This window comes from Prevotella jejuni (genome assembly GCF_900187995.1).
Taxonomy (GTDB): Bacteria; Bacteroidota; Bacteroidia; order Bacteroidales; family Bacteroidaceae; genus Prevotella; species Prevotella jejuni.
Window position 1 is genome coordinate 57,672 of sequence record NZ_FZNZ01000001.1, and the last position, 57,671, is coordinate 115,342.

Below are 57,671 nucleotides of genomic sequence, written 5' to 3' on the forward strand. Positions count from 1 at the left end.
AAGGAGGAACATCGCAAGTTTTGTTACTTTTTTCATTATAATCCCTTTTTAATTATGGTTATACAATCTTTATTCTTTGCTTTTTAGAGGAAGAAACCTTCGTAAGCTATACCGATGTTAATAGAAGGTTCGTCGTTGTAACCCTTCTTCAGATTGCGGTAGTTGTACTCTGCCTTGATAGCAATCTGTGGGATAGGATAATAGTTGATACCTGTTGCAAGAACGGTTCTATTCGTCCACTGCTTAGTTGTTGCATGGATGTAAGAGTCATAGTGTTCGATGTGTCCAAAGACATAGAGCTTCTGATTGTCCTCACGCAACTTGTGAATCTGAGAGAAAATATCATAACCTACCTCAAACATCATAGCCATAGCATGACTTCCGAAGTATTTACCACTACCTGACTCGTATGGCTTAACATACTGAACATTAGGGTATGAGAGGCCAGAAATCTGGTTCGCATTACTTACATAACCATAGTCAATGTTTCCTCTCGCAATCCAGTTATATTTATTATAGGTGAAATCTAAGCTACCAAGATAAACATTACCCTTAATCTTCTTCTTCTCTCCCTTCTCACTATCATGTGGAACGTTGTTGTGCATAGCCTGTCCTGCGTATGCACTAACACCAATGCGTAAGCCAGGGATAGTATAGTTGTCTACGCGAGCGAGGAAGCCATACTTATTAGCAACCTCAAACTCGAATGGATTTGACGTACCTTTCTGAATCCAGTTAGCACGACTAAAGTGATAGGCATCCAATCCAGCAATCATCTGTGCGACGTAGCTAAAGTCGCCCGTCCTACCCCAGAAGGAAATACCTGTTTGATGCCATGTACTTGGAAGAATTGTGTTTTCCCCTTCAGGACGATATACTGTAAAGAAGTTTAATGGCTCATGATGAGCGTTTACTAAGCCGAATGGCACAACGATATGACCAGCACGGATATTGAAAGCTTTGCTAAATGACTTCTGTAGCCAGAACTGTTCGAGTTCAACCTCGCCACCTTTCTCTGTTTCATGTTCGAATTCAATAGCCTCATCTGCCTCGTATTCGATAGCAGAACCAGACCCGCCATGTTCAAACTCAATCTCAGAACCTAACGACCAGCCCTTTCCGAAATCGTAACCAAGGTAGATAACGGCATGTGGAATATCAAATCTTCCATGACTTGGGTCCTTCTTGTAAAGGCCAGGTGTCGTATAACGATTTCCGTTGTCACTATAAAAGTTACGTGAATAAGCAGCTTCGCCATATCCACCAAGGCTTAGTTTATTTCCCTTGGCATGGTTCATTACAGAGTCAGCTGCGTTTACTTGTGCTTGTGCTACGGCTGCACTTGATAATAGTGTAGCTAAAATAATACCTGATGTAAACTTCCTCATTAGAGTTATTATTTAGATATTTATAATTTGCATGCAAAGTTATAATATTATGAAAGAATTGACAATACCTAAAATTGTGGATATTCTTTGCCTTTAATGAGAAGCGTTATCTACCTTATTGGGTTTTACCTTCATAATATGTAGGTATTATTGGAATTGTTATAAATTCTATTTTTTGTAATAGTTTACAACGTTGTTGTGTTTAATTGATATAAGTTGTTTGAAATCAATGGATATGTTGTAGGGCGTTATTCTCCGAAAACTTGAATAAGGATTAAGCCTTTCTATAGAACTACTCAGTCTTGAACTGTATGGCATTTGTTTTGGGAACGAACACTGTTTAACCTGCTGAGCCACACTAACATGGGTTGTACATAGTCTTATTCTTTACGAACTTCTTATCTTTCAATGATATATCACGATTGTGGTTACTATTTATGCGATGTGTATTAAAGTTTGACACTGCATTTGAACATAGGTAGAAGCGTAATAAATGTCATTATAATAAGGTATAGTAAGCCACCATTGTCTATCGAACTTATACGGAGAAGTCATATCAGATACCAACAATAAGTTATATTTCTCATGTTAATACACTTCAAGCGTGTGACCAATAGCCTTGATAGACACTGTCATGTAAGTAATAAAAAATAATTACATTTAATCATCAAAATATCATGTAATAAAATGATAGATATTAGTAAAATATAAACCCACAACACGCAGATAACCAATAAGTTATGATAACGTTTGAAGAAGAGGCCTAATTAGATACAAGAAGGGCGTTAACAACACGCAAGAAGGGCATGTTCTTCATGCTTGTTAGGCGTCTTTTAGAAGGCAATAGGGCATGTTCTGTGATAGAGTTGGGCTGAAAATGTTTTACAGATTATATGGTTTTTACCTCTTATAGAAGCCATTTCTATAAGAAGTAATTCTCTAATTCTTTTATTGTTGTTTCGTTTATCTTATCTATGTCTTTAACGATTGCCCCCTTCTCCATCAGTATTATTCTGTCACTAATGTCCGTTGTGTGGTGGAGGTTATGGCTGGAAATGAGAATAGAAGCCTGATGTTGTTGTCTATACTTGGACAGTAAGTCCTTTAGTTGGTTCTGACTACTGGGGTCAAGGAAGTTGAATGGTTCATCAAGAATTACAAACTTAGGATAGTGAAGTAGGGCAGCAGCAATACCAACCTTCTGTTTGTTGCCTGCAGAAAGCTCCCGAATATAGGTTTTCCCGTTAAGGATATCTTCACTAAGAAAGGGAGAGAACGACTTTATTCTTTCTTCTAATCTTCCTTCCTCGATGTTATTGACTTTACCAATAAAGGTGAAGAACTCTCTTGGCGTAAGGAAATCAATAAGGAAACTCTCATCGAGATAGGCAGAGACATAGTTCTTCCATGACTCTTCAAGATGAGAGACTCTTGTGCTACTAAGGCTAAGTTTGTCTTCACGCTGATTGTTTGTCTCATCCGAAAGACAGAAGTCAACCTCACCGCCATCGGCTTTTATGAGGTTCAGAATCAGTCGGAAGAGCGTAGTCTTACCAGCACCATTATTCCCAACAAGTCCAATAATCTCGTTAGAAGGGAAACAAAATTCGGGGATAGACACAGCTGTCTTATCCCCGAAAGTCTTTATAAGTTTATTAACGAATATCGCGACCATGGCAATTCTTGAACTTCTTACCGCTACCACATGGGCATGGGTCATTAGGACGAGGCATCTTATCAGCACGATATGGCGTGTGGTTCACTTCTTGTGCCCCTTCGCGGGTATCATGCTGAGCTGCAGCAACCTGGTTAGGGTCGTTAAGTTCAACCTTCTCCTCCTTGTACTGCTGGCTATGTTGCTCTGGAGCAGCTTCCTGAATATCCTCAGCAGGCTGCATCTCAGGTATCTGACCGCGCATAAGAACACTTGCTGTACGGTTGTTCATATCGTCAATCATGTTGTCCCACAGCTTTACGCTCTCCAGCTTAAAGATGAGTAATGGGTCCTTCTGCTCGTAAGATGCATTCTGAACGGAGTGACGTAGGTCGTCTAACTGACGTAGGTTCTCTTTCCAATCATCGTCGATGATATGGAGGAGGATTACCTTCTCAAACTGTTTAACAACCGATTTAGCTTCGCTCTCGTAAGCTTCTTTCAAGTCGCAAGGAATGTTGTAGACACGTTGTCCATCTGTGATAGGAACCATGATACGCTCGTACATTGCCCCTTGGTTCTCATACACCTCTTTAATAATAGGCCATGCAACAGTCTGGATACGCTCAGTCTTACGTGTGAAGGCGTCCATAGCAGCTTGGAAACTGCGTTCAGCAAGTTCTTCAGTATGACCTGCAGCAAGCTCCTCTTCGGTGAATGGGCATTCCATTGCAAGTACTTTCAAGAACTCTTCTTTGCATCCTTCGTAGTCATTGCGCTCGATAATGCTTACACAACGGTCCCAGATGATATTAGAAATATCCATACCAATACGCTCACCCATCAATGCGTGACGACGCTTCTCATAGATAACCGTACGCTGCTTGTTCATGACGTCATCGTATTCCAACAGACGCTTACGGATACCGAAGTTGTTTTCTTCAACCTTCTTCTGGGCACGCTCGATACTATTAGATATCATTGAACTCTCAATACGCTCACCATCTTCAAAGCCGAGGCGGTCCATTACCTTAGCAATACGCTCTGAACCGAAGAGGCGCATCAGCTTGTCTTCAAGTGAGACATAGAACACTGATGAACCAGGGTCGCCTTGACGACCAGCACGACCACGCAACTGACGGTCTACACGGCGGCTTTCGTGACGTTCAGTACCAATGATTGCAAGACCACCAGCATCCTTAACTTCCTGCGTGAGTTTGATGTCGGTACCACGACCAGCCATGTTAGTTGCGATGGTCACAGCGCCGAGTCCGTCTACAGAACGACCAGCCTCAGCTACGATCTGAGCCTCCTTAAGGTGCTGCTTTGCGTTCAATACCTGGTGAGGGATCTTACGCATGTTAAGCATCTTGCTTAAGAGTTCACTAATCTCAACGGATGTTGTACCCACAAGACATGGGCGACCTTGATTTCTCATAGTCTCAACCTCGTCGATGACAGCCGCATATTTCTCACGTGCAGTCTTATAAACACGGTCTTCCATATCCTTACGTTGGATAGGACGGTTCGTAGGTATCTCTACAACATCGAGCTTATAGATATCCCAGAACTCGCCCGCCTCGGTTGAAGCAGTACCCGTCATACCTGCAAGCTTGTGATACATACGGAAGTAGTTCTGTAAGGTGATGGTAGCAAAAGTCTGTGTTGCAGCCTCCACCTTTACGTGCTCTTTAGCCTCAACAGCTTGGTGTAAGCCATCGCTCCAACGACGACCTTCCATGATACGACCCGTCTGCTCGTCGACAATCTTAACCTCACCGTTCAAGACAACATACTCATCGTCCTTATTGAACATGGTGTAAGCCTTCAGAAGTTGCTGTAAGGTGTGTACACGCTCACTCTGAACACCATAGTGAGCCATCATTGCATCTTTTCTTTCGATGTATGTCTGCTCATCAATAACGTGGTCATCTTTCTGCTTCTCAAGTGCGGAAAGTTCTGTTGTAATATCTGGTAAGACGAAGAGCTGATCGTCCTTAACCTGATTAGCCAACCATGCAGTACCCTTATCAGTAAGGTCGCATGAATTCATCTTCTCGTCTGTTACGAAGTAGAGAGGCTCAATAGCCTTTGGCATTTCACGGTTGTTATTAGCCATGTAATACTCCTCTGTCTTCAGCATACCAGCCTTGATACCTTCTTCAGAGAGGTATTTAATGAGAGCCTTGTTCTTTGGCAGTGCCTTAAATGAGCGATAGAGGGCAAGGAAACCTTCCTCTTGTAATTTCTGGAAAGTCTCTTTGTTGTTAGCATTCTTCTGTGCTTCAGCCAACTTATGGCGTGCTTCAGAAAGAAGCTCAGTAGCTTGCTTGCGCTGAACCTCATACAGACTCTGAACCAATGGTTGGAATTCTTCGAACATCTGAACGTCACCCTTTGGTACAGGACCACTGATAATAAGTGGTGTACGAGCGTCGTCAATCAGCACAGAGTCGACCTCATCGACGATAGCATAGTTGTGCTGGCGTTGTACAAGGTCTGCTGGTGACACTGCCATATTGTCACGTAGATAGTCGAAACCGAACTCGTTGTTAGTACCGAAGGTGATATCAGCTTGATAAGCCTTACGACGAGCAGGCGAGTTAGGCTGGTGCTTATCGATACAGTCAACTGAAAGACCATTGAACATATAGAGTGGTCCCATCCATTCAGAGTCACGCTTTGCCAAATAGTCATTGACTGTCACGACGTGAACTCCGTTTCCTGTGAGGGCATTGAGGAATACTGGTAGGGTAGCAACAAGCGTTTTACCCTCACCAGTAGCCATCTCAGCAATCTTACCTTGATGTAGAACGGTACCACCAAATATCTGTACATCGTAGTGAACCATCTCCCATTTCAAGTCATTACCACCTGCTGTCCAGTGATTATGGTAGATAGCTTTATCGCCATCAATGGTAATAAAGTCCTTTGAAGGGTCGGCTGCCAACTCGCGATCGAAGTCTGTAGCGGTGACAATTGTCTCTTCATTCTCTGAGAAACGGCGTGCGGTATCTTTAACAATAGAGAAGGCAACAGGCATAACCTCGTCGAGTGCTTTCTCATAATTGTCCAAAGCCTCTTTATCAAGTTTATCTATTTGATTGAAGATAGCCTCACGCTCTTCAAGAGGTGTCGCTTCGATCGTTGCACGAAGTTCTGCTATCTTCTCTCGTTGTTCCTTACCTGCGTCCTGAACATACTGTTGTATCTCCTTTGTTTTGGCGCGCAATTCATCATTGCTAAGTGCTTTTATCTCTGGATATGCAGCCTTAACCTTGTCAACGTAAGGCTGAATAAGCTTCATATCACGTGTTGATTTATCTCCAAAAATTGCCTTTAATATCTTATTGAAATTCATTTATTCTAAATCGTTTGTTTATTTATACGTGAGGTAGTTACCACCTCTTATTATATCACTAATTCCAAGCAAGCTAATATTAAATAGTTGCTTGTTACGATAAAGAATAGCGATTGGGGGCACGAATCTTAATTCCACTCCTCGACGAAGGGTTTGGAAGGAATTGTTCTAACTTTTGGTAGTTATTTGATTTAGCTTTGAAATCAGTAGGATAGTTGTCATATAAGTCTGCAACAAATACTGCTTTGTTTTGTGCAGGTTCTATTTCTTCGTCCTCCTTAATCTGCTTAAAGGCCTCAAGAACAGATAATATATCTTGTTCAACACCCTTAAATGCTTGTTGATGACAAAGGTCTTCGATGTTAACATCACCCAATGCTATCTTTAGCACAGACTGATAGCTCTGTGCTTCTACTCCTGTTGTCGCAAGAACGACAAGTAAAGCGGTGATGTATTTATTCATTATCTTTTATCTCTTTGAATTACTTCACGGTAGTAACCGATTTGCTAATTCGTAAATGTACTATGCAGTGTAATAGCAAGAATGATGCCACAATTATTATTGGAACGGGTATTTCTTGGATAAAACGTCCGAGAAGTCCTATTATAATAAGTATTCCCCATATCTTCCACCACAATGTTTTCTTCCTTTTAACGGTAGGATAAAGAAAGAACAAAGGTAAAGGATTGAAGAAGAAGATGATGAAATTCAAGCTAACACATGGGTGTTGCGAGAATATCATTATAAAGAGAATAATACCAATAAGCCCTGATGTTAGCATTAAAACGGCATCCCAAAGCCAGTAAACACGCTGTTTTCGATAGCTAAAGAGCGTTATTATAATGCTGATGGTTGCAAAAAGAAATGCAACAAAGATTGGAGAGAGTAATGACGAAGGCTCTGCCTCTGTTGTCTCAGCTGGCAATAGTTCGTTAGTTTGCTTTACTAAAGGCTTCCCGTTATAGGTTGCTTTATCGAAATCGATCCTTAAGTTCTCTGGTAGAAACTGCTGTTCAGACTTTGTTGTCTTACGGTCAGCATTCACACCCAGTAGGAGGTCTTCCCCAAACTGTGACCACTTATCTTTATAGTTCCATTCATGTATCATAGAACGGAACGTTGCATCTGGTTTAGCTGGCGGATAAACGACCCTTCCATGCAGATGGTTGACTATCATGTCACGGGCCCTTGTGGTGCAATTGTCAAAGAAGTAGTTGTAACGATAAACTACATTCTCTGGTTTCATGTTCTCCTGTAAAGCCTCATAGATAACGTCCTTGTCCTTAGGTGATAAGTTCAGAACCTGCTCTACAACGCCTCGTCCCTCGTAACTATATTGTGCGAGGAAATCATCCATGGCCTGTATGCCCATGCGATAGTCGGTCATTCCAAGTACAAAACGAGGAATAAAGTAGGTTTGATCAAGGGAGAATATGCCATAGTTAATGGCCAAGTCTAATCCTTTCTCCTTGTCATAATAGCGAATGGCGGTGTGTCCATATTGCGCCCAAACCTCTTTTCCAGGCGAACAAGTTAAGAGGGATATTTGAATACTATCGTTATTATTCATAGACTGAGCCCCTGCCGTAATATTAACGACAGACAAGAGAACAGTCAAGACAATATATAATAATCCCTTCTTCATATTCGTCGCAAAGTTACTAAAAAAGCATGAGAGCACAAAGAAAGCTTATTAAAAATTATTGTTGACTAATAAAACTTATTAAGCAGCTTGTCTTCTGTAATGTTCAGTCGACATTTTTATAGTCTTTCAAACAATCCTCATTATTCTCTTTGGCCTCTGCTTGTGTGCAAAATTCAGCGTAACTCCGTGAGAGATGAATGTGTATTACTGCATTTGTCGCTTTCATCATAGAGTAATTTCAGTAATCACTTCCTATTTCAAAGATATTTGTTTGATTGTAAAAAATGATTACATGGGAGAGGTTTAAGTATCTTCAAAGGATTGGTATATCTTTTCTTTAGGATATGTTTATAACATTCATATAATCAGTATGTTGTAAGTAGCGTTTGAGAAGATGCCTTTCTTGCTCCAAGAAGGGCGTCTTTAACGTGCAAGAAGGGCGTTTTCTTCGATGTTGAAGAGCATCTTCTCATTCCATTCCTACCCTCTTCTCCGAAGTGATAGGGTTTGATTACTGAAATATCCTTACATTTCTAAGAATCATGTTGAGTATTTCTTCGTTCCCCTCGGTAGCCTAATATGAATAATTCGATGAATATTTATCGCAGAACAACACAGAAATCTTGCTTATAGGCGTAGCTTTACAAAGGTCTTTTCTGGCACGAAACATCACAGAAATTAAAGCTAAGATGAGTGATATTACGTTGTACTTTTTTAGGCTTAATGGTTCTTCGAGTACTCTCGCTATGTATGAAAAGACGCTGTTTGGGCTGTGGTCTCTTTGAGTCGTAGAGCACCCATAGACTTTTGTTAGCAGTTTATGAAAGCAGTAACCTTATAATCTACATTCGGTTCCATTCTTTCTTATCGATCAGTGATAACCCTTGCCTTTTCAAGCATATCTAAATTGCTTGCTCGTAAGAGACGAATTTCTTAAAATCAATTTTCCTGTCATTTCTGTCATCTTAAATGTGTGCTTAATTGCTTATAATACAATGGATTAATATTAAATGTTAAAAGTGACAGCAAATAAAAATAAAACTAATTTCGTTATATGAGCTTTTATATTCGACTTCATTCGGTAGGCTTTACCACTACAAACGTTTAGTGCGTCTCCGACTAACGAAGGTAAGAAATCATAACTTTTGTATTGGAAATATTTATTGAACATTACTATTAAAATTCAAAATCCTTTATTGTTTTTCTGCAATATAGATTTTTTTTAATAACTTTGCGCCAATATATCGTTAAGACATATCGTCAGAATAAGAAAAAGAAAGCGAATGAAAAAGATAATTGCTACAGCATTCCTTGTAGGACTTGCTTTACAAGTGTCAGCTCAAAGTGGTACGAACTCTCCATATAGCCAGTATGGATTAGGCGCTTTGGCTTCTCAGGCAACAAGTTTTAATCGTGGAATGAACGGACTGGCGTACGGCTTTCATGAGCACAGCCAGGTTAACTACATGAACCCTGCTTCATACGCTTCAGTTGACTCTCTTTCGTTTATCTTCGATGCTGGTGTAAGTCTTCAGTTGACTAATTTTGAAGAGAGGGGAAAGAAGATCAATGCCCAGAATGCTGATATTGAATATGTTGTTGCATCGTTTAGAGCGTTTAAGCACGTGGGTGTGAGCTTTGGTCTCTTACCTTATACAAATGTGGGTTACAACTTTAGTAACACGCAGAATGTAAATGCTTTCCCAAGTACATCGTCTCCTAATGCCACCTATTCTAATACATATAGTGGTAATGGTGGTTTGCATCTCGTTTACTTAGGTGCGGGTTGGGAGCCATTCAAGGGCTTCTCTTTTGGTGCGAACATAGCTTATTTATGGGGAACACTAAATCGTAATTCTACTAATTCATATAGTGATAGTTACGTAAATACCCTTTCTAAGAACTATACAGCGCAGGTGAAGAGTTATAAGGCTGACTTTGGTGTGCAATATACTTATCCTATTGACAGAAAGAATGAGTTGACCTTGGGTTTAGCCTATTCTCTTGGACACACGTTAAATGCAGAATCAGAGTGTGATTTGATATCAACTAACTCACAGACAAGCGTTTCTGATACAACTCGTTATGTTGTGTCAAACTCTCTTGAACTTCCCCACACTTTCGGAGTTGGTTTGATGTTTAATCATAACAATCGTCTAAAGTTCGGTGTTGACTATCAATTGCAGAAGTGGGCTAAGATTAGATACCCACAACTCAATCCTGTTAATGGTACGACAAGCTATAGTCTTGTTGCTGGACAGTTTAATGATCGTCACAAGTTGACGCTTGGTGGTGATTATTGCAAGGGCGAACGTTATCGTGGTTTCTTTAGTCGTATGCACTATCGTGCTGGCTTCAGCTATGCAAGTCCATACTTGAAGATAAATGGACAAGACGGTCCACGTGAACTATCAGCAAGCCTTGGTGTAGGTATTCCTATTATGAATGCCTATAATAATCGTAGTATGTTGAATATTAGTGCAGAGTGGGTAAACCAGAGTGCGACAGGTCTGATAAAGGAAAATACATTCCGTATCAACGTTGGTCTGACCTTCAATGAGCGTTGGTTTGCTAAGTTCAAGGTAGAATAATATGCGTTCAAGCCTTTATTCTCTTATAATATGTTTGGTATTACTTACGGCGAGCTGTGCCATAGTCTCCTGTTCAGAGGAGCATGAGCATACAGCTCCTGCTATTCATGACCGTGACTCGGTGCCGGTTATGACGACGTATGGTGTCAATACGCTCATTTCTGACTCGGGCGTAATCAAGTATCGTATTGTTACTGAACAATGGGATATTAATCAGAATAAAGATAACTCTTCACGTTGGACTTTCAATAAAGGAATCCTACTAACACAGTTTGATTTGAAGAAGCATGTGGTAGGTTACATCCAATGTGACAGTGCTGTCTATTCCGATAGAGACCGTCGTTGGCAACTTCATGGACGTGTCAGAATCCTGACAGCGCAGGGATTGTCCTTTTATAGTAATGAACTATACTGGGATGAGAGGAATCATGAAATGTGGTCGTACACCTATTCTCATCTTAAAACGCCAGATAAGGAGTTAGAAGGTAATTGGTTCCATAGCGATGAACAGATGACGAATTATGAAATACGTCAGACAAAAGGGTGGGGTATATTCTCAGATAAGGATATGATGTCGCCTGCTGCTCCTCCTTTTGCACCAATGGATACCACGCACGTTGACAATATGAAAGGTCCAGTAGTTAAACAATAATTATAGAAATTGGATATAGATTTAATCATAGGAATAATCATTACGATGGCACTCTCCGCTTTCTTCTCAGGAATGGAGATTGCTTTCGTTTCGAGTAATCGTCTTCTTGCCGAGATGGATAAGGAGAAGGACGGTATTGCACAGAAGTGTTTGACCATCTATTATAACAATCCAAACGGCTTTGTGTCTACTATGCTTGTAGGTAACAATATAGTACTTGTTATCTATGGTATCTTCTTTGCGCAAATCTTCGATACTACGCTATTTGCTTCGTTTGACTCGGCTACACGTGTGGTGTTGGATACGTTATTATCTACACTTGTCATTCTTTTTACAGGTGAGTTCTTGCCAAAGACCTTATTTAGGAGCAATCCGAACCGACTACTTACGTTCTTCGCTCCTTTGGCTTATATCTTTTTTATTATCCTTTGGCCTATTAGTCGTTTTGCGACCTTCCTTGCTCGTGTTCTTCTGCGTTTGGTCGGTGTAAAGATAGATGAGGAAGAGAACGATGGTACGTTTACGAAGGTTGACCTCGACCATCTCGTGCAGAGTACAATAGAAAATGCTAAGAACGAAGATGATATCGAAGATGAAGTAAAGATATTCCAAAATGCTTTGGATTTCCAAGACACGAAGGTACGTGATTGTATGGTTCCTCGTACAGAGATTAAAGCTGTCGAAGAGAGTTGTAGCTTGGAAGAATTGCAGCAGATGTTCATTGAGAGTGGTAACTCTAAGATTATTGTCTACGAAGGAGATATTGATCACATAAAGGGATATATTCATTCCTCTGAGATGTTCCGTTCGCCTAAGAATTGGAAAGACCATATCCGTCAGTTGCCGTTTGTTCCAGAGACGATGGCAGCGCAGAAACTGATGCAAGTTTTCCTACTTCAAAAGAAGAGTTTAGGTGTAGTTGTTGATGAGTTCGGTGGTACCAGCGGTATTGTGTCATTAGAGGATATCGTTGAGGAAATCTTTGGTGAAATAGAAGACGAACACGATAATACAAAGTATATTGCTAAGCAGATAAACGATAAAGAGTATGTTCTTTCGGCACGTTTAGAGATAGATAAGGTAAATGAGATGTTCAATCTTGATTTACCAGAAAGCGACAATTACATGACTGTTGGCGGTTTGCTGTTGCATGTCTATCAAAGTTTCCCGAAACTGAACGAAGTTGTTACCGTTGGTCAATATGAGTTTAAGATAATCAAAAAGACGATGACTAAAATAGAACTCGTACGGCTAAAAGTCAATGATACAGAGTAATTTCTAAAAGAAAAATTATGATACTTGCCCATTTTTTTGTATTTTTGTGCGCAATTTGTCATACTGAATAGAATAATTAAAATCAAATAATAAATCTAAAATGGCAGTATTAGGAAAAATTAGAAGCAAAGGGGCTATACTGGTAGGTGCTATCAGCCTTGCCTTGGTTGCATTCTTGGCTGGAGATGCGGCCCGCTCATGTGAAGGTATGAAGGGTGAGTCGCATCAGCAAATTGGTAAGATTTTGGGCGAGAATATTAGTGTCCAGGAGTACCAGAAGTTGTTTGATGAATATCAGTCAGCAATTAAGTTTACCATGCAACGTGATAACCTCTCTGAACAAGAGCTTAACCAGGTAAAGGACCAAGTATGGCAGCAGTTGGTAAGCAGTCGTGTACTTGAGGCTGATGCAAAGAAGGTTGGTCTCACTGTTACGGAGAAGGAAATTGAAAACGTATTGAGTGAGGGTACGAACCCAGTGTTGACACAGACACCATTTGTTAACCAGCAGACTGGTCGTTTCGACGTTAATGCACTCAAGCAATTCTTTGATAGTTATAATAAGGCCAAGGCAGCTAAGTCTCCAGAGCTTGATCAGATGCAGGCTGTCTATGACTATTGGCTCTTCGTAGAGAAGAACTTACGTACACAATTGCTTGGTCAGAAGTATCAGGCTTTACTCGCAAGTTGTGTTCTCTCTAATAAGGCTGAAGCTACGATGGCTTTCAAGGACAACAATGAGGAGAGTCAGATTCAGCTTGCTTCTTTAGCTTATAGCTCTGTGAAGGATGCTGACATTAAGATTTCAGATGATGACTTAAAGGCTAAGTACGACGAACTCAAGCCTGCTTTCCGTCAGAGTGTTGAGACGCGTGATATTAAGTTTGTTGACTATCAGATTAAGGCAAGCGCTGCCGACCGTAAGGTGGTTGCTAAGGAGATGAATGATTTCCAACATCAGCTTGCAACAGCTACCGATCCTTCAGGTGTTATCAGTAAGAGTGGTTCTGAGATTTCTTATCTTGGTCTTCCTGTAAGTAGTAAGGCTTACCAGCAGTATCCTGATATTGCTTCAAAGATTGATTCACTTTCTGTGGGTACAACTGGTGTGTTCGAGAATAGCCAGGACAATACGTTGAATGTTATTCGTGTATTCTCAAAGGCACAGTTGCCAGACTCAGTACAGTTCCGTCAGATTAGTGTTGGCGCTGCTACTCCTGATGAGGCACGTGCAAAGGCTGATTCTATTCAGAAGGCTTTGGCTGGCGGTGCTGACTTTGAGGCTCTCGCTAAACGTTACGGTCAGACGGGTGAGAAGGCTTGGTTTACTGGTCAGCAGTATGAGATGGCACCAACTATGAGTGTTGATAATCGCACTTTTGTTAATGCTTTGCTTAATGGTGAGGTGAATGCTACTCAGAACCTTGCGCTCACACAGGGTAATGTTATTCTGCAGGTTCTCGACAAGAAAGCTTTCACAACTAAGACAACTGCAGCTATTATCAAGAAGCCTATTGACTTCTCTAAGGATACACGCAGCAATGCTTATAATAAGTTCTCTGAGTTTGTTGCTAAGAGCTCTTCTGTTGCTGAACTTGAGAAGAATGCTTCTAAGTCTGGCTATCGTGTACAGTCGCTTAACGACCTTTCTACTGCTGAGCATTATATTGGTGGTATTCAAGGTACACATGATGCACTTAAGTGGCTCTTTAGTGCTAAGCAGGGTGAGATTTCTCCACTCTACGAGTGTGGCGATAATGACCATCTCTTAGTAGTTGCTTTGACAGCTGTTCATCCACAGGGTTATCGTCCTTGGGATGATGCACAGGATAAAGAGGTTCTCAAGCGTGAAGTAATGAAGGACAAGAAGGCCGAGATGCTCATGGCAAAATTGAAGGGTGTCAACTCTATTGCTGCAGCTCGGTCAAAGGGTGCTAAGGTTTCTACGGTTAATCAGATTACTTTCTCTGCCCCTGCCTTCGTTCAGGCTACTGGTTCTGTTGAGCCTGCTCTCTCTGGTGCGGTTGCAGGAACAGTTGCTGGTAAGTTCTCTAAGGCTCCTGTTAAGGGTAATGCTGGTGTCTATGTGTTCCAAGTAGTGAAGAAGGCTATGCGTGCTGGCTCTAAGTATAACGAAGCAATGGTTATGCAGCAGACTGCTCAGATGAATATGCAATTAATCAGCAACTTCATGCAGGATCTTATCCTTAAAGCAAATGTTGTTGACAACCGTTACCTCTTCTTCTAAAAGAAATCGTAACACCTTATATATATTAGACGGATGCACGGCAAAAGTGCATCCGTCTTTTGTGTTTATATCGTCTTTCTCTTCTTTTATATAGCTTGCTATAGAGCTTTCTATTTTTTTATATAGCTTGCTATATGACTTTCTATCTTTTTATGTAGCTTGCTATAGGGCTCTCTATTCTTTTATATAGCTTGCTTAATCTTTCTCCTAAATGACTTGTTCCCAATTAGTTTAATGTTTACAAAGCCATGTGCGTTGAGCGTTGCGAGCATTGTCGATAGTACGCAAGTAAGGAGCCTTTTCTGATATAGTTTTGTCATCAGCATGTGTTCATCAGACGATTGCAAGGACAAAATACTTTGTTTGACGGTTGTTACTAAACGGCATACTTAGCATATTGCTTTTGCTCGATGTGTTAGATGGCCTAAACGTTAAAGAATGGCTATGTAATTCAGTTTATTTTTATATTTTTTTACTAATTCCTTGTTTGTTTCATATATTCTCACTACCTTTGCGCCCAGTTAAAATAAAATTAACTCGTAATAACGATGAGAGTCATAAAGAATATTAATTCGGCAAATGTTTGCACTTTATTAGGAAATAAAGGCGCAAACACGTTTTGCGCTGCATTAGATTCTTTAACGAAGAAAGACGAAAAAAATATCGCAAATTATTTGGTAGTTCCAAATAATTTTGTACTCTCTCTCTCTCTCTCTCTCTCTCTCATATAGGCCAGGCCTAACCTCCCCACTTTTTTCTTCTCGCATACGCGCGCGAGGCGTGCTGTGCAATCCCTGTAAACAAAGGACTTTTCGGAGTTTCCTTTGTTCGCTTTTCTGTGTCCCTACGTAAACGAAATAAGAAGAAATTAAGCACGAAATAACAACTATTTTTAATCAATAAAACAATGGAGAAAAAGAAACAAAAGAAGAACTATCCTGCACCAAAGTGTGAAATAGTTCAGGTAAGCGAAAGCACTTATTTGATGGATACGTCCTTCCCCAGTCAGCACAAAAAGGCGAACCATGCTACTGGTCCAGCTGCTGCTAAGGCAAGTCAATGGGATGAGGAAGAGTTCGAAGATGAAGCCCCAACATCATGGGAAGACTAACAGAGAGTTATTAACTAAAAGAACAAATAAAAACGAATAAATGATGAAGAAAACAATGAAACAATATTCATTCGCATCGCAACTAAAGTCTTTGGTTGTCGTGTTCGGCATCGCCTTGACTTTCGCATCTTGTGCTAAGGAAGATGTGGCACAGAACCCAACCAACAAAGAGGGCGATAACGACAAGAACCTAACAACTTTCGTAGCAGGTGACGAGGCAAAAACCCGCACGTCATTAGATTATAACAGTAGCGATTTCTCTTGGGAGGCAGGCGATTATATTTACGTAAAGGACGACGAAGGCGTAATGAGAAAGAGTACGAACGCTCCAACTCAGAAGGTAGCCTCCTTCCGTTATAGAGTTCCTGGCAAGTTTGGCGCAAGTGCAAGTTATAAAGTTTATTACTTGGGTAAGAACAGTAACGGCAGCCAAGTAACTATCTCTGCTAACCAAACGCAGACCGCCCCAGACAACACCGAGCATTTCGGCACAGCAGGCGACTATGGTATAGCTACGGCAACAGGGGCAGCAGGTGGCAGCATCTTTAGCTTCCAGTTAGAGCATCAGCCAGCTTACTTAGTCTTCCAACCTTACACAAGTAACACTATTCTGCAAAGTTGTTACTTAACTAAGGTGGAGGTAAGCTCTGACAATGATATTGCAGAGACTTATACAGTCAACACAAGCACGGGTGCCCTTACAGGCTCAGCAGGAAGCAAACAAATCGTTTTGACTACAAGTGGCAGTAGTAGCAATCCAAACGGCTTCCCACTGACTAACAGCGCAGCCAGCGTAACTACTAACGGTGCATACATGGTGATTAAGCCAGGAACTCATACCTTAAGGGTACGTTATTGGGTAAAAGACGTAGCAAACAACGTAGAGGGTACTATTACTAAGACTCTTCCTGCAACAGCATACGCTTCGAATACTTACTACGATATGACAGCTAACCTTAACGTACGTAATTATGACGGCGACAAATACTACATGTGGGATGCTCAACAGAATTATTGGTCAGGTCACGAATGGAATAAAGCAACTCCATGGCAGCCAGTATTGAACGGTAACAGTAATAGCAACTACGCCCAAAATAATGGTGACCCTCGTTACTACAACGAAGCATTTAGTTATGGTGCAGATAATAAGGCAACCCACAGCCCATGCAAAGATCTTCCAAACGTGAACGAGATGACATGGTACGCTGCCATGGGCGAACCACGTTGGGACGGTGATGAATTATGGACTACCATGGGTCACTTATATAAAGGTGGCATGTGGTTTAAGAAGAAAGCGAATATAAGCGGATTTAACCCTAACACCGCAGAAGACGGAACAGATTGGAGAACAAATGGCAACGGACGCAGCTGGTCTGTATCTCAGACTCTCCCCGATGTGGCTGATGCAGGTAATTACTTCTACCTGCCCGCCTTGGGTTCCTACTACTCTGGTCAGCTGCGCAACGTTGGCAACGGCGGCTACTATTGGTCGTCAAGTGCTAACCCGTGGCTCAGTTACCTCGCGTACTCCCTGTTCTTCACCAGTGGTAACGTCAACGTGACCAGCAACGGCAGCCGCAACGGCGGGTTCAGGGCGGAGGCGCTTCAGTAGTTCTCGCGATTGGCCCTTTACAGGTGTCGCCCTCTAAGAAGCCCCACCCCGACCCTCCCCGAAGGGGGAAGGAGTGCCTAACGGGTAGGGCTTCTGCTGAATGCGTATTCCGTCGCTGCGCTCACCGTATCTACGTGTTGGCAGATGCGTATTTAGCTACTCGTAGATACGCATTGCGCAGCCGTTAGATGCGTATCTAACAGTAGCGCTCACCGCATTCCGCAGCAGCGCTCACCGCATCTAACGGTACGTAGATACGCATTGCGCAGCAAGGGAATACGCATCTGACAGGAAGAGGATGCAGAAAGGAGGAAAGAAAAGACGATGAAAGGCAGGAAACAAACCAAGAAAATAGAATGGGGCAGCATGAAGATGCACAAAGAAAGCTGCTGAGGCGTGCTGTCCTACGCTATGATAAACAACAATAGTATTAATAATTTAAAGTCGAAAGAATCATGAAAATTCGTTTAGTACCAAAGAAAAATCCGCAGAAGCGGGAGGAAGTGAAGTTTTATGCTAACCCTGTTAACCTTGGGCATAAGTCGCTCGACGACATTGCACGTGACATTGCGGGGCGTTCGTCCTTGACGCGTGGTGATGTGTCGAACGTGTTGTATAACTTTATTGATTGTTTGCCCCATTATCTCCGTGATGGTTTCAGCATTCAGTTGGGCGAGTTTGGCTCTATGCGTGTCACACTGTCGAGCAAAGGAGCTGAGAAGGAAGAGGATTTTAAGACCGCAACCATTAAGCCTCGTGTCGTCTTCACGCCTGGCGGAGAATTGAAGCGAGAGTTAGCCGCAAACTCCTACGAGTCGGTGAGGAAGAAGGAGGAAGCAGAGAAAGATAAGAAAAAGGAGGATAAGAAAAAGAATGGAGGAGGAAGTGGCCCGGTAGCGGGCCAGGGATAGTAAAGGATATTGGGCTAATGAGGCCAATAGGGCCAATAAGGCTAATAAGGCCTAATGAGGCTAATAAGGACTAATAAGACTAATGAGCCTAATAAGGCCAATATCCAAGAAAAGAAAAAAGTTCGGTTTTAATAATACTGAATTGATTAATTTAGTTTTAATTATGTTTCCAGCGGGAAGGCATTGATGTGATATCAATGACGATACATCGGTAATTTAATTTTCGTTTCTTGCCCCTGTCACCATTGTTGGTGTCATGGGGCAAGTTTTTTTAGTATGCCCAGCATGATTCTATGTTGCAGAGAAAATTGATTATTCTCGTAAAGAGGGTTGATTGTTCTCACAAAAAAGGGTTGACCTATTTCGCAAAAAGAGTTGACGGTTTCTTCAAAAAGAGGGTAATAGTTTTGTAAAGAGGGTGAGAGTGTGTTTCTCAAAAAAAAGAGGATGTGTCAAAACAGACACATCCTCTTTTTTAGTTTATAATGACTTCTTCTTTAGTTTCTCCACATAAGCATCAATAGCAGCAACAGCTGTGATGTTTACAATGTCACGTACAGAACATTCGAAATCGGTAAAGTGAATTGGTTTATTAAGACCCATTTGGATAGGACCAATGACCTCGGCTTCTGGGCTCAATGCCTGTAATAGTTTATAACCACTGTTGGCTGAAGACAAGTCAGGGAAGATGAGTGTGTTAACATCTAATCCTTTCAAGCGAGTGAATGGAAACTTCTCATCACGCAACTCTTTATTCAAAGCAAAGTTAACCTGCATCTCACCATCAATAGCCAACTCTGGATATTCCTTTTGCAGCTTCTCAACAGCAGAGTGCACCTTCGATGGAGAACCTTCTTTATCAGAACCAAAGTTAGAATAAGAAAGCATTGCTATTGCAGGTTTATCATTGAAGAATTTAACCGAATTGGCAGCCAACTTAGCGATATCAGACAACACCTCATCATCAGGATGACGATTAATCAGCGTGTCAGCAATATAGAATACACCCTTCTTAGTATTTAGAATATGCATCGTACCAAAGTGATTATACTCTGGTCGAATACCAATAACATCCTTAGCTACCTTAATCGTGTTGCTATATTTGGTGTAAAGGCCAGTGATAAACGCATCCGCATCACCATTCTCAACCATTGACATTCCGAAATAGTTACGTTCATACATCTTATCGTATGCCTCTTCAAATGTGTAACCTTCACGTGAACGCTTTTCAGCTAAGTGCTTTGCGTATGTTGCACGACGTCCCTGTTCTTTATCGGCACGCATGTCAACAATCTCAATATCAGAAATGTCAAGTTTGAGACGATTAGCGACACGATTCAAGCGGTCAGGGTTTCCTAAAAGGATTGGAACACAGATACCTTCTTGTTTAGCTTGTACAGCGGCCTTCATCATCGTTTGGTGACCACCTTCAGCAAAGACAATACGTTGTGGATGTTGAGCAGCTGTAGCGTGAAGGGTGTGAGTTAGTTTTGTTTCCTGACCTAACATCTGAAGTAGATGCTGCTTATAAGCTTTGAAGTCCTTGATAGGAGTGCGAGCAACACCGCTCTCCATGGCAGCTTTAGCAACGGCAGCACTCACCTCAGTAATCAGTCGTGGGTCGACAGGTTTTGGGATAAAGTACTTAGGACCAAAGGTAAGGTCGTTTACATGATAAACCTCATTCACCACGTCTGGTACGGTTTCTTTAGCCAAGTTAGCAATAGCCTGTACTGCTGCCATCTTCATTTCCTCGTTGATAGCTTTGGCATGAACATCCAAGGCACCACGGAATATGTATGGGAAACCAATTACGTTATTAATCTGATTAGGGTAGTCAGAACGTCCAGTAGACATGATTACGTCAGGTCGGGCAGTAACAGCGTCGTCGTAAGATATCTCTGGAACAGGATTAGCCAATGCAAACACAATAGGATTCTCGTTCATTGAACGAATCATATCTTGTGTAAGAACATTCCCTTTAGACAAGCCAACGAATACGTCAGCACCCTTAATGGCTTCCTCTAAGGTATGTATATCACGACGGTCAGTAGCAAAAAGGGCCTTTTGTGGAGTCAGGTTCTTAGAGTCAGAAGTAATAACACCCTTAGAGTCGAGCATTACAATATTCTCCTTCTTCAGTCCTAACGCCATGTATAACTTCGTACATGAGATAGCTGCAGCACCTGCACCATTGACTACTAACTTAACATCAGCGATATTCTTTCCTGCTACTTCAAGTGCATTCTTTAGACCCGCAGCAGAGATGATAGCCGTTCCGTGTTGGTCATCATGCATAACAGGAATATCAAGCGTACGTTTCAGACGTTCCTCAATAGCGAAACACTCTGGTGCTTTAATATCTTCAAGATTGATACCACCAAAGGTTGGTGCAATCTTCTCTACCGCCTCGCAGAATTTATCTGGGTCTTGTTCGTTTACCTCTATATCAAAAACATCAATACCACCGTATATCTTGAAAAGTAATCCTTTACCTTCCATGACAGGCTTTCCACTCATTGCACCGATGTTACCGAGTCCTAAAACGGCTGTACCATTACTGATAACTGCAACTAAATTACCTTTGTCTGTGTATTTATATACGTCATCTGGATTCTGCTGAATCTCTAAGCATGGATATGCCACACCAGGCGAATATGCCAGACTAAGGTCTGTCTGTGTACTATAAGGTTTTGTAGGCTTTACTTCAATCTTGCCAGGACGGCCGTTGTTGTGATACTCCAAAGCGGCTTCTTTTGTTACCTTGACCATAGTTAATCTTTTACTTTTAATATTACAAAAATGTATTTTTGACTTACAAAGTTAGTAAAATCCACTTTAAATCAGATGTCATTATGAAAGTTTTTTGTAATTTTGTCGCAAAAATAAAGTTTGATGCATAATACAACTACAGAAACCACTTATCGGCAAGAACTTAAAGAGAGAATCCTCGTTGCAGCTCTTAACTTGTTCCATAAACATGGGATAAAAAGAGTGAAGATGGACGATATAGCCAATGTACTTAAGATATCAAAGCGTACACTTTACGAGATATACAGTAATAAAGAGGAGTTGCTTTTTGAAGTTATCCGACTTGATAAGAAGATAGAAGACCAGGCTATGACAAAGATAGACAAGTCTGGCCTGAATGTCATCAATGTTATCATAGAGATTTGTCGTTTCCGAATAGAGAAGATGGGTAAGGTCAATCCGCTTTTCTTTGAAGAACTCCACATGTATCCAGAGTTACTCGCTTATGTCCGTAAGCTCCATAAGGAATATGAAAGCGATGCTCATTCTTTCATTCAGCGTGGAGTTAAGGAGGGTTTATTCCTTCCTAATATAAACTATGAGATTATACGTATCTTGACAGTAGCCTCACAGAATGCTATTATGAATCAGTTTCTTTATAAGAAGTATGATGTAGAGGAGCTGGGCTACGCAGCCATCTTATTCTTTGTAAGAGGATATTGCACCTTAGAGGGTATTAAATTATTAGATAAAGAGTTAGACTCACTTTTCAGTCGCAAGTAAACATTGTGCTGACAACAGATTATTTAGGTAAAAGATTACAGTTAAAATGAAAGATAATACATACAAGACACTGTTGCTAACATTGTTAGTTGCATTGTTCCTTTTCCTATTGCATTTCCTTCCAACACTAACAATAGGAGATACAAAGTTACGTGAAATAGACATTCTAAGCGACCTTGCAAAAAAGAAGAAAGTACTCGAAGACGTCATTCCTTCGCCTAAGAAGCCTTCTTCTGTCGTTGCCTATGATAAAGACGGGAAGGTTATCAACTTTAAGGAGGAGTGGCCAAAGGGTACAGAACGTATCGTTGACTATTCTGCAGGTAAACCTGGAGGACTTGATCACTTCTATAGTCAACTGAACTTATTGGTTCAGAAACAGCAAGTAGGGCGTCCTGTTCGTATTGCTTATTATGGTGATTCATATATAGAAGGTGACATCTTATTAGCCGACTTGCGTGAAGACCTTCAGAAATACTATGGTGGTTATGGCGTTGGATGGATAGATGCGGGTAATGACCTCGACCAATACAAGCATACAGTAGATAATAGTTTCTCCGGACTGACCGAGCACATGGTTAAGAAGCCTGCAAGTTATGATGTCAACCAAGCAGGTATTGCAGAGCGTTACTATACCATGAATGGTCAAGCCACAATGACGTATGCTCCTTTCACTTTGTCTCATGACTATCCACATACCGAGAAGTGGGCAAGTACATTACTTTATCTACGTTCAAAAGGAGGTGCTAACGTCAGCTTCAACATAGATGGAGGCAAAACAAGTAACCAACGTGTAACCCCATCACCCGAGTTACAAGTAGTAAAGATGGACGGCATCACCTCTCATGCTACCGTCAAGGTAGATGGAACGAATACTATTCTCTTCGGTACGTCACAGGAAGGTAAGGAAGGTATCGTGCTTGACAATTTCAGTATGCGTGGTTCTTCAGGTATAACACTGTCCAAACTTCCAGAACAGATGTTGAAGGAGTTTGCACGTGTACGTCCGTATGATCTCATTGTATTCCAGTTTGGTGTTAACGCTATTGATGCCCAGACAACTCCAGAGCGATTGAAGAAGTACATGCGTGATATGAAACTTGTAGTAGACCTTTTCCACAAGTGTTTCCCAGAAACGAGTATTCTTATCGTTAGTAGTCCCGACCGTGGGTCAAAGTCTTCACCTGATGGTACGATGAAGGGTGTTGAGATGTTAGTAGGTTATCAAGAGCAACTTGCATCCGACTGTCATGTTGGTTTCTATAATCTCTTCCGTGCTATGGGAGGTCCAGGTACGATGATGCGTATCGTAGACAGCCAGGATATGGGTACAAAAGACTATGTACACATTAATTATAAAGGTGGTAAATATGTCAGTCAGCGTATCTTTAAGTCTATCGTAGCCGGACAGAAGAATTATACAAGACGTGAGAAAATGATAGAACAGTAGGTTTGTATTTACATAACATAGAGTCAAATGGAAACAAGTATATTTCTCAACCAGTTAATGGTTATCATCAATAATCTCTTACAAAACATAGAAACGTATATTGGAGGTCTTGAGTTTTCAAAGCTATCTGATATTCTTCTATATAATCCAAAAGAACCGCTCCTCTTCTCTTCTGGTGCTTTTCTTTTCATATTCCTTGTCTTCATGATAGGATATTACTGTCTACGAAAGAAGGTGGATGGGCGATTACTCTTCGTGACGCTCTTCTCTTATTATTTCTTCTATAAGAGTAGTGGCTTCTATTTCCTATTATTACTGATTGTGACCGTAAGCGACTTCTATATAGCACGTCGTGTTGCCAAAGGAAAATATCCAAGGTTATGGTTATGTTTGAGCCTACTTATCGACCTTGGACTTTTGGCTTACTTTAAGTACACGAACTTCTTTGCAGGAATGGTGACGCAGATGATTGGTGGTAATTTCCAACCTTGGGACATCTTCCTACCAGTAGGAATTAGCTTCTACACCTTCAAGACCATCTCTTACGTTGTGGATATCTATCGCAAGAAGGCTGAGCCTATGGAGTCACTCCTCGACTATGCTTTCTTTGTTAGCTTCTTCCCAACACTATTGGCAGGCCCTATCACTCGTGCAACCGACTTTGGTCCACAGATTCGTAAGCCATTGCATATTAGCCGTGAGATGTTTGCTCAGGGTGTATTCTTTATCATCATTGGTCTTTTTAAGAAGGCTGTTATCTCTGATTACATCTCTCAGAACTTCGTTGATCGTATCTTTGATAACCCTACACTCTTCTCTGGTGGTGAGGTTCTCCTTGGCCTTTATGGTTATTGCATACAGATTTATTGCGATTTCTCAGGCTATTCTGATATGGCTATCGGCATTGCCTTGCTTCTTGGATTTAAGATACCGATGAACTTCAATGCGCCACTTACGGCCGACTCCATGACCGACTTCTGGCGACGTTGGCATATTTCGCTATCAACATGGATACGTGATTACGTTTATATATCACTTGGCGGCAACAAGAAGGGAACACTTCGTATGTATTTCAACCAAATGGTTGCGATGACTGCTTGCGGATTATGGCATGGCGCATCCCTGAACTTCGTTGTATGGGGTGTTCTTCATGGTGCTTTGGTTTGTGTACATAAGTTCTGGTCGCAGACTGTTTTGAAGCATGACCGCCGTTACCATCCATCTGGTATTCGTCGTTTCTTATCAGTATTCATCACTTTCCATGTTCTTTGCTTCACTTGGCTTTTCTTCCGTTGTAAGGACTTTGATAGTGTGTGGATTATGGTTAAGCAGTTGTTCACAAAGTTTAATCCTTCCGTACTCCCCGATGTCTTCATGGGTTATAAGTATGTATTCATGTTGATGATATTTGCTCTTCTTACCCATTGGATACCTGATTCTTGGCAAAATCGTTGTGTACGAGTCTTAGAGAAGGGTGGGGTTGTCCTCTCTGCTATCGTGATTACTATCGTTATATTCATCATTATGCAGGTAAAGAGTTCTGAGATACAACCATTCATCTATTTCCAGTTCTAAATAGATTGAACTATATAATATAAGGTGCAGCATACTGTTTAATAATACTTAGTTAAACGGTATGCTGTTTTTTATGGACTTCTGTTAAGCCTTAAACGCTCATTACTCCCGATATGCCTTGTCTTCTTCTGTATAAGTGTGCCTAAATCGTGTGCTAAGGAACGTTTAAGATTGAGTAGGAAGTCTATTAGTATTTTTCTTGTAAAGTATAAGTTGAGACTATCATACCTTCTCTAATAATTTACTGTTCATCCTCTTTTCCTCACTTCTAAGTGATTGGTAAATACATGAAAAATCATGACATAGCTTCAAGCTAAATACCCTCTAAATCAGCGTGCAATATATTCTTTAATCTACTTTGTAATCTGCAACAAATCAGTAAGTTACAAACAGCGTCGGAGAAGAGGCCCTTCTTTGTCCAAGAAGAGCGTCTTCAGCACGCAAGAAGGGCATGTTCTCGAACGTTGAAAGGCCTCTTCTTACTTCAAGTGAATGCTCTTTCCGAATGGAGAGGGGAGTGATTATTGAAATATCTTCACAAATCCTGTTTGTAAGTTCAGCATTCCCTGTTCATTTCTTATTCGTATTCTTATAGGGCTATCACGGCAATAAGGTTTCTATTTGTGGGCATGTGAGCCTCAACATTGACCCCTCTGCGAATGGAATAGAGTGTGAATACCAAGGTATGTCACGAGTATTGTTTTTACGTGTAACGTTCCCTTTCCTTCTTCCCCTTGGTAGTGAAGATTGCAGTAAACCTTAGGCTGTTTTTAGTCAATAGGTAAGGTCTTATGGAAGTAACTATCAAGAAGCAACTTATCAACGCACAATTAAAGTCTTAATGTTTTTTGTTTTTTTACGTATATAAAGTCTTATATCTCGTTTTTTTTGTTTTACTTTGCAGTTAATTGAATAAGTTTACTAACGTATTAGTCCCATAAACAAGGCTAAATTATCGAGAAAGCTATTAATGACTAACATATTTAACATGAAAAGAAGCTTGAAATGGCTGGTTGCGATAGTGTTTACACCAGTCATACTGTTTCTTATACTTGTTGCACTATTATATTGTCCACCAGTTCAGAATTGGGCTGCAAAGCGTGTGGCCACTTATGTTTCAGAAAAGACTGGGATGGATGTAAGCCTCGAACGAGTTAATCTCTCTTTTCCATTAGACCTTCAGTTAGAGGGGCTAAAGATGCTTCGTCCTAACGATTCTATTCCTAATAAGAAAGATACGGTAGCTGACATACATCGCTTGGTGGCAGATGTAAGTTTATTGCCTTTGCTTGAAAGTAAGGTAGAAGTCAACGAACTGACATTTACAAAACTGAAGACAAATACCGTTAACTTTATCGGTGACCTTCGTATTCGTGGCGATTTGCAGCGCTTACATCTCGTAAGTCATGGCATAAACCTCATTGGCGACTCTGTTCGCATCAATAAAGCCGATATTGAAGGAGGATGGGTAGACATTGCATTGGGCGATACTGTGCCCGAAGACCCACACAAGAAGAAGCCACTTTGGCGTATTAATATCGATAAACTCAACCTTGCTAAAACAGATATTCGCCTTCACATGCCAGGAGATACGATGAGTGTTCGTGCTAACTTCAACAAAGGTATGGTGAAGGGAGCCGAACTTCTTCTACATGACAACATCTATAAGGTAGCGAATGTAGATTGGCAAGGGGGCGATTTCAGCTATGATAAGAATTATGTACGGCATGCAAAGGCTGGCTTTGATGCCGCACATATAGCCATGGAGGACATCAATCTCGGTATAGACTCCTTCCTCTATGCTGCTCCAAAGATACGATTGCGTGTCCGAACAGCCAATATGAAGGAGAAAAGTGGACTGATAGTAAAGGATTTCCGTGGTCCTTTCTCTATGGATTCTACAAGTATCAATCTGCCTAATATGTATGTTCGCTTACCAGGAACAGAGCTGTCTGGGCGGTTCATGATGAACATGAACGCCTTTGCAGACAAGAATCCGGGACAGATATCAACTCAGTTAGATGGTTTCCTACGCTTAGATGACCTGCAGCCATTCCTTACCTCCGTACCAAAGAACATCTATCAAGCACTTCCTCATCAACGTATTATCGTAAAAGGACAGCTCGATGGCAATCTTCGTTCGGCTATATTCAAGCAACTTCAATTAGCTATGCCAGGTTACTTCGACCTTACCAGCACAGGATGGATAGCTGATATTATGTCTGGAGCGGGTCGACTTCGTAGTGACTTGAGACTGAAGGGAACAGCAAGTAACTTACGTTTTGTTTCTAAGTTATTGCCCCGTAATGTGCGCAAGATAATAGCCCTCCCACAGGGAGTTGGTATCAATGGTAATATCCATGTACGTAAAACGCTTTACACGGGTAACATCTTGCTGACACAAGGCGGTGGACGGATTCGACTGAATGGTGCATACAGTACGGCAACAGAACTTTATCGCCTTTCAGCAGACGCAACTTCATTCCCTGTACATCATTTCTTACCTAAGATGGGGTTGTCGGCTTTCTCTGGAACGATAAAGATGCAGGGGCGAGGGACAGACTTCTTGAGTCCGAAATCATCGACAAACCTCAGTCTGCGTGTTCGTAGTTTCAGATACGGTAAATATGTGCTTGACGGATTGAATGGTGATATCTCTAAGCATGGAGAGCTTCTTGCTGCTCATGTAAAGAGCACTAATAGGATGTTGGCGGGTGATTTTACGTATAAAGGTAAGGTCAATACGCGTCTCGTAGATGGTCATCTGCGAGGCTGGTTACGTCGTGTTGATTTGCATGCAATGGGTTTGATGGCGGATAGATACGTCGTGTCTGCATGGACAGATATAGACGTACGGTCGGACATGAAGAACAATCATCATGTAAGCGGTCCTCTTCGCTCATTCCGTCTCATGCAAGAAGGAAAGAAGAAGAGCCGACTTCTTGCTGCAGGTAACTTCAATGTACGTGCAGATGTACGGTCGGGTGCACTCGATACGCATTTGAAAGGCAATCTCTCTGAGGCTGATTTACAGGCCTTTGGGTTTGTAGATAAGCATTACATAACCTCTGCTGATGCGGATATTACGCTTCGTTCAGATATGAAGAAATACTATGCAGTAAGTGGAAATGTGGGTAACTTGTTGCTTAGCGAACATCGTAAGGGAAAACGAATACCATTGGTTGAAGGCAATTTCAACCTTGATGCTACAATGAGAGGCAGTCAGATTGAGGGTTCAATAAATGGTTCATTCCCACGTGTAGACCTTTATCAGTTGGGAGTCGTTGATAAAGCAATGTCAAGTAGCTTCTCGGCTAATACCTCGTTTGCCATGTCTGGCAAGGATGATATGAATGTTCGTGGATTGATAGGAAACCTTCATGTAACCGACCAGAACCGAACTTACGCTCCAGGGGATGTGGATATCGACCTTATGAGTCGTCGAGATACCATACATGCAGTGTTGAATGGAGGTGACTTCCGACTTAGTACAGCATTTAATAGTAGTGTTAATCAATTGACGGAAAGTGGGAAACGGATATACAAGATTGTACGTGAACAACTCGCTAACCGTCGTATAGACCAAGCTGCAATACTTCGTCATTTACCAACAGGGCACTTTACACTCCGTAGTGGGCGTGATAACTTATTCTCTAACTTGTTGGCACAAGAAGGATATGCCTTTAGTCAGGCGGATATTAATCTGACATCTTCACCAACAAAAGGTCTTGATGGAAAGATAAGTATTGACTCTTTGGTTTATAATGATATCCATTTGGATAGCATCAGAGCCGACCTCACCAGTATTGATGGGCAGTTGAACTATCTGTTATCAGTAAAGAACAATCCTTCCAACACCTACCCTTATCATGGATACCTGCAGGGTGCGCTCTATGAACACGGCTTACAAACACATGCAACAATCCTTGATAAGGATGGAAAGACAGGTTTCGACTTGGCTATGCAGGCTGCTATGAAACGCAGAGGAATAGAACTCTCAATCACTTCGCCTAAGTCTGTGTTAGGTTATAAGTCCTTTGCTGTCAATGACTCTAATTATATCTATATTGGACGTGACCGTCGTCTATCTGCTAATCTACGTTTGGAGGCGGCTGACGGAACGGGTATGCTCGTCTCTACTGAGGATGATGATACGGCCTCATTGCAGAATGTAACGCTGTCAATGAACCACTTTGAGTTGGGCAGTTTGTTTGCTGTATTACCCTTCGCACCGAAGTTGTCGGGTACTCTCGATGGTGATTACCACCTTGTACAGACGGAGAAAGAACTCACAATTTCAAGTGATATGACCATTAAACGGCTTATTTACGAGAATTGTCCTATGGGAGATGTAGGCACACAGTTCGTTTATATGCCTAAAGGGGACGGTACACACTATGTTGATGGTATTATAACTCAAGATGGAAATGAGGTCGGCATCCTCTCAGGAACCTATAAGAATGAGGGAGAAGGAGAGTTAGATGCAACCTTAGAGATGAACAAGTTCCCTTTAAATTACGTCAATGGCTTTGTTCCTGACCAAATTGTTGGCCTCGAAGGAGTAGGTGAAGGAACGTTGAAGGTAAAGGGTCCGTTGAATAAATTGGATGTTAATGGTGAGGTTTACCTTGACTCTTCCTACTTGGTGAGTGCTCCCTATGGTATAAAAATGCGTTTCGCAGATGATCCAGTACGGATTAAAGATAGCCACATAGAGTTCGAGAACTTCGAGATGATAGCTAATAACGGTTCTCCACTTGATATATCAGGGTACTTAGACTTCTCTAATCTTGATAAGATGATGCTTAATGCTGAATTAAAAGCTAAGGATTTCCAAGTGATAGATGCAAAGAAGAACGCTCGTTCACAGGTATATGGCAAGGCTTTCGTTGACTTTTCTGGTCAGATAAGTGGCTTATTAAATAACTTGCAGCTTACTGGTAAGCTCAATGTATTGGATAATACAGATGTGTCTTACATAGTGCAAGATGGCACGTTAGCGACCGATGACGAGTTAAACGACCTCGTTAAGTTCACTCATTTCAATGATTCAACGAAGCAGATCATCAAGCGTCCTGATATTACAGGGTTCAGTATGGCACTCGTAGTAGACATAGATGAGCAGGCACATGTGTTCTGTGCGCTAAGTCCTGACCAGTCTAATTATATCGACTTCGTGGGTGGTGGGAACCTTCTTCTTAACTATGACCCTACGAATGGAGTACAGGTTCGTGGTAGATATACGTTGAGTGATGGTCAAATGAAATATTCTCTCCCAGTGATACCACTCCGTACTTTTACGATAAAGAGCGGAAGTTATCTTGAGTTCACGGGTGATCCGATGAAGCCAACACTAAATATTACGGCGACAGAGAGCGTAAGGACAAATGTTACAAATAGTTCTGGAGGAGGAAGAATAGTTGATTTTGAATGTGGAGTGAGCCTGACTCGCCAATTCCCAAAGCCTGGAGTTGAGTTTATCATCACCGCTCCTGACGATCAAGAGATGCAGAATATTCTTAATACTAAGGGTGTTGAGGAACGTTCTAAACTTGCTGTGACGATGTTAGCATCGGGCATGTATTTCGATGGCGAGAACTCTACCAATCCTAATACAGCGATGAGTGGAGCATTAGCAAGCTTCTTGCAGACCCAAGTAAACTCTATCACAGGAAGGGCACTCAACTCTATGGGACTCGACTTAACAGCCAACATGGAGAGTGCAGCCGATGTGAATGGTAACTTACACACCGACTATACCTTCAAGTTCTCCAAGCGCTTGTGGAATAATCGACTACGAATCATTATGGGTGGACGTGTGTCAACGGGCGCACAGTTCTCTGAAGAGAATGGAGCCTACTTCGATAACTTCTCTCTCGAATACCGTCTTAATCAGAAGGAAACAAAGTATTTGAAGCTTTATTACGAACGTGAGGCATACGATTGGTTAGAAGGTAACTTGTCGGAGTTCGGTGTTGGCATCATGTGGAGGCGTAAGTTGAGTCACTTTAAGGATATTTTCCGCTCCAAGGACGATACGCCTTTGATTGTACCTAAGCAAGAGAAGCCTAAGAGAGATTCATTAATTAATTTCGTAAATGAGAAGAAACAGAATCAATAATAGTCTGACAAGCAGAAGAAAGGTTGCCAAAGTACTTTCTTTCATGGCTTTCTTTTCCCTACTTGTAGCCTGTAGTACGACCTCAGCAATCCCTGATGGTGAACACTTATACACGGGCATGGAGAAGACAAAATACAGTAACTATCAGCCTAACCAACACTTTAATGATGTGAAGGGTGAGTTAGATGTTGTCCTTGCTACTAAGCCAAATGCGTCGTGGATGGGCAGTCCCAGCGTGCGTTCTCCTTTCCCTGTTGGTCTGTGGATATGGAATGCTTTCTCACAGGATACGACCTCCTTCAGTCGATGGTTGGTTCGTGCGTTTGGCTCTACACCTGTGTTAATGAACTCAACAGCCCCCGACTTACATGTCACAGTTGGTGAGAACCTCTTACGCAAACGTGGTTATTTCAATGGGAAGATAACCTATGAGAAACTTGCACAGCGTAATCCTAAGAAGATGCGGTTGCAATATTCGGTTGATATGGGGCGTCTGTGGCTACTTGATAGCATTCGCTATGTTAACTTTCCACCCACGGCAGACAGCTTGATAAGGGCTAATCTCGATAAAGCAATCATTCATAAAGGGGATGCCTTTGATGTTTCGACACTCGAACAGGAGCGTAAACGCATCACAGACTTATTCCGTAACAATGGTTACTATTATTATCAGAATAACGATGCGAGCTATCTTGCCGACACAACTCTCACCTATGGCTTAGCTTCCATGCGTCTGCAGATGGCTGACTCAGTAAGTAATAGAGTCTTACGAAAGTGGGATATAGGTACAATCACTATCAATCTGCAGCGTCAATTCATGGATTCTCTTTCTCGACAGAGTAGGTTCCGTGATATTATCGTTAATTATAATGGATCGCACAAGCCTCTCCGTCTTCGCACAATAACCAATGACTTGAAGATATGGCCTGGTACTGTCTACAACAACGAACTGGTAGAAAAGACCCAGCAACAGCTTAACAGTAGTGGAGTATTTGCTGCAACGAACTTTGCTTTTACTCCTCGTGACACGACAGACACGTGTAGTATTCTGGATATGACCATTAATTGTGTCTTTGATAAGCCTTACGACTTTTACATTGAAGCCTACGGTAAGGGAAAGACCAGTGGTAGATATGGTCCTGAGGCGATTGTTGGTTTGACGAAACGAAATGTCTTTCGTGGTGGTGAGAAGTTCGACTTACGTTTACATGGTTCGTATGAATGGTCGGCAAGTAGCGATGATGACGGCAGAGATCGGCTCGGACTGAATAATTATGAGTATGGTGCAGAAGCCAGCCTACAGTTCCCTCGACTCGTCAACCCTTTTGCCACACCGCCAAGAAAGCGTTGGGCACGTGAAGAAAGGAAGATTGCTGCAGCTGCAGAAAAGGGACTTGTCTATGTTCCTAAGGTCCCTCGTACTTATTACACAACACCATCAACGACCCTCAAAGCCTCTGTTGATGTCTTAAACCGTGCTAAGTATTTTAAGCGGCATGTAGTGTCTGGGGAGTTGACCTACCAGTGGCAGCCAAACGAACGTAATAGTTATTCGTTCTCTCCATTGACGTTAACATACGAGTATATGCATAATGTGACCGATCGTTATCTTGAATTGATTGACAGTGTGCCATATCTTGAAGTCTCTTTGGCCGACCAGTTCATCCCTAAGATGCTCTTTCAATATACTTTCATGAGCCCAGCTCGCTATAAGAGTCCTATCAAGGTATGGACAACAGTTAGTGAAGCGTCAAACATCCTATCTGCTGGTTATGCTGCATTTGGCAGACATTGGAGTGAAAAAGACAAGAAACTGTTTAAGAACCCATTTGCTCAATTTGTCAAGATAGATGCCAATATGACGAAAGTATGGAGTCTGTCTGAGAAGAGCAGTGTTGCGGCTCACGTCAATGTTGGTACCTTGTGGGCATACGGAAACAGTCGTTTTGCACCTTATACAGAGCAGTTCTATGTTGGAGGAGCCAATAGTATTCGTGCTTTCAACGTCCGACAGATTGGACCAGGGCGTTATCGTTCTACGCAACGCCGTCGTTCATACGTCGAGCAGACGGGCGACATCAAGTTTCAATGCAATGTAGAGTATCGTCCTCATCTTGTGGGTTCACTCTATGGAGCCCTCTTCCTTGATGCAGGTAACGTCTGGACGATGCATTATGACGATGGTAGACCAGAGGGATACTTTAGATTCAAGAATGTTCTAAAGGAGATGGCGCTTGGTACAGGAGTCGGAATACGCTACGACCTTGGTTACTTCATGCTTCGTTTGGATTGGGGTGTCGGCTTACATGTACCTTATGAAACGGGCAAGACTGGCTTCTATAATATTTCAAAGTTCAAGGATGCACAGGCTTTCCACTTAGCCATTGGCTTACCATTCTAAGCTTACTTGAATATAGACTATCAGCCTCACTACTCTAATTAGTGAGGCTGAATTGTTTATTAGTTCTTTACTATACCTTATTATAATGCTTATAATAATTCTCCTTTGTAGTCTTGTAGTATCATGAAAAATTATTACATAGAGTGGAGTTGAACACGCTCTAAATAGGAGTAGAATATCTACTGTAATCAACTTTATAACCTACAAGTAGTCAGTCTGTTATAAACTACATTTGAGAACATGCCCTTCTTGCATCAAGAAGAGGCTCTTCTTGGGGTAAGAAGGGCATGTTCTTGAACGCAGAAGGGCGTCTTCTTTATACTTAAAGGGCATATACTCCTTCCGTGAAGGACGAAAAATATTGACGAATAGTAGGAGGGTTAAGGAATAGAAGAGGGTGGGATAGAGTTAAGACGACACCTTTCTCCCTCTATACATCTGTGTCTCTTGATTCATTGAATGTATCTTTCACTTACAAAGTAGCGTAGCGTTTTGTACACAGAGAATATCCCTCAGAGGGCTATTTAGATACATATTATCACAGACATGCCCACCATGATTAGCAAAAGTGATCGGTGTGTTTTATCGGTCGTAACGCTATTGATGGGTTCTTCTGTGTGCGAATAGGCATCTCTATCATCTATGACTCTGTAGGAGATGAACTATCCAACAACTTTTGCGGACATCTTTATAAGGGCAAGTTCATAAATCTTCTTGCCTATATAAGTGTTCTTACTCCATGTGTTAAAAGGGCTAAACCTATTTTCTTACATAATTTACAAAAGCGTATGCGGGGTTTTTGTCAGTTGCAGGACGTGACTCACGTGATTCAACAACCCATTTGCCATCGTTATACTCAGGGAAGAACACGTCAGCTTGTGGAGGTGTAGCAGCTATCTCAGTGAGGTAGAGACGGTCAGCAATAGCGAGTGCTTCCTTGTAAAGACTTGCTCCTCCAATGATGAAAGCTTGTTCTTCTGCACCGATATGGTTTAGTGCCTCTTCAAGTGAAGAGTAGACATCGCAGTTAGGGAAGTCTGTTTCTGTTCTGCTGAGAACAATGTTTCTGCGGTTAGGCAACGCACCTTTTGGGAGTGAATGGAAGGTTTTACGCCCCATGATAACGGTGTGTCCTGTTGTTAATTGCTTGAAACGCTTTAGGTCTTCACTAATGAAATAGACCATATCGTTCTGATATCCGATAGCACGATTGGCTGCTACTGCTGCGATGATGTTTATTTCCATAATGGTAATAAGTGTCCTTCTCCATTCCCTCTGAGGGAGGGGTAGTTGCGATAAGGCTATTTATCGTTGGTGAAGGATATGATGTTCTTGACTAATATAATTTATTATACTGAAAGGTGGAGAGCATAGCTTACTATCAAGTTCCAACTCTTTTTGTCTACATTCCCTCCTTTTCGGAGGTGTTATGAAATGTTTATTACACTGCAACCACTGCTGGGATATGTGGTAGTGGGTCGTAATCAGTCAGCTCGAAGTCCTCATACTTAAAGTCAAAGATGTCCTTTACATCAGGGTTAATCTTCATCTTTGGTAGCGGACGTGGCTCACGTGTCAGTTGGAGTTTAGCCTGTTCAAGATGATTGAGGTAGAGGTGTGTGTCCCCAGTCGTATGTATAAATTCCCCTGCTTCAAGTCCTGTTACCTGCGCCATCATCTGTAGAAGGAGAGCGTATGAGGCAATGTTAAAAGGTACACCGAGGAAGCTGTCGGCCGAACGCTGATAGAGTTGAAGGGATAGTCTACCGTCGGCAACATAGAACTGGAATAGACAGTGGCAGGGTGGAAGAGCCATATCGTCAACCTCAGCTGGGTTCCATGCAGTGACCAACATGCGCCTTGAGTTAGGATTACGCCGTATCATGTCTACTACATTCTTAATCTGATCGATCGTGCCACCCTTATAGTCAGGCCATGAACGCCACTGATGGCCATAGACAGGACCGAGCTCACCATTCTCGTCAGCCCATTCGTTCCAAATCCTTACACCATGTTCTTGGAGGTAGTGCACATTTGTGTCGCCACGTAAGAACCAGAGTAATTCATAGATAATACTCTTCAAATGAAGCTTCTTGGTTGTCAGCAGAGGAAAACCATCACGCAAGTCAAAGCGCATCTGATGCCCAAAGATGGACAAGGTTCCTGTTCCTGTTCTATCACCTTTCTGTGTTCCTTCTGTAAGGATACGGTTGAGGAGGTCTAAGTATTGTTGCATAATTTGTCTATTTAAGTCTGATATGTTGGGGAGTATATTGTTTTCAAGCGAAGTCTTGTTCTTTATTTCTTTAGATAAGTACCGATGGCTCGTCTGGGATATGTGTACTCTTTATGCGCCATTCTTGTGGGTAAAGGTTGTTAGCACGGTTCCCGAGGTTCTTTGCAAAGCCTATTGGATAGCCCTTATAAGTAAGGAGGACGATACCACGTGGAGCCTCCGTAGAGAGTGCGACAGCCTCATGGCGAAGATAGGCGATGGCTGTCTGGTAGTCAACTTCTACACGGTGATAAGCCGACTTGTCCGCAGAGACGGAGAGAGCCAACGTATGATCAGGGATAATGTTCTTACCCTTCAGTGTACCTTCTTTCACCCCATGCGAAAGGATGCGGAGGTGTTTGCGGGCATCTGTTAGTGTTTTATTGATGTTAAGCGTAGTCTCCTTTGTAAGTGCTTCATCCTCAACTCGTTTACGAATGATGGCCATGAAGATTCCTTCTCCACGTGTCTTGCCAGGGATGAAACGGTAGACAGGGAAGTCCCGACCGTCTTTAAGCGGGTTGCCGATGAGCGATCCCGTTATGTTCCATGCCTTTTCTGTAGGTAGAGAGAGGAGTTCAGCATCATACTCGGTGAGTATCCAAGCTATATTCTCTTCATCCTCATGTGCATTAAAGGTGCAAGTAGAATAAATAAGGAGCCCCCCCGGCTTCAGATTATCCCATATATCAGCAATGATACTACGCTGTAGTTGCCAGCAGTTCTCCACATTCTGTGGGCTCCACTCAGCTATTGACTGTGGGTCTTTACGGAACATACCTTCTCCAGAACAGGGCACATCGGCTATGATAACATCAAAGGCAAGCTTAGACTTCTGGTACTCTCGAGGATAGTTACTTGTGACGATAACATCCTCATGACCATACTTCTGAACATTCTCAGCCAATATCTGTGCTCGTTTTCCTATCGGTTCGTTAGAGAAAAGGATAGACCCTGCGGGCAAGGAAGCGCGTGCGCAGGTTGTTTTTCCACCTGGTGCAGCACAGAGATCGAGTGCTATAACAGGCTGTTTCACGTAGTATTGCAACGCATGAGATAGAAACATTGATGACGCTTCTTGCACATAATAGACCCCAGCATGGAGTAGTGGGTCGAACGTAAAGTTAGGTCTTGTTCCCAACCAATAGCCTTCCTTACACCAAGGGATTGGTTGAGGGTGAAGCTGTGGATTAACTTTATGCGTATTTTCAGCCAACTTAAAAGGATTAAGACGGATACTGACAGGAGGCGTGTCTTCCAACCCTTTGAGGAATGTTTGGTACAGGCTATCACCAAAGAGACTGCGGGTGTAATCCGTAAAGGCGGAAGGAAGAGTTATTGTTCTCCTTTCTATAGCTTCTCCTTCTTGCTCTTCTTGAGAAGAGATACAGGTAGAAGGTGATACTTTGGTAGGTTGGGTCTTATCTTTTATCATATTATCATGTGCAATAACAAGCTGTTATGAGCTTTTAGAGGAGTAATGCCAAGTTAGCAAATCAGCTGGTAGACAGATGGAATTTGTGGTAGACAGTCTCCTTCTTAGGATTGGCTAAGGGATATCAATGAGTATTGTCCCATCATCATCGAGGTTCTCCTTCTTCTTTGTCTTGGGCTGTTGCTTAAGGTTTCCCTTCTCATCAAACATGCCATACGTGGTGCGAAGGACCGTAAACTCAGTCCGACGGTTCAACTGATTGGCTATTTCTTGCTTTTCCTTATCGAGCTTCTTGATGAAAGCCTCGGTTAGTACGTCGTTTTCCTTTAGCCATGTGTATTTCTCAGTGAGCTTCTTACGAATCTTCTTAGGCCGCTCCTTGCCATATCCCACAGGTGTTAGGCGGTCGCGAGCAATGCCATGAGCAGTGAGATAAGCCACTACTGCGTCTGCACGTCGCTGTGAAAGACGTTTGTTATAAGCATCAGAACCGAGGTAGTCGGTGTGTGCTGAGAGTTCAATAGTTACGTTTGGATTCTCCTTAAGAAGGTTGACAAGCGTGTTTAATGCCGTTTCCGATTCTGGTCGGAGTGTCGCTTTATCGAAGTCATAGAAGATGTTGTCTATCAGTACAGGTACGTTGATGCCTGCTAAAGGGAATTGAAGCGTATGCACCTCAGATGCTTCTGTATTACCGACCTTTATCTCCTCTTTATGATTTAAGTGTCCATTGCAAGTTGCAAGGAAGATATAATTGACGCCAGGGTGCACCTCCTGTTCAAAAGAACCATCTCCTTTGACAGCCAACTTCTTGTTGGTTCCATCATCACCGACCATGAACACCTGTGCAGCAGGCAGTTCATAACCATCCATTTCATAGACCCATCCCTTCACAGTCTGTATGATTTCAGGTAGTTCAAAACTGTAGATATGGTCCCAACCACGCCCATCATTGCGGTTTGAAGAGAAGAAACCACGGTTATGAATGCCCTCGAAGGTCATGCCAAAGTCGTCACCTTGCGAGTTAAGAGGATATCCTGGATGTTCTAAGTGATAATGATGATCATTGCCAACCTTAGCTATAAAGATGTCAAGACCACCCAATCCACCATGTCCATTACTTGAGAAATAAAGGTCGCCATTAGGTCGGAACGTAGGGAACTCCTCATCTTCTGGAGTATTGATAGGCTCCCCAAGGTTCTCAACTCCTCCTGTTGTACCCCCTGTCAGACGTACCCTCCAGATGTCAAGACCACCTTTTCCACCAGGCATATCACTTGTGAAATAGAGCCAGTTACCGTCTGGTGAGACTGCAGGATGGGCAAAGCTTGATAGGGTATCACGGCTAATCTCCAACTTAGTAGCCTTTCCCCACGCCGCATCAGAGCGATTACTTACTGCTATTTGGGCATAACGAGGATTGCTGGGGTCGGTCAGACACTGTGTGATATACATCTCCCTACCATCTACAGAGAACGCAGGAGTACCCTCATCTGCCTCTGTGTTCAATGCAGACTCTATCGCTCTTGGTGCACTCCATTTACCTTTATCATCCTTCTCACTAAGGAAGATGTCCCCAGCCTTTGCACCAGTAATACCGCTCAAGTCGTCACCTTTGGCTTCATTTCGTGTTGAAGTAAAGTAAAGCTGGTCGTATTTATCACCGAAGAGCATGGGTGAGTAGTCCTGTCGACGTGAGTTAAAGACGTCCATACGCTTAACTATATACTTCGAGCCACGCTCCTTCATGCCCGCAGCTAATGATGCTGCTTGCAGCGATTGAGCAATGACTTGATTGTTAGGCATCGAATCCAATGCAATTTGATATTCCTTAACAGCCTCCGTGTAGCTGCCTTCCTTCATCAGATTATCAGCCAGACTTTTATGTGTCTCACCATTATCTTGTTTATATCGGATGGCATTTCTATAGGCAGCAATGGCCCGTTGAGAGGATGCGATACGGCTGTAACAATCGGCCATCTTCAATGACAACTCTCCACGTTGGCGTCTATCCTTAGGGGATGTACGCTGATAAGCGGTTTTGAATTGGGTTGCAGCGTCATAATACTCGCCCAAGGAAAGGTGCTTATCACCTTTCTTTATATTTCTATCTACACCGCATGACATCAGCATCAACGTAGCACAGCCTACTAACAGAAGCCTCTGTCTTTGTTTGCGGAGTATGTGTAAAAGCCTTAGGTAGTTCATATTAATATATTAACGCTTGCCTTCTCAATTTATTGCCTATATCTTTTATCTATCAAATAATAAAGCATTCAACTCGTGAACCCGTCAACCTGTTTCCTTGTCAACCGCCTTATAGTTCTACAACCGTAATCCCTGCGCCACCAAACTGTACATGTTCGTCACGATAGTTAGTGACATTAGGAACACTGCCAAGGTACTGTCGGATTAATTGACGTAGTATTCCATTCCCTTTCCCATGGAGGATACGCACCTGACTTGCGCCAACCAAGATAGCATCATCTATAAAGTGTTGCACCTGATTCAGTGCTTCGTCAGCCCTCATACCACGTACATCTAACTCTTGACGGAACTGGTTACGATGCTTGTCAATCGTCTCACGTGTCTCACGACTGTAGTTATAGGCTTGGAACTGTTGCTGTTCAGACTGAATGGTAGCCGCATCAACATGTTCCAAACGACTAACAGCCATCTTCGTCCTCATACCTCCAAAGATGACAGTCGCCTGTTTTCCTTCAATAGACTCCACCTTTCCAACACTCGTAAGTCCCTTTATACGCACTGAATCTCCAGCCATAATGACTCCTCCACCTTGCTGTTTACGCACGGCGTTCTTCAATGCTTCGGCAGCAGCTTGTTGCTTACCAGCTTTCTCTTTCAGGTGCTGTTCGTGGCGTTCCTTGCGACTTTTAATCTTATCAACCTTCTTTTGAAAGTCGTCATCAGATAGTAGTCCGCTGCTTTTCAGCTTCTTTCTGTTAGACGTATCGGCCTTATCTACTTTTTCAGCGTTCGTCAGTCCAGCTTCGTATGCAGCCAGTTCTTGACGGATTCGCTTGGTCTCCTCTTTCTCAGCCTGCTTCTCTCTGATTTCACGGATAGCATTTTCTATCCGCCGATTACTCTCCTTGATAATCTCTTCTGCCTGTGTCTTGGCACGGTTAAGAATCTCTTTACGACTCTTTTCGAGCGCAGCTATATCCTTTTCATATTGACTGATACGTTTCTCTAACTCCTTCTCATGGCTATGAATCGTCTGTCGTTTGTTCTCCCAATAACGCTTGTCTCGAACAATATCCTGTAAGTACTTGTCACTCTGAATATAATCAGAACCAACAATCTCAGCCGCATCACGGATTACTTCCTCAGGTATTCCGGTCTTACGAGCAATCTCAATAGCAAACGAACTACCGGGCCTTCCGATGGCTAACTGAAAGAGTGGGCGCATCTCATGACGGTCGTATAGCATCGCACCATTGGCTGTTCCGGGGTGATCCTCCGCAAAATGCTTAAGGTTCTGATAGTGAGTTGTAATCACAGCCCAGGCATGTTTCTTCCAAAATTGGCGTAAAACAGACTCTGCTATGGCTCCGCCTATCTGTGGTTCGGTACCTGTTCCAAACTCATCAATGAGTATTAGCGTTCGGTCTGACGCACGACGCATCATCATCTTCATATTCATCAAGTGAGAAGAATAGGTACTAAGGTCATTCTCTATACTTTGTTCATCACCGATGTCAATCATTATATCCGTAAAGATACCCGTTGTTGAACGGTCGCCAACAGGGATAGAAAGACCGCATTGAAGCATGTACTGAAGTAGACCCACCGTCTTCAAGCATACAGACTTACCACCTGCATTCGGACCAGAGATAATCAGTAGGTGCTTATCTTTGGTGAGTTGAATATCAAGGGGGACAACACTTGAAGGTAAGTTACGGGTCTCGTTCTCCTCTTCTAATAGTGTTTCATCATCTTGCGAATTAACGTCTTCATTAGAAACTTTATCTGTTTCGCTACTTCTCACTGGTAACGAAGCATTTAACTTATCATGATGCTTCCTTTCTAACGACAGTTGGAGTAGGGGATGAATAGCTCTTATCCAATCAATGTGAGGCGTCTCTGCCACCTGAGGTTCATAGCTTTTGAAGAGTCGAGCAAGCTCGGCTTTCGCACGAATGAAGTCGATTGTGGCCATAAGATGATAGGAATCGAGAATCTCACGTACGTTTGGACGCACCTTTTTAGCAAAGTCTGTGAGGATACGAATTATCTCTCTTCGCTCCTCATTCTCAAGTTCTCGTATCTTGTTATTGGCTTCCACGACCTCGGTAGGCTCGATATAAACCGTTCTACCAGTTGCGCTCTCATCATGAACAATACCCGAAATCTTACGTTTCAGGCCTGGTGCGACTGGAATAACCAGTCTTCCGTCACGCAGCGTAGGCGTGACATCCTTCTCAACCAGTCCTTCTCCTTGTGCAGCACGTAGTATTCCGTATAGTGTTCGTGATATACTCCCTTCGAGATGGGCAAGTTCACGACGTATTTGGAGTAGTTCGGGTGAGGCGTTATCACGCATCTTACCAAACTTATCGATAATCTGTGAGATACGTTGTACAAGTAGTGGGAAGGTTGCTACACCATCTGCAAGGTTGTAGAGAGCAGGGTAGTAGTGACGTATTTCGCCTTGTTCAGTGTCTTCTCCACGGCTCAGAAAGTTGACAATAGCGATGATTGTCTCTAAAGAACGCTTCAGATCGAAGAGCTCATCCACCTCCATGTGAGTTCCTTCCAAGCGTATTCGCGCAACACTCTCACGTACATCAAAGAAATTATCTAAGGGGAAGTCGTCTTGTCCCTCTTGTATTCTACGAAACTCTCTAATCTCTTCCATCCAGGTGTTCACCTGAGTAGCGTCAGTAGAAAAGGCCATTGCGTCAACTTGTTCCTTACCTAAAGGCGATAAGCAACGTGCTCGCAGGAGTGAACGCACCTCTGTGAAGCCTATCTTTTGTTCAAAGTTTTTGGGATATATCATTGTTTTCTCTTCTCTAATTGTTATTTGTAGGCCTTTATGTCAGTATTGTTCTCGATGACAAACGACTATGCCAACAATCTTTGTCTACCAATAGTAAGAACCTACCTATTGACTTGCAAATTTACTAAATGTTTCTGTAATATGGGTAGTATAAGCACAGAACCTTTTGAGTCAATTTGATTATTAGACTGCAAAGGGCTACAATTCGCATCATTGGTATTGTCGCTTAAATCGTTGATAGTCTTGTTTTCTGATAAACATGTTCTCTTTTTAAGTTGGTCATTAGTGGCTTTTTCTTCTCTTTATCACGGCAATCATAAGGCTTATTTGGCTTTTCGGTTGATGTTCCAGATATTCCTTTTATATCTTAGAGACCATTTCTTTATGAGAGAAGGTCGAACACTACTATACTTGTCAGTATCTCTAAAGAGGAGATAATGGTTGATGTTCGATACATCAGGATAATTAGTAAGGCTATGAAAAATCATTACATAAAATTGGATTGAACGTCCTGTATATTTGAGTATATAATCCCTTGAAAACAAGTTTATAACTTTCAATAAATCAGGATATTATAAGTAGCGTTGAAGAACATGCTCTTCTTGCTCCAAGAAGGGCGTCTTCTACATGCAAGAAGGGCATGTTCTTGAAGGTTGTTAGGCCTTTTCTTGATCCTTAAAGGGCGTGTACTACTTCCATGAAGGGCGAAAAATATTGACGAATTATCATTGGTCTAATGAGCAAAAGAGGGTGGAGAGAGTTAAGACTGCACCCTTTCACCTCTCTAAGTCTGTATCTCACGACTCGTAGACAGTCTCTTTTTCTCACAGAGAGCACCCTAAAAAGTTAAAGAAAAAAGGATTTTCTATGGTTGAGTATGGTTTTTCTTTTTTTAATTGAATTATTTAATAATTTTGTGTAAGTTTGCATATAATTCTACAGATGATTATCTTTATTCTTGAAAATCTATTGCAGATATTTATTTACTGATGCCTATCTATATGAGAAAACTACTGTTCGTCATATTACTAATATGCTTTCATACATCATTGTATGCACAGACAAACAATGTCTTGTTGAGTCGTGTACTTCGTCAAGTACAGTTGTATCCGCAAGAGAAGACATACGTGTTTACTGATGCTGAAAGTTATCAAGCCGGACAACGAATACATCTGCGGGTCTTCTTAGTTAATGCGGTGGTCCATCAGGCAGATAGTATCAGTCGTTATGTATATGTGGAACTGCTTAATCCAGAGCGTTTGGTTGTAAAAAGAGTACGTTTACTGCGTAGCGATCAGGGCTTTGTAGGACATATAGACATCCCAGAAGGTGTGGTGAAAGGGCGATATGTGTTGCGTAGCTATACGAAGAATATGCTGAACCTTAGTCGTTATGAAAGTATGAAAAGCATCTTTATCGGTGGGCATGGGAGGTTGACTCCTTCTAAGTATAGTAATAGCTTAAATAGAGAAGAGGCAAATAACAGTATAAACTTATTAATCAATGTCTTAAAGAAAGGAATTAAAGTAAGTATTGATAATCTATCTGATAGTTCAGAGGACGACTATAGACTCTTCGTACACTGCCGTTCCATCCCGCTTTACTTTGGAAAGATAAGTAAAGAGAAAGATGTTATTTTGAGTTATGACAGTCTTTCTCAAGGAGGTATTTATTCATTCCAACTACTCGACACTAAACTCAATAAGGTAGCAGAACGATTGAAGTTCGTATATCCAGAGAAGGAGTTATGTCCGATTTCAGTAAGATGGACAGACGGCGAAAAGCTTAATAACAATCAAATTCCTTGTATTATTAAAGCTGATAGCTTGCGAGAAGGAGAGACGATGGATGTTTCAGTACGTGTAGAATATGCTGGTGTAGACAACACAGTAGGGCAGTCGGATATTATCTCTCATCTATTATTTGATATGGATAAGGCTGATTGCCCAGAGGAACCATCGTCCGTATGTTTAGAGAGCGAGCCAGATTCCTTGCTTGATAATTGTAATTGGAGTCGATACCGAATGTCTGATGTGATTAAAGGAGAATGTAAGAAGGGATTAATAGGGGTTGAAAAGTCGGCTGTGATACGTGGGCGAGTAGAGACGTTGATAGGACATAAACCAATAAAAGACGGTGTTGTAAATCTCATCTCACCCGACAAAAGCTTTTATGTTGTGACTAAGACCGATGCACAAGGGAGATTTTCATTTGAAGGGATAGACTTTCCTGAAGGGACACAGTATGTTCTGAATGCATTTACAAAGGCTGGGAAATCATGGGTAAAACTACTGTTAGATGAAGATGAGTACCCTTCCTATAAAGGTCAACTCCCTCCTTTCGTATGGACAAGCAATGACACAACACGTGTTGATGCAACATTAGAGCTACCAAAAGGCGGTATTCAAATGGAGGAAGTGAATGTCTTTAGTCATCAGCCCACCTATTCCTCTCGTTCAGATGCCTATTCTCGAACCGCTGATTTCTCCTTCGGATTGCGTGACATCGAGAGCATTGGCGCTACTTGTCTGCATGAGCTACTGCGCAGAGTGCCCAGTGTGACGGTTGAGTTTGGGAAGTGTTACGTTAGAGGTGGTTTTACTGTGGGAGGAAGGCGACCGGCCGCAATCGCCATAGACGGTATATTTGTTAATGAAGACTACGACTTAGACAATATTCAAATGGCTGATGTAGAGAGGGTAGATGTCTTTAAGGGCGGTTCAACAGTTATCTGGGGAGCTATCGGAGGGATGGGAGTTATCTCCGTAACGACCAAGAAAGGAGATTTCAAAGCAGCTTCTGTCCCACTGACAAATACGAAGACATTTACGACATTGGGCTATCAAATCCCACAAGGTTACACCCCTAACGCACGTACACCCATGTGGTTACCTTCCTTACGAGGAGCGTCTTTCCGTCTGCTCTTTCCTGCCGAATATCGCTCAACTTATCGTCTTATCATCGAGGGGGTGACAAGTGAGGGACGAATAGTTCATTATACGGGAGAGATAGGAAGGTAGGATAGGGGGAGAAGAGTAGGGGGAAAGAGAATGCTTTCGCCCCTATTCTCTATTATAATATAAGGTGTGTGAGGACGCTAAAGATAAAACGTAGATGCGATAAGGATATAGTCATGCAATTCTTATCAGATAGTAATAGGTTTTAAAAGAGCTCATCATCGGGTGATGGGTATTCTTCTGAAGAAAAGATATCACCATCTATATTTATAATAGTATCAATGGAAACGCTTTTACCATCAGCCATAAGAATGACACGTTCACTATCACGAATACATTTAATAACTCCCGTGACGGTAAGATACTGTCCTCCAGTCTTTTTCTTATCAGGCTGAAAATAAGTGATAGAGACCGTAGGCTGTTCTCTTAAAGAATGAGAAAGTAATGCGAGCTTTCTATCTAATAACTGCTGATTGTCCTCCATCATGTCAACTTTAGGAGCTGTTAACCGAGCCGTTTCGATGATAGCTTCCTCGTAGCCCGTCAAAGCTGCAAAGGGTGCAAACTGTGCTGCACGATTGTAAAGGCTCATCTGTGGATGGCTTTTAGATACATGATGTGGTAGATGAATGATGTCATCGTAAGTCTCTGTCATGCTTTATGTCCTCCTATCTGTTTGTTCCGTTCCTTTGCTGTAGCCCCTTCATCGAAGTTAAGACCACGAAGTAACGAATTCTTGCCAAATCTATGTTTTATCTTTAAGATAGTTTCTTGCATCTTACGTTCACGTGCCAATTCGGCGTCTTCAAGTTGCTTTTTCCGCTTTACCTCTTCATAGTCAGTAAACATGTCAAGCTCTATCGGCTTAGCAGTCTTCTGTTTTAAGAGGTCTTCACTGATAACATGATTGGTTGAGATGCTCAGTCTTCTTATTAATAATCGTTTGTCTGTAATATCATCATAAACCCTAAGGATAGCTTCACCTATCAGTCGTGACGAAGAGGTGTAACGATGGAGATTGATAGAACCATGAGCCCTCTTGGGAACTTTCCTACCATATCTATCAAAGGATACAGGACCAGTATATTCGCGACCAGTAGGTGTGGTAAGGCTCTCACGGTCATAGCCTACGGACAAGACAAGCTGGTCTGCCACGCAACGTTTCTCTACTAAGTCTAACGCTATAGCGTCAGCCATCTCTTGGACGACGACCCTTGCCTTGCGATAAGTATAGGCTTCCTGAAGCACCTGACCACTACTCATCGAACAGTTCTCTGGTCTGTAAGCCTTAACTAACTCCATTGTGCATGGTTCCCATCCCCAAGCGTGATCAATGAGTAGTTCTGCATTGATACCGAAGAGCTTATACAACAATTCTTCTTGATGAATAGAACAACGTGCTATCTTACCCATTGTGTCTATACCATACATCGACAAACGTTGTGCAATACCTCCTCCTACACGCCAGAAATCGGTTAAGGGACGATGGTCCCAGAGTTTTTTGCGATAGCTTTCTTCGTCTAATTCAGCAATTCTAACCCCGTCTTTATCAGCAGGAATATGTTTCGCTACAATATCCATGGCAATCTTACAAAGATACATGTTCGTACCTATCCCTGCTGTTGCAGTGATTCCCGTCTCGCTTAAGACCTCACGTATCATCTTTATAGCCAATTCGTGAGCTGTCATTTGGTAGCTTGAAAGATATGCGGTGGCGTCGATAAAGACCTCATCTATCGAATATACGTGTATGTCTTCGGGTGCGATGTAACGTAAGTAGATATTATAGATCTTTGCACTATGCCTGATATAGTGTGACATACGAGGTAAGGCTGTCACATAGTCAATCTCCCAATCAGGGTGTTGTTCAAGCTCTTTTACGCTATATGACTTACCTGTAAACTCTTTACCAGCAGCCTTTCTACGCTCTTCATTGACTTCTCTTAGCCGCTGAACGACCTCAAAGAGGCGTGCACGCCCAGGTATGCCATGTGCCTTGAGTGACGGAGATACGGCAAGACAAATCGTCTTTTCTGTTCGTTCTCTATCTGCAACAACTAAGTTAGTCGTCAATGGGTCGAGTCCACGCTCTACACATTCTACACTGGCATAGAACGATTTAAGGTCTATGGCTATGTATGTTCTTGTAGTTGATTTACTTGTTGCAGACATTGATAAAACGAATAGATAAACTGAATACAATTACTGATATATAAGGTAGAAAAAACTGAATATTCTCAGTAATGACCTTTGTACTTGGGATAACAAAAAGCCAAACTATAGGTAGAAAGGACTGAATATGTTTAGTAATGGCCTTTCCGATGTATTTTGTTATTTCTTTGCTGATTATAAAACTTACCTTTTTAATATTGATATAACGCACCATGAATGAATAAACAAACTATCTACATGCCCTATTTATCATAACTGCCATTATTTCAAGAAAGGCCTTTCTTGAAATTTCGTAATGCTCAAAGAGGCATTTATTCATGGTGATATGGTTCACCTTTAATAATTGTACATGCTCGATAAAGTTGCTCTGTAAAGATGAGTCTGACCATTTGGTGTGAGAAAGTCATACGTGATAATGATATTTTTTCATTGGCCCGTGCATAGATATCTGACGAGAATCCATACGGTCCTCCAATAATGAAAACAAGTCTGCGAGCCGTATTTTGCTTTTGTTTCAACCAATTCGCATACTCAACAGAACGGTATTCTGCACCATGCTCGTCTAATAATATGACAGTATCTGAAGGCTGAATTTCCTTCAAGATCAGTTCACCTTCCTTCTGTTTCTGCTGGTCTTCTGAAAGGCTCTTCGTATTTTTCAATTCTGGAATTGTCGTAATATTAAACGGCATATAATGCTCAATACGACTGACATAGTCGTCTATGCCAACCTTAAATATCTTGCTCTGTGTTTTCCCGACAAGGATGAGAATAGTCTTCATATCATATCTTCTTTATTTCTTCCCATAACCTTTGCACAGGCAATCCCATCACGTTAAAATAACTGCCGTTGATGGATGTGACTCCAATATACCCAATCCATTCCTGTATACCATAGGCTCCTGCTTTATCGAAAGGCTTGTAATGCTCTATGTAATAAGTAATTTCATCATCAGAGAGCTGCTTGAAAGTGACATCAGTTGTCACTGAGAATGAATGTTCTTTATCGGTAGTCAACAAACAAACACCCGTAATGACCTGATGCGTTCTACCGCTGATAAGATGAAGCATACGCCGTGCTTCATCCGCATCTTTAGGCTTTCCAAGTACTTCATTACCAACTATCACAACCGTGTCGGCCGTTATAACAAGGTCGTCCTTCCCTATCAAAGCTCGATAGGAGTCTGCCTTTTCACGAGAGATATAGCCTGCCACTTCTGCTACAGGTAGGTCTTTTGGATAGGACTCATCTATGTCGGGCAGTACTTTCACTTCAAAGTCTAAGTCCAACCCAGCTAATAGTTCACGTCGACGTGGCGAATTACTCGCAAGTATAATATGCTTCATTATCATCTATTTACCAACCGAAAGCTTTCTCATTCAGCACCCATTTACCTTGAGCTTTCATCACTTGTTCAAGTATATCACGTGCTACTCCTTGTCCACCCTTACAGTCACTGATATAAGTTGATATCTCTTTAATCTCAGCACAAGCGTCTTTAGGACAGCAGGGGCAGCCTGCACGTTTCATAACTTCATAGTCTGGAATATCGTCACCAACGTAGATGATTTCATCTTCCTGCAGCTCATACTTCTTAAGAAACTCCTCCCATGTGCGTATCTTCATCGAACAGTTAATATAAATATCCTTCACTCCAAGATATTCATAACGCCAACGAACATTCTCATTATGCCCACCTGTCATAATAGCAAGCTGTATGCCATGCTTTACAGCTAACTGAATAGCATATCCATCTTTGATATTAATCGTACGTAGTGGGTCACCCTTGTCGTCCATCTGAATGGTAGAAGCAGACAGAACACCGTCGACATCAAAGACAACAGCCTTTATCTTCTGTAAATCGTAGTTTATCATATAATCAAGAATAATAAAGTTATGATATAAGTAATATAATTATAGGTAGTTACACTTAGCTATTTAAGTTTGCTTTTAATCTTCTTTATTGTCTAAAATGAGATTATCCACCATTGGATTAATCCCTTTTGAAAGCATTTGATAAAGCTTTTGTAAATCAGCGTTGTGTCTCATCAACTCTAACTGTTGGCTCATCACATTCTTGTCTCCACGTACAGCCGGTCCGGTTTGTGCCGCTTTCGGACTAAGTGTTTGTAGCTTCTCTGTTGTCTCATTAATCAATGGCAACATGACATCGAAGGGGATACCATGTTCACCAAGTATGTCGGAAGCTACGGTGTAACAGTAATTTGTGAAATTACAAGCCCATACTGCAGCTAAGTGTAGATACTTTCTATCAGCAGAAGACAACGTTATCACTCGTTGAGAAAGTCTATTGGCAAATTTCCTAATCATATCCTCAGTTGCTGTAGAATTACCTTCTATAAACACTGGGATAGTCTTAAAATTGACATCTTTTGCCTTCGAGAACGTCTGCATAGGATAGAATACGCCATAATGCTGCGTCTTCCCTTCAAAGCAACTCATGGGCATAGAGCCTGCTGTATGGAGGAACAACTTATCTTCCCTACCCTTGCAAACCTCTGAAATCAAGTCACAGAGAACGCTATCCTTCACCGAAAGGATGTATATATCTGCATCGTCACGAAGTTTCGTGATATCTGTTAGCCACTCGGTCTCAAGCAGTTCACCCAGCATCTTGGCAGATGTTTCAGTACGGCTATACACTTGGTTGATGATAATACCAGCCTTTTTGAGTGCTTTACCTAACTGTGTAGCGAGATTGCCAGCCCCAATTAATGTTACTTTTATCATGCCAACAAATTTAGTAATTTTAAAGGAAATAAGTCAGGAAGTCATCGCCTTTTTAATAAAGATTTACTACATTTGCGCATACTGATAAGTTTAACAGATAATATATATAACTTAAACGGATAGAAAGACGTATGAAATTTATTGGAATTATCCCTGCTCGCTATAGTTCTTCACGCTTTCCAGGAAAGCCTCTTGCAATACTTGGAGGAAAACCTGTAATTGAACATGTTTACAGACAAGTAAGTAGTATGATGGAAGATGTTTTTGTCGCTACCGATGACCAGCGTATCTATGATGCTGTAGAGGCTTTTGGTGGTAAGGCCATTATGACTCGGAGTGACCATAAGAGTGGTACGGATAGAATCTGTGAAGCCCTCGAAAAGGTGGGTGGAGGCTTTGATGCTGTTATTAACATACAAGGTGATGAACCATTTATACAGAAAAGTCAACTCGAGACAGTCATGCAGTGTTTTGATGACCCACGCACACAGATAGCAACACTCGGTAAACCTTTTGAATCAATGGAGGCTGTGGAAAATCCTAATTCGCCTAAGATAGTACTCGACAACGATGGTTATGCCCTTTATTTCTCACGTTCAGTTATTCCTTTTGTACGTGGGAAAGAACATGAGGAATGGCTCTCTCATTTCCCTTATCTTAAACACATCGGACTCTATGCTTACCGTACTGAGGTGTTAATGGAAATTAGTAAGCTTCCACAGTCAACTCTTGAATTGGCAGAAAGCCTCGAACAGCTACGTTGGTTACAGAATGGTTATAAGATAAAGGTAGGCCTTACGGATGTAGAAACAATCGGTATTGATACGCCAGAAGACCTTCAGCGTGCTGAGGAAAAGTTAGCTAACCTATAAAAGCAGACGCTCTAAGCTAAAGAATGTTGCTTCCATTTAATCCAAACAAATCTCTCATAGATTGGACACTAAAACACCCTTGGAAGTTGATAAGTCTTTTATAGAGTCACAAAAGGCCTCTTTTACCTGAAAATTATGCTTTAATTCAACTTATAATCAACAAATATTAGCTACCTTTGCACGACAAAACTCCTTTTAAAAGATATGGACAACAGATACATGATGCGCGGCGTAAGTGCTGCTAAGGAAGATGTGCATAATGCCATCAAGAACATTGATAAGGGTCTTTACCCACAGGCTTTCTGTAAGATAATCCCTGATATTCTCGGTGGAGACCCAGAGTATTGCAATATTATGCACGCTGACGGTGCCGGAACGAAGTCTGCTTTAGCTTACATGTATTGGAAGGAGACAGGCGACCTAAGCGTATGGCGTGGCATTGCGCAGGACGCTATCGTGATGAATACAGATGACTTACTCTGTGTGGGTGCGGTAGACAATATTCTTGTTAGTTCAACCATAGGTCGTAATAAGATGCTTGTACCAGGCGAGGTTATCTCTGCTATCATCAATGGAACCGATGAACTCTTAGCCGATATGCGCAAGATGGGTATCGGCATCTACCCTACTGGTGGTGAAACAGCAGATGTTGGCGACCTTGTTCGTACGATTATTGTGGATTCAACTGTTACCTGCCGTATGCGTCGTGAGGATGTTATTGACAATGCAAATATCCGTCCAGGCGATGTGATAGTAGGTCTTTCTTCTACGGGTCAAGCTACCTACGAGACACGCTACAATGGTGGTATGGGTAGCAATGGTTTGACTTCTGCACGTCATGATGTATTTGCTAAATATCTTGCAGAGAACTATCCAGAGAGCTATGACCACGCAGTACCAGAAGAGTTGGTATATAGTGGCAAGTATAAACTAACTGATGTTGTTGAGGGTAGTCCAATTAATGCAGGTGAGTTAGTACTCTCCCCTACTCGCACCTACGCCCCTGTCATCAAGCGATTGTTGGATGAGTTGCGCCCAGAGGTCCATGGTATGGTACATTGTACAGGTGGTGCACAGACTAAGGTACTACACTTCGTAAACGAGAACTGCCGTGTCGTTAAGGACAATATGTTTCCAGTACCACCACTTTTCCGTGCTATTAAGGATTGTAGCGATACCGATTGGAAGGAGATGTATCAAGTATTCAATATGGGTCATCGTATGGAGATCTATGTTCGTCCAGAGGTTGCTGAGCAGGTAATCGCCATTAGCAAGGATTTCAACATTGATGCACAAGTTGTTGGACACATCGAAGAAGGCAAGCGTAGCTTAACGATTAAGAGTGAGTTTGGCACATTTGAATATTAAGTTATTATGATAATAAAAGAAGCCATATTACTTAGTTTAAAGGATTTTCCTAAAGGAGCTATAGCAAGAGAAGTCTATCAAAACATATTAGATAAAGGAGTCTTTAAGTTTAATAGTAAAGCAAAGACACCTGACTCGACTGTGTCTGCCTGTTTGGGAACAATGGTTAAGAATGGAGATACACGTATTGGACGTTATCAGAATGAGAAGAATATATACTGCTATTACCTTAGTGAATATTCTAAGAATATAGGTAAGACAACAACCTCACGTACTCAAGATAGCACCATACCTAATGTTCCATTTCATGAGCGCGACCTCCATCCTCTTCTGTGCTGTTTTCTACAGCATCAAGGGATTATGGCAAAGACCATCTTCCACGAGAGGTCTAAGAAAGATGACGAACATCAGAAATGGATACATCCTGATATTATTGGTGCAAAGTTCGTCGAACAAACAAATCCTATTAGTAATTCATTATTTAAAGCAATAAGCAAGAAAGAGTCTTTACGGCTATATTCATACGAATTAAAGCGTAAAATAGATAATGATTATGAACTAAAAAAATGTTTCTTTCAAGCTGTTTCTAATTCAAGTTGGGCTAATAATGGATACCTTGTAGCTTTTGATATCAATGAAGAACTTAAAGATGAGCTTGCCCGTCTTAACCATTCTTTTGGTATAGGTTTCATCCTACTAAAAGCCAATCCGTACGAGAGTCAAGTCTGGTTTGAAGCTAAAGATAGACAAATAGACTTTAAGACAGTTAGTAAACTTAGCGAGATTAATCCACCCTTTAAGGATTTCATTAAATCAGTTGAGGCCGCTTTAACAGCAGACGAGAAGCATTTTACGGCATCTAAAGCTGCATTAGAAAACATTTGTGATAAATATCCAAAGTTGGATGGAGATATACAAAAATACTGTAGAGACAAACATATTCCAATAAGCGAAGAAGAGTTTACAGAAGAAATATAATTATATTCCCAAAAAGATTATGATAGATAACAATAATATATTACAGAAGCTCGACGGTCTTGAGGCCCGTTACGAAGAGGTTTCAACACTTATCACCGACCCAGATGTCATTGCTGACCAATCACGTTATGTAAAGTTAACAAAGGAGTATAAGGACCTGGGTGACATTATGGATGCTCGTCGTCGTTATATCAACTGTCTTACTACTATCAAAGAGGCAAAGGATATCATTGCTAATGAGAGTGATGCCGAAATGAAAGAGATGGCACGTGAGGAGTTGACAGAGAACGAGGAACTTCAACCTAAGCTTGAAGAAGAAATTAAATTACTGCTTGTACCGAAAGACCCAGAGGACGCTAAGAATGTTCAGATGGAGATTCGCGGTGGTGCAGGAGGCGATGAAGCAGCACTCTTTGCTGGTGATCTCTTTAATATGTACAAGCGTTTCTGTGACAAGAAGGGATGGAAGCTCTCTATCACTTCCGTTTCTGAAGGTACTGCTGGAGGTTTTAAAGAGATTGACTTTGCCGTCGAAGGCGACAATGTCTATGGTACCTTAAAGTATGAATCGGGTGTTCATCGTGTACAGCGTGTACCAGCTACAGAGACACAGGGCCGTATGCACACATCAGCAGCGACAGTAGCAGTATTGCCAGAAGCCGATAAGTTCGAAGTAAATATCAATGAAGGCGATATCAAGTGGGATACTTTCCGTTCCAGTGGTGCTGGTGGTCAGAACGTTAATAAGGTTGAGTCTGGTGTACGCCTACGCTATCCTTGGAAGAACCCTAACACTGGTGAGGTAGAAGAAATCCTTATCGAGTGTACCGAGACACGTGATCAGCCAAAGAACAAAGAGCGTGCGTTGAGTCGTCTCTATACTTACATCTATGACCACGAGCACCAGAAGTATGTTGATGATATCGCAAGTCGTCGTAAGACATTGGTTTCAACTGGTGACAGAAGTGCCAAGATTCGTACTTATAACTTCCCACAGGGACGTGTCACGGACCACCGTATCGGCTACACCACCCACGACCTTCAAGGTTTCATGAATGGTGAAATTCAAGATATGATTGACGCTTTGACAGTTGCTGAGAATGCTGAGAAGCTGAAGGAAACAGAGTTATAATCAAGTATAATAGATAAATATGAATACAGAAGAAAAGCCAAAAAGTGGTAGTAAGTTAGAGTTTGATAGCAACTATGACTTGCGTCTTGTAAGTAATTTGAGCCCTGCACTTAGATGGGTATTGGTATTACCAATAGCCTTTCTTGCTATGTTTATGGTTCATATAGCATACAATTTCACTGTTAAACTTGCATTATCAAACTTTGATGAATACGGGGTTATAAGTATTATAGTTAACAGTGTCTTCATACTTATCAAGTATAGTATATTTGTTGTGACCGCTGTCGGCACTGCACCCGTTAAAAGGGAACGGAAGTTCTTAGTGTCAATAATATTCGCAGTAATAGCATCTTGTATGTCTGTAGGTACTACAGCACTTTTATTATCATTCTCTCGTATTGATAGTATCGGAATGGTTATTGCTACAAGCATTGCCCCAATAATCGGTTCTTTCTTGGTCGTTTTGTACGTGAGAAGCGATACAAAGAAGCCTGTTGAGGATAAGAACATTATGGCTTAACAATAGGACACATCACAGAAATAGATTATAAAAAGTATAAGGAGTGAACGGCTCGTAATTAGTTATAACTTGATATTAACAGACGTAAGAGTCGTTCACTCCATATAAAACTACTGATAAGTATTTATAGACCCCTTTTGATAAACGAAATAATAGTCAACCTTTATGAATAGACAACAATTAATCAACGAAATCTTCACAAAGAAGACATTCTTATGTGTAGGACTTGACACTGATATAAACAAGATTCCTGCACACTTAAAGAACGAGGATGAACCCATCTTTGCTTTTAACAAAGCAATTATTGATGCTACTGCACCTTATTGTGTAGCCTATAAGCCTAACCTTGCCTTCTATGAGTGCTATGGCTTAAAAGGTATGTTAGCCTTTGAGAAGACTATTCAATATATAAAGGAGAACCATCCAAACCACTTTATCATTGCGGATGCTAAGCGTGGTGACATTGGTAACACATCAAAGATGTATGCCCAGACATTCTTCGAGGAGTATAACCTCGACTCTGTTACCGTTGCTCCTTACATGGGCGAAGACAGTGTGAAACCTTTCCTTGAGTATGATGGGAAGTGGGTTATCTTGCTCGCATTGACAAGTAATAAAGGTAGTCATGACTTCCAGCTGATCGAAGATAAACAGGGAGAACGCCTCTTTGAGAAAGTATTAAAGAAGTCACAAGAATGGGGAACAACCGAGAACCTCATGTATGTAGTAGGTGCGACACAAGGCAAGATGTTTGAGGATATCCGCCGTATAGCCCCAAACCATTTCCTTTTGGTACCAGGTGTTGGTGCTCAAGGAGGTAGTTTACAGGAGGTTTGTAAGTATGGTATGACAAAAGACTGTGGTCTGCTTGTGAACTCGTCACGTGGTATTATCTACGCAAGCACTGATAACGATTTTGCTGAAGTTGCTGCTGCAAAGGCAAAAGAACTACAGAAAGAGATGGCTGTTGAATTGGAACATATTGCGAGATAAAGATATACATATATCAAAAATAGGAAGGCTCAGTAGACAAACGAGGATGTTGTCGACTGAGCCTTCCTATTTATCTCTTATTCAGAATACTAAAAACGATACCCGAATCCGATGTTAAGATAGATGGGATAAAGTCCAAAGCTGATTGTCTTAAAGTCGCTTTCAAAGATGTTATTAAAAGCCCACGCGAGGTCAGCATTGACTGTGAAGTGATTGAAACCACGCCATGTTGCACCTAACTGACCACCCCATTGAAAGTGACGAAGATTAGATGAGAAATCGTACGAAGCTGTGTTGCCGTCAGCAAAAGTTAGTTTCTCACCAACAGGAGTACCTTCGCGCAAATAGCCATCACTCACATGACCCGTAAATTGGCCATCTAACTTGATAGAAGAGTAGAGTCCTGCACGTACTTTCCAACGGTCATTAAAACGATAGTTCGCCATGACAGGGATTGTGAGAAGCGTTGAGTTGTAGTTAGTCTTCACATAACCTGTCCAATAACCAGCTACACGATTACCGTCATTGAGGATTTCCATGCTATAGTTCTTCACATTAGCATCTGTTATCATACCCTTCTCTTCAAACTTCAAACCAGTAGATACACCCCAGTTCTGGTCTTTTCCAAGCCATTTAGTGACTGTTCCTTCTATCGTTCCATTGAACTTTGGACTATAACTACTTATCTTTCTGATTTCTACTGGCATAGGGAGAGGAGACGCACCACCAATGTTTACACCCGCTTTCACCTCATACTCCCATCCATTCTGCTCTGCACTACTTAGTGAAGAAGTGCGGTCTGTTTGTGCAAAGACCGTTGTTGTGCAACTCATTGCTGCGATTACAACCGTAATAATATGTTGTTTCATTTGTTTTATTTTATCTTTAATATCTTTGTGTCAACTCTTAAACTATTGAACTCGTTTACTTGTCAACTCCAAATCATTATTACTCAAAGTACAATTTCAGTTCATCCACGTAGAGTGTACTACCCACTGCACCATTGAAGAAAGCACCATCCTTACTTGACGACATGATGATTGCAAGGCTATACTTACCATTCTTCAATTTCTCACTGTCTATTGTGCGACCCGCTACAGGTTCGAATGAGATCGAGAAACGTGTCCAGTCATTAGTCTCCTTTGCATCTTTAAGTTGCGCAAGGAGGACGATACGGTCACTGGTTAGTGAGTTCGTACCATCGAGAAACTCTACCCCATCGCCTGTTTCAAAGAGTACTGCGTAAATAGCCAAACTATCCTTGCGACCTTTAATCTCCTTTTTGTCCTTATCTTGGAACTTTTCGCCAGCCTTATATTTATAGTAGCCAATCAACTCCTTAGGCATCTTATAGAATGGACGACCAAAGTGAGTTGACTTTGCAGGGTTACCCATATCAATTTGGAAATCACCTGTAAAGAGGTTACCAGCAGCTATCGGAGCACCGAACATTGCACCAAGGAAACCCGTACTAACAGTTGTCAGCTTCAAACACTTACCCACATAACCCTCTTCTGCTTGGCTTGTTGGATATTCAGAAGCCTTGCTGTCACCCATAAGGAAGGATACACCAGCATTACCACTACCCCACTCTGCAAGGTTACCATCAGCTGTTTTGTCAACGAAAGTATTATATTTATTGGTTGAATCAACCTTGAGCG

General features: G+C 41.8%; 40 protein-coding genes (2 of these 40 cut by a window edge). 20 read left to right on the forward strand and 20 right to left on the reverse strand.

All coding sequences use genetic code 11. The features are described from left to right. The 6 genes from CHB62_RS00230 to CHB62_RS00255 form a co-directional block, all read right to left on the reverse strand. Positions 1 to 36: the start of an imelysin family protein gene (locus CHB62_RS00230; protein ID WP_089365185.1), read on the reverse strand. It extends 1,326 nt beyond the left edge of the window; 36 of the gene's 1,362 nt are visible here — the first part of the coding sequence; the start codon lies at positions 34 to 36; its stop codon lies beyond the left edge, outside the window. 47 nt (positions 37 to 83) lie between these two features. Next, a complete protein-coding gene (locus CHB62_RS00235) occupies positions 84 to 1,388 on the reverse strand; it encodes a putative porin (protein ID WP_089365186.1) in 1,305 nt (434 codons plus the stop codon). A gap of 922 nt (positions 1,389 to 2,310) precedes the next feature. Next, positions 2,311 to 3,063: an ATP-binding cassette domain-containing protein gene (locus tag CHB62_RS00240; RefSeq protein ID WP_089365187.1), complete on the reverse strand. Its 753-nt coding sequence runs from the start codon at positions 3,061 to 3,063 to the stop codon at positions 2,311 to 2,313. After that, positions 3,044 to 6,403: a preprotein translocase subunit SecA gene (gene secA / locus CHB62_RS00245; RefSeq protein WP_089365188.1), complete on the reverse strand. Its 3,360-nt coding sequence runs from the start codon at positions 6,401 to 6,403 to the stop codon at positions 3,044 to 3,046. Before secA ends, CHB62_RS00240 begins: the two co-directional genes overlap by 20 nt. A gap of 94 nt (positions 6,404 to 6,497) precedes the next feature. Next, positions 6,498 to 6,866: a hypothetical protein gene (locus tag CHB62_RS00250; RefSeq protein WP_089365189.1), complete on the reverse strand. Its 369-nt coding sequence runs from the start codon at positions 6,864 to 6,866 to the stop codon at positions 6,498 to 6,500. 19 nt (positions 6,867 to 6,885) lie between these two features. Further along, on the reverse strand, positions 6,886 to 8,049 hold the full coding sequence (locus CHB62_RS00255) for an Lnb N-terminal periplasmic domain-containing protein (protein ID WP_089365190.1): 1,164 nt from the start codon (positions 8,047 to 8,049) through the stop codon (positions 6,886 to 6,888). A gap of 1,283 nt (positions 8,050 to 9,332) precedes the next feature. Here CHB62_RS00255 and bamG point away from each other — a divergent pair. The 8 genes from bamG to CHB62_RS00295 all read left to right on the forward strand — a co-directional run bounded on the left by bamG (position 9,333) and on the right by CHB62_RS00295 (position 18,449). After that, positions 9,333 to 10,640, forward strand: a complete 1,308-nt coding sequence (gene bamG, locus CHB62_RS00260; protein WP_089365191.1) for a BamG family beta-barrel-assembly machinery protein — start codon at positions 9,333 to 9,335, stop codon at positions 10,638 to 10,640. Position 10,641: 1 nt separating this feature from the next. Then, entirely contained in the window at positions 10,642 to 11,292 is a 651-nt protein-coding gene (locus CHB62_RS00265) for an LptA/OstA family protein (RefSeq protein WP_009010793.1), read from the forward strand. A 9-nt stretch (positions 11,293 to 11,301) separates the two neighbouring features. Then, positions 11,302 to 12,567, forward strand: coding sequence for a hemolysin family protein (locus CHB62_RS00270; RefSeq protein ID WP_089365192.1), 1,266 nt, complete (start codon positions 11,302 to 11,304; stop codon positions 12,565 to 12,567). A 100-nt stretch (positions 12,568 to 12,667) separates the two neighbouring features. Further along, a complete protein-coding gene (locus CHB62_RS00275) occupies positions 12,668 to 14,815 on the forward strand; it encodes a peptidylprolyl isomerase (protein ID WP_089365193.1) in 2,148 nt (715 codons plus the stop codon). Between the two features lie 548 nt (positions 14,816 to 15,363). After that, entirely contained in the window at positions 15,364 to 15,546 is a 183-nt protein-coding gene (locus tag CHB62_RS15105) for a hypothetical protein (RefSeq protein WP_089365194.1), read from the forward strand. A 176-nt stretch (positions 15,547 to 15,722) separates the two neighbouring features. Further along, the gene (locus CHB62_RS00285; RefSeq protein WP_089365195.1) at positions 15,723 to 15,926 is read left to right on the forward strand and encodes a hypothetical protein; all 204 of its coding nucleotides are present in this window, start codon (positions 15,723 to 15,725) and stop codon (positions 15,924 to 15,926) included. 43 nt (positions 15,927 to 15,969) lie between these two features. After that, positions 15,970 to 17,538 (forward strand): hypothetical protein, encoded by a 1,569-nt coding sequence (locus CHB62_RS00290; RefSeq protein ID WP_089365264.1) that lies wholly within the window; start codon positions 15,970 to 15,972, stop codon positions 17,536 to 17,538. Between the two features lie 455 nt (positions 17,539 to 17,993). Continuing rightward, entirely contained in the window at positions 17,994 to 18,449 is a 456-nt protein-coding gene (locus CHB62_RS00295; RefSeq protein WP_089365196.1) for an HU family DNA-binding protein, read from the forward strand. A gap of 480 nt (positions 18,450 to 18,929) precedes the next feature. Here CHB62_RS00295 and CHB62_RS00300 read toward each other — a convergent pair whose 3' ends face one another. Continuing rightward, positions 18,930 to 21,221, reverse strand: coding sequence for an NADP-dependent malic enzyme (locus tag CHB62_RS00300; protein WP_089365197.1), 2,292 nt, complete (start codon positions 21,219 to 21,221; stop codon positions 18,930 to 18,932). A gap of 123 nt (positions 21,222 to 21,344) precedes the next feature. On the opposite strand from CHB62_RS00300, the gene CHB62_RS00305 reads away from it, so the two are divergent. The 5 genes from CHB62_RS00305 (at position 21,345) to tamL (ending at position 33,530) form a co-directional block, all read left to right on the forward strand. After that, positions 21,345 to 21,983: a TetR/AcrR family transcriptional regulator gene (locus CHB62_RS00305; protein ID WP_089365198.1), complete on the forward strand. Its 639-nt coding sequence runs from the start codon at positions 21,345 to 21,347 to the stop codon at positions 21,981 to 21,983. A gap of 46 nt (positions 21,984 to 22,029) precedes the next feature. Beyond that, positions 22,030 to 23,433: an SGNH/GDSL hydrolase family protein gene (locus tag CHB62_RS00310; protein WP_089365199.1), complete on the forward strand. Its 1,404-nt coding sequence runs from the start codon at positions 22,030 to 22,032 to the stop codon at positions 23,431 to 23,433. A gap of 27 nt (positions 23,434 to 23,460) precedes the next feature. Then, positions 23,461 to 25,008: an MBOAT family O-acyltransferase gene (locus CHB62_RS00315; RefSeq protein ID WP_089365200.1), complete on the forward strand. Its 1,548-nt coding sequence runs from the start codon at positions 23,461 to 23,463 to the stop codon at positions 25,006 to 25,008. Positions 25,009 to 25,996: 988 nt separating this feature from the next. Next, on the forward strand, positions 25,997 to 31,129 hold the full coding sequence (locus CHB62_RS00320; RefSeq protein WP_240616312.1) for a translocation/assembly module TamB domain-containing protein: 5,133 nt from the start codon (positions 25,997 to 25,999) through the stop codon (positions 31,127 to 31,129). Next, on the forward strand, positions 31,107 to 33,530 hold the full coding sequence (gene tamL / locus CHB62_RS00325; protein WP_458693486.1) for a translocation and assembly module lipoprotein TamL: 2,424 nt from the start codon (positions 31,107 to 31,109) through the stop codon (positions 33,528 to 33,530). The genes CHB62_RS00320 and tamL overlap by 23 nt, the downstream gene beginning before the upstream one ends. A 759-nt stretch (positions 33,531 to 34,289) precedes the next feature. On the opposite strand, the gene CHB62_RS00330 is transcribed toward tamL, so the two are convergent. The 5 genes from CHB62_RS00330 to CHB62_RS00350 form a co-directional block, all read right to left on the reverse strand. After that, entirely contained in the window at positions 34,290 to 34,775 is a 486-nt protein-coding gene (locus CHB62_RS00330; protein WP_089365203.1) for a dihydrofolate reductase, read from the reverse strand. A 196-nt stretch (positions 34,776 to 34,971) separates the two neighbouring features. Beyond that, on the reverse strand, positions 34,972 to 35,766 hold the full coding sequence (locus CHB62_RS00335) for a thymidylate synthase (RefSeq protein WP_089365204.1): 795 nt from the start codon (positions 35,764 to 35,766) through the stop codon (positions 34,972 to 34,974). Positions 35,767 to 35,836: 70 nt separating this feature from the next. Then, positions 35,837 to 37,240 carry a methyltransferase RsmF C-terminal domain-like protein gene (locus tag CHB62_RS00340; RefSeq protein WP_240616311.1) on the reverse strand — a complete coding sequence of 468 codons (1,404 nt, stop codon included), beginning with the start codon at positions 37,238 to 37,240 and terminating at the stop codon, positions 35,837 to 35,839. Positions 37,241 to 37,354: 114 nt separating this feature from the next. Next, positions 37,355 to 39,448: a PorE family type IX secretion system protein gene (gene porE / locus CHB62_RS00345; RefSeq protein ID WP_089365205.1), complete on the reverse strand. Its 2,094-nt coding sequence runs from the start codon at positions 39,446 to 39,448 to the stop codon at positions 37,355 to 37,357. A 109-nt stretch (positions 39,449 to 39,557) separates the two neighbouring features. Further along, on the reverse strand, positions 39,558 to 42,266 hold the full coding sequence (locus tag CHB62_RS00350) for an endonuclease MutS2 (RefSeq protein ID WP_089365206.1): 2,709 nt from the start codon (positions 42,264 to 42,266) through the stop codon (positions 39,558 to 39,560). A gap of 1,001 nt (positions 42,267 to 43,267) precedes the next feature. On the opposite strand from CHB62_RS00350, the gene CHB62_RS00355 reads away from it, so the two are divergent. After that, positions 43,268 to 45,286, forward strand: coding sequence for a TonB-dependent receptor plug domain-containing protein (locus CHB62_RS00355; protein WP_240616310.1), 2,019 nt, complete (start codon positions 43,268 to 43,270; stop codon positions 45,284 to 45,286). A gap of 142 nt (positions 45,287 to 45,428) precedes the next feature. Here CHB62_RS00355 and CHB62_RS00360 read toward each other — a convergent pair whose 3' ends face one another. The 6 genes from CHB62_RS00360 to CHB62_RS00385 all read right to left on the reverse strand — a co-directional run bounded on the left by CHB62_RS00360 (position 45,429) and on the right by CHB62_RS00385 (position 50,147). Next, positions 45,429 to 45,878: a YolD-like family protein gene (locus CHB62_RS00360; protein ID WP_009010772.1), complete on the reverse strand. Its 450-nt coding sequence runs from the start codon at positions 45,876 to 45,878 to the stop codon at positions 45,429 to 45,431. Further along, positions 45,875 to 47,395: a Y-family DNA polymerase gene (locus CHB62_RS00365; RefSeq protein WP_089365208.1), complete on the reverse strand. Its 1,521-nt coding sequence runs from the start codon at positions 47,393 to 47,395 to the stop codon at positions 45,875 to 45,877. Before CHB62_RS00365 ends, CHB62_RS00360 begins: the two co-directional genes overlap by 4 nt. Positions 47,396 to 47,706: 311 nt before the next feature. Beyond that, positions 47,707 to 48,177: a 23S rRNA (pseudouridine(1915)-N(3))-methyltransferase RlmH gene (gene rlmH / locus CHB62_RS00370; protein ID WP_089365209.1), complete on the reverse strand. Its 471-nt coding sequence runs from the start codon at positions 48,175 to 48,177 to the stop codon at positions 47,707 to 47,709. Position 48,178: 1 nt separating this feature from the next. Continuing rightward, positions 48,179 to 48,742 (reverse strand): Maf-like protein, encoded by a 564-nt coding sequence (locus tag CHB62_RS00375; protein WP_089365210.1) that lies wholly within the window; start codon positions 48,740 to 48,742, stop codon positions 48,179 to 48,181. Positions 48,743 to 48,752: 10 nt separating this feature from the next. After that, complete coding sequence (locus tag CHB62_RS00380; RefSeq protein WP_089365211.1) at positions 48,753 to 49,271, reverse strand: KdsC family phosphatase; 519 nt, start codon at positions 49,269 to 49,271, stop codon at positions 48,753 to 48,755. Positions 49,272 to 49,346: 75 nt separating this feature from the next. Further along, positions 49,347 to 50,147, reverse strand: a complete 801-nt coding sequence (locus tag CHB62_RS00385; RefSeq protein WP_089365212.1) for a Rossmann-like and DUF2520 domain-containing protein — start codon at positions 50,145 to 50,147, stop codon at positions 49,347 to 49,349. A gap of 131 nt (positions 50,148 to 50,278) precedes the next feature. On the opposite strand from CHB62_RS00385, the gene kdsB reads away from it, so the two are divergent. The 6 genes from kdsB (at position 50,279) to pyrF (ending at position 56,010) form a co-directional block, all read left to right on the forward strand. Further along, complete coding sequence (gene kdsB, locus CHB62_RS00390) at positions 50,279 to 51,019, forward strand: 3-deoxy-manno-octulosonate cytidylyltransferase (RefSeq protein ID WP_089365213.1); 741 nt, start codon at positions 50,279 to 50,281, stop codon at positions 51,017 to 51,019. A 204-nt stretch (positions 51,020 to 51,223) separates the two neighbouring features. After that, positions 51,224 to 52,387, forward strand: coding sequence for an AIR synthase-related protein (locus CHB62_RS00395; RefSeq protein WP_089365214.1), 1,164 nt, complete (start codon positions 51,224 to 51,226; stop codon positions 52,385 to 52,387). A gap of 6 nt (positions 52,388 to 52,393) precedes the next feature. After that, complete coding sequence (locus CHB62_RS00400; RefSeq protein ID WP_089365215.1) at positions 52,394 to 53,365, forward strand: hypothetical protein; 972 nt, start codon at positions 52,394 to 52,396, stop codon at positions 53,363 to 53,365. A 19-nt stretch (positions 53,366 to 53,384) separates the two neighbouring features. Continuing rightward, entirely contained in the window at positions 53,385 to 54,497 is a 1,113-nt protein-coding gene (gene prfA / locus CHB62_RS00405) for a peptide chain release factor 1 (RefSeq protein WP_009010762.1), read from the forward strand. 19 nt (positions 54,498 to 54,516) lie between these two features. After that, positions 54,517 to 55,017, forward strand: coding sequence for a flagellar biosynthesis protein FliQ (locus CHB62_RS00410; protein WP_089365216.1), 501 nt, complete (start codon positions 54,517 to 54,519; stop codon positions 55,015 to 55,017). Positions 55,018 to 55,182: 165 nt separating this feature from the next. Next, positions 55,183 to 56,010 carry an orotidine-5'-phosphate decarboxylase gene (pyrF, locus tag CHB62_RS00415; RefSeq protein WP_089365217.1) on the forward strand — a complete coding sequence of 276 codons (828 nt, stop codon included), beginning with the start codon at positions 55,183 to 55,185 and terminating at the stop codon, positions 56,008 to 56,010. Between the two features lie 89 nt (positions 56,011 to 56,099). On the opposite strand, the gene CHB62_RS00420 is transcribed toward pyrF, so the two are convergent. Further along, entirely contained in the window at positions 56,100 to 56,879 is a 780-nt protein-coding gene (locus tag CHB62_RS00420; protein WP_089365218.1) for a porin family protein, read from the reverse strand. Between the two features lie 79 nt (positions 56,880 to 56,958). Further along, on the reverse strand, positions 56,959 to 57,671 hold the 3' portion of the coding sequence (locus tag CHB62_RS00425) for a PCMD domain-containing protein (RefSeq protein WP_089365219.1). It continues 370 nt past the right edge of the window; 713 of the gene's 1,083 nt are visible here — the last part of the coding sequence; the start codon falls outside the window, past its right edge; the stop codon is at positions 56,959 to 56,961.

Excerpts from the sequence above, each read along its gene's own strand:
- CHB62_RS00290 (WP_089365264.1), top strand. The coding sequence starts at position 15,970 with ATGAAGAAAACAATGAAACAATATTCATTCGCATCGCAACTAAAGTCT.
- CHB62_RS00335 (WP_089365204.1), bottom strand. The coding sequence starts at position 35,766 with ATGCAACAATACTTAGACCTCCTCAACCGTATCCTTACAGAAGGAACA.
- CHB62_RS15105 (WP_089365194.1), top strand. The coding sequence starts at position 15,364 with ATGAGAGTCATAAAGAATATTAATTCGGCAAATGTTTGCACTTTATTA.
- CHB62_RS00315 (WP_089365200.1), top strand. The coding sequence starts at position 23,461 with ATGGAAACAAGTATATTTCTCAACCAGTTAATGGTTATCATCAATAAT.
- bamG (WP_089365191.1), top strand. The coding sequence starts at position 9,333 with ATGAAAAAGATAATTGCTACAGCATTCCTTGTAGGACTTGCTTTACAA.
- CHB62_RS00250 (WP_089365189.1), bottom strand. The coding sequence starts at position 6,866 with ATGAATAAATACATCACCGCTTTACTTGTCGTTCTTGCGACAACAGGA.
- secA (WP_089365188.1), bottom strand. The coding sequence starts at position 6,403 with ATGAATTTCAATAAGATATTAAAGGCAATTTTTGGAGATAAATCAACA.
- CHB62_RS00330 (WP_089365203.1), bottom strand. The coding sequence starts at position 34,775 with ATGGAAATAAACATCATCGCAGCAGTAGCAGCCAATCGTGCTATCGGA.
- tamL (WP_458693486.1), top strand. The coding sequence starts at position 31,107 with ATGAGAAGAAACAGAATCAATAATAGTCTGACAAGCAGAAGAAAGGTT.
- CHB62_RS00310 (WP_089365199.1), top strand. The coding sequence starts at position 22,030 with ATGAAAGATAATACATACAAGACACTGTTGCTAACATTGTTAGTTGCA.
- CHB62_RS00295 (WP_089365196.1), top strand. The coding sequence starts at position 17,994 with ATGAAAATTCGTTTAGTACCAAAGAAAAATCCGCAGAAGCGGGAGGAA.
- CHB62_RS00400 (WP_089365215.1), top strand. The coding sequence starts at position 52,394 with ATGATAATAAAAGAAGCCATATTACTTAGTTTAAAGGATTTTCCTAAA.
- CHB62_RS00375 (WP_089365210.1), bottom strand. The coding sequence starts at position 48,742 with ATGAAGCATATTATACTTGCGAGTAATTCGCCACGTCGACGTGAACTA.
- CHB62_RS00420 (WP_089365218.1), bottom strand. The coding sequence starts at position 56,879 with ATGAAACAACATATTATTACGGTTGTAATCGCAGCAATGAGTTGCACA.
- CHB62_RS00410 (WP_089365216.1), top strand. The coding sequence starts at position 54,517 with ATGAATACAGAAGAAAAGCCAAAAAGTGGTAGTAAGTTAGAGTTTGAT.
- CHB62_RS00340 (WP_240616311.1), bottom strand. The coding sequence starts at position 37,240 with ATGATAAAAGATAAGACCCAACCTACCAAAGTATCACCTTCTACCTGT.
- CHB62_RS00395 (WP_089365214.1), top strand. The coding sequence starts at position 51,224 with ATGGACAACAGATACATGATGCGCGGCGTAAGTGCTGCTAAGGAAGAT.
- porE (WP_089365205.1), bottom strand. The coding sequence starts at position 39,448 with ATGAACTACCTAAGGCTTTTACACATACTCCGCAAACAAAGACAGAGG.
- CHB62_RS00360 (WP_009010772.1), bottom strand. The coding sequence starts at position 45,878 with ATGACAGAGACTTACGATGACATCATTCATCTACCACATCATGTATCT.
- CHB62_RS00285 (WP_089365195.1), top strand. The coding sequence starts at position 15,723 with ATGGAGAAAAAGAAACAAAAGAAGAACTATCCTGCACCAAAGTGTGAA.
- CHB62_RS00255 (WP_089365190.1), bottom strand. The coding sequence starts at position 8,049 with ATGAAGAAGGGATTATTATATATTGTCTTGACTGTTCTCTTGTCTGTC.
- kdsB (WP_089365213.1), top strand. The coding sequence starts at position 50,279 with ATGAAATTTATTGGAATTATCCCTGCTCGCTATAGTTCTTCACGCTTT.
- prfA (WP_009010762.1), top strand. The coding sequence starts at position 53,385 with ATGATAGATAACAATAATATATTACAGAAGCTCGACGGTCTTGAGGCC.
- CHB62_RS00365 (WP_089365208.1), bottom strand. The coding sequence starts at position 47,395 with ATGTCTGCAACAAGTAAATCAACTACAAGAACATACATAGCCATAGAC.
- CHB62_RS00320 (WP_240616312.1), top strand. The coding sequence starts at position 25,997 with ATGAAAAGAAGCTTGAAATGGCTGGTTGCGATAGTGTTTACACCAGTC.
- CHB62_RS00240 (WP_089365187.1), bottom strand. The coding sequence starts at position 3,063 with ATGGTCGCGATATTCGTTAATAAACTTATAAAGACTTTCGGGGATAAG.
- CHB62_RS00275 (WP_089365193.1), top strand. The coding sequence starts at position 12,668 with ATGGCAGTATTAGGAAAAATTAGAAGCAAAGGGGCTATACTGGTAGGT.
- rlmH (WP_089365209.1), bottom strand. The coding sequence starts at position 48,177 with ATGAAGACTATTCTCATCCTTGTCGGGAAAACACAGAGCAAGATATTT.
- CHB62_RS00380 (WP_089365211.1), bottom strand. The coding sequence starts at position 49,271 with ATGATAAACTACGATTTACAGAAGATAAAGGCTGTTGTCTTTGATGTC.
- CHB62_RS00355 (WP_240616310.1), top strand. The coding sequence starts at position 43,268 with ATGAGAAAACTACTGTTCGTCATATTACTAATATGCTTTCATACATCA.
- CHB62_RS00300 (WP_089365197.1), bottom strand. The coding sequence starts at position 21,221 with ATGGTCAAGGTAACAAAAGAAGCCGCTTTGGAGTATCACAACAACGGC.
- CHB62_RS00305 (WP_089365198.1), top strand. The coding sequence starts at position 21,345 with ATGCATAATACAACTACAGAAACCACTTATCGGCAAGAACTTAAAGAG.
- CHB62_RS00235 (WP_089365186.1), bottom strand. The coding sequence starts at position 1,388 with ATGAGGAAGTTTACATCAGGTATTATTTTAGCTACACTATTATCAAGT.
- CHB62_RS00350 (WP_089365206.1), bottom strand. The coding sequence starts at position 42,266 with ATGATATATCCCAAAAACTTTGAACAAAAGATAGGCTTCACAGAGGTG.
- CHB62_RS00265 (WP_009010793.1), top strand. The coding sequence starts at position 10,642 with ATGCGTTCAAGCCTTTATTCTCTTATAATATGTTTGGTATTACTTACG.
- CHB62_RS00385 (WP_089365212.1), bottom strand. The coding sequence starts at position 50,147 with ATGATAAAAGTAACATTAATTGGGGCTGGCAATCTCGCTACACAGTTA.
- pyrF (WP_089365217.1), top strand. The coding sequence starts at position 55,183 with ATGAATAGACAACAATTAATCAACGAAATCTTCACAAAGAAGACATTC.